Below are 56585 nucleotides of genomic sequence, written 5' to 3' on the forward strand. Positions count from 1 at the left end.
GCCGCAGACCACGGCCATCAGCAGGATCGCCACCGGATACCCGAACGGCCAGTGCAGTTCGGGCATGCGGTCGAAGTTCATCCCGTACACGGTGCCGATCAGGGTCGGGGCGAACAGGATCGCCGCCCACGCGGAAATCTTCTTGATCTCCTCGTTCTGCTCGTAACTCGCCGCGGTGAGACTGCGCATCTCCTCGTTCTGCTGCTGCGAGACCAGGGTGGCGTTCACCGTCAGGATGTTCTGCAACAGGTGCCGGAACCCGTCCACCCGCTCCACCACCTGCGTCAGGTGGTCGGAGACGTCCCGCAGCCGCCGCTGCAGCTCCTCGTCCCTGCCGTACGCCCCACCGGCGGCGAGCACGGCCAGCATCCCGAGCAGCGGGCGGGCGGCGCGCTGGAACTCGATCACCTCGCGGGTCAACTGGTAGATGCGCCGGGAGGCGTTCGGGTCACCGCCGAAGACCTCCGTCTCGATCTCGTCGATGTCGTTCTCCAGCCCCGCCACCACCGGGGCGTACCCGTCCACCACCTGGTCCAGCACCGCGTACAGCACCGCCGCCGGGCCGGCGGCGAGCACCTGCGGCTCGGACTCCAGCCGGCGGCGTACGGCGACCAGCTCCGGCGCCTCGCCGTGCCGCATCGTGATCACGAACCGGGGCCCGAGGAAGAGGTGCAGTTCGCTGAACTCGACGACCTCCCGCAGGTCGACGTAGCGGGCGGCCAGCAGCACCACGAACAGGGTGTCCCCGTACTGCTCCAGCTTCGGCCGCTGGTGGGCGTTGATCGCGTCCTCGACCACCAGGTCGTGCAGCTTGAACTCCCGGGCCAGCGAGGCGACCTGCTGCACGTCCGGCCGGTACAGCCCGATCCAGGCCATCGACCCGGGCAGCTCCTGCAGGCACCGGTACGTGTCGGCCAGGGTGCCGGGGGACGCCTGCCGGCGGCCCTCGGTGTAGACGGCGCTGTCGACCAGCCCGCCGGGCTCACCCGACCGGCGCGGCGGCGTCTCCCGGGCACCGTGCTCGTCCAGCCGGCGCCCGAACCCGCCGGTCGACGCCTCCGGCATCACGGTCACCCCTTCCCGGCCCGGTCGCCCGGGTCCAGGGGCCGGGGCGGCACCCTGCCGATTCTCGCCGCAGTCCGGGCCCGCGCGGCCCCATCCGGAGCAGCACGACCGGTTCGGGCGCCCGCCGGCCCGCCGGCCCGGCGACGGCCTCGCCGGGGCCGGGCCCACCGGCGGTGGCGCGGACCGCCCGGCCCGGCGGCCGGGTCAGCGGCTGATCAACCTGCGGAGTCGGCGCTGGAGGCGCACGTGCAGCGGAAGCGACTGGGCGGGTGGGGTCTGCGCGGGGGGCGCGGGCGGAGCCCCGTCGGCGGGGACCCGGGCCGGCTTCGGCAGCTTGGCGTCCAGGGTCCACCCGCAGTTGTTGATCCGGGCCTTCAGCACCCAGGTGCCCTCGGTCCGGCCCCCGTTGAGGGTGCTGAAGTCGATGTCGGCGGTGCTGTGGTGGATCAGCCGGAACGCCCCGGGCGGCCCGTCGGGGTGGGGCACCCGCTCGGTGCGGGACTGCACCGGCAGGAAGATCTCCTCGTTGGTCTCCTTGCGCCAGGCGATCAGATCCATCTTGGCGCGGGACACCTCGGCGGTGGCCTCCACCCGGTCCGGGTCGATCTCGGGCACCGGCAACGACAGCACGTCCCGGCCGCCGTCGTCGACGAAGGTGACCAGGTCGTCGCCGGAGCGCAGGTACCCGGAGACCGCCACGTGCAGGACGGCGCCGTCCTGGTCACGCCGGTCCAGCGTGGCGGTGGCCCGTACCCCGGTCTCCCACTCGGCCAGGGTGCGCAGGTCGCCGAGGCGGCCCTGCTCGGCCAGGAACGCCACGGCCCGCTGCCGGGGCGGCAGCCCGGCGGCGACCCCGGGGGCGAACCGCTCCCGGATGATGTCCCGGACCTCGTAGGCGACCTGCTCCGCCCAGTCCTCGGGGGCCTGCAGCAGCGCCTTGCCGGAGAGCCGGCTGATCATCTCGTTGCGCAGCCAGCGCCGGTGCAACCGGTCCCGCAGCGGACCGGGCCTGGTGTACTCGTCGACGACGTCGAGCGCCTCGCGCAGGTTGGTGTAGTAGCCGGCCGGGTCCAGCCGGGTCGCCGTGACGTTGCCGGCGTCCGCGCGGCGGATGTGGTGGTAGCAGGGGTAGTCCGACAGGACGCAGGTGCGCCGGGCGACGAAGAACGCCCGGATGACCATGACGTGGTCCTCCAGCCGGCGCTTGCCCTCGGGGAACCGGAGGTCGTGGGCCAGCAGCATCGACCGCCGGAACAGCTTGTGACAGGTCATGCTGTCGACCAGCGGCGCGTCGGCCAGGGTCACCCCGAACCGGTTCTTGCGGAACAGCTCGCGCGGCACGCCGCGCCCGTGGCCGATCATCTTGCCGACCACGATGTCGGCGTCGTGCTCCTTCGCGCAGGCGTACATCCGCTCCAGCGCCTCGTCGCCGAACCAGTCGTCGTCGTCGGCGAAGAACACGTACTCGCCGCGCGCCTCCTCGATGCCGAGGTTGCGGGGCCGGGAAGGCCAGCCGGAGTTCTCGATGTGCAGGACGCGGACGTTCGGCTGGTCGGCGGCCAGAGCGTCCAGTCGGGCGGGTGTCTCGTCGGTCGAGCCGTCGTCCACGATGACGACCTCGAAATCCTCCGCCGGCAGCGACTGGCGCAACAGGGAGGAGATCAGTTTCTCGATGTGCGGCCCAGGGTTGTAGGCCGGCACCACGACACTCACCTTGGGCTCGTTGGTAGCGATGGTCATGCTCTCTTCCTGAGCGGTGATCGTCTTCACCCGGAATGACGATCATCGAGGGCGACCGGTTGCGGTGTCGCCACAGTGTCCCTTCCGGAGTGGACGGAAACTCCGACCTGCTGGGTGACGGGAGCGGTGGCTCACTCGACCCTCGGCGATCCTAGACCCACCCCCGAAGCGCGCGCCGCCCCTGGAGCCCCGACTCGCCCCGGTTCCGAAATGGGGCCGGACGGCCGGTGGGGAATCCCACCTCGGGCCGGGAATTCCGATTGGCCGGCGCGTAGCGGGGAAGTTCCTTCCCGGTACCCACCACCCTCGGGAAAAGGAGCGGAGATGTCCCACAACCAGTACGAACAGCAGGACCCGCAGGAGCAGTTCCGCTCCCCGCAGGAGCAGACCGGCGGGCAGCAGTCACCACCGGGCGAGACCCGCAAGATGCCGGACACCCCGGATCACGGCGAGCGGACCTACCGGGGCAGCGGCCGGCTGACCGACCGCCGGGCGTTGATCACCGGCGGGGACTCCGGGATCGGCCGGGCGATCGCCCTCGCCTACGCCCGGGAGGGCGCCGACGTGCTCTTCACCTACCTCCCCGAGGAGAAGGAGGACGCCCAGGAGACGGCGCGGCTGGTCCGGGAGGCGGGCCGGACGGTGGTGGCGGTGCCGGGTGACATCCGTGACGAGGGCCACTGCCAGGACGTCGTCAAGCGGGCGGTGAGCGAGCTGGGTGGGCTCGACATCCTGGTCAACAACGCCGCGTACCAGATGGCGCAGGAGGGCGGCATCCTCGACATCGACACCGAGCAGTTCGACCGGGTGCTCAAGACCAACCTGTACGCGATGTTCTGGCTCAGCAAGGCCGCCGTACCGCACCTGGAGCCGGGGTCGGTGATCATCAACACCGCCTCGATCCAGGCGTACCAGCCCTCCTTCCAGCTCCTGGACTACGCCACCACCAAGGCGGGCATCGTCAACTTCACCAAGGCGCTGGCCGAGAACCTGGCCGACCGGGGCATCCGGGTGAACTGCGTCGCGCCGGGGCCGATCTGGACCCCGCTCATCCCGGCGACGATGCCGGAGAAGAAGGTCGAGTCGTTCGGCGGCGACACCCCGCTGGGCCGCGCCGGGCAGCCGGCGGAGCTGGCCCCGGCGTACGTCTTCTTCGCCGCGCAGGAGTCCAGCTACATCACCGGCGAGGTGCTCGGCGTCACCGGCGGCAAGCCGCTGCCCTGACCGGCGCAGGTATGGATCTCGGCTGGTCCGGGTACAGCAGGGTCATGGCCGCGCTCCAGTTCTCCCCACCCGTTCCGGACGCCGTCGAGGTACGGCACTGGGCGCTGACAACCGGGGCCGAGCTGAGCGGCCTGCGGACGTCCCTGCACCAGACGCTGACCGGTGAGGCCCTGCTCGACGGGGAGAAGCTGGACGAGGTGCCCGAGCAGATGGCGTTGGTGGCGACCGAGCTCGCCACCAACGCGCTGCGTCACGGGCTGCCCCCGACCATCGTCACGCTGCTCAGCGCCGAGGACTGTCTGGTGATCGACGTCGCCGACCACGACCTGGCCACCGCCCCGGAGCTGGCCGACACCCGCCCGGCCGGCTCCGGTGGCCGGGGGCTGCTGCTGGCCCGCAGTTTCTCCCTGGACGTCGGCTGGTACGCCACCGCACAGGCCAAGCACATCTGGGCCACCTTCCCCCGCCGCGCCGGCCGCCCCCATCCCTGAGGTGGGCCGGTACCGCCCGGGTCCCGACCGGTCGGCACCGGCCCACCGGTCTACGGCCGCTCCGGGCCCGCGGCCACGGCGGGGCGGTACGCGGCGATCGGGTTCCGGAGCGTGCCGATCAGTTGCAGCGCGGCCGACGGGTCGGCGAGGTCGACCATCTGCCGGTTGTTGCGCAACTGGAGCCGGTTGAGGCAGGAGAGCGCGAACCGCTCGGTGAACAGGTCGTAGCGGGCGAACCGGTCGGCCAGGTGGGGCGTCCGGTCGAGGTAGGCGGCCGCGCTCTCGGCGACCGTCCGCCAGAACTCCTCCTCGGTGAGCGCGTCGGCGGTGACGAGGATCGCGCTGAGGTGCCGCAGGAAGCAGTCGAAGACGTCGGTGAAGATCGACAGCAGCCGCTCCTCCTCCGGCACCCGGACCTGGATCCGGCGGACCGGGGGCGGCAGGTCGGCGTCCGGGTCGAAGACCACGATCTCCTCGGCGATGTCCTTGAGGATCACCCGCTGCACCACCCCGCCGTCGAGGACCAGGATGACGTTCTCGCCGTGCGGCATGAACGCCAGGTCGTGGGCGTAGAAGGCGTGCAGCAGCGGGGTCAGGTACGCGTCCAGGTACCGGCGCAGCCACTCGCCGGCGGGCAGCCCGGACTCCTCGACCAGCGCGACGGCGAACGAGTCGCCGGCCCGGTCCAGGTGCAGCAGGGAGGCCATGGTCGCCAGCCGCTGGCCGGGCGCCAGCCCCGGCACCGGGCTCTCCCGCCACAGCGCGGCGAGCATCTTCCGGTACGGCGAGTACCGGTCGGTCGCCGCCTCGTACTGCCGGTGGCGGTAGCCGACGGCGGCCCGCTCGCGCAGGATCGTCACGCCGAGGGCCCGGAAGACCTCGTCCCCGGCGATCAGGTCGGCGAGCCAGTCGTTGATCGCCGGAGTGGCCTCCATGTACGCCGCCGACAGGCCACGCATGAAACCCATGTTCAACACCGACAGCGCCGTCTTCACGTAGTGCCGGCGCGGGTCGCTGACGTTGAAGAAGGTGCGGACGGACTGCTGGGCCAGGTGCTCGTCCGGCCCGGTGCCGAGGCAGACCAGGTGCCGCCGGGCCACCTCACCGGCGAAGGTCACCGACAGCTTGTTCCACCACTGCCACGGGTGCACCGGGACGAGGTGGTGGTCGTCGAGGTCCAGCCCGAGGTCGGCCAGGGTCCGGGCGAACCGGGTCAGGGTCGCCTCGCCCAGTTCCTCGCGGACCAGGGTGTCGTAGTCCAGATCCTTCGAGCAGGTGAAGGTCGAGTGGTCGCGGTGCGCGGCCAGCCAGACCAGCCGGACCGGCTGGGCCGCCTCCGGGGCGTACCGGTGCTGGTCGTGGCTGCCGTAGCCGAGCCGGCCGTTGTTCGCCACGAAGCACGGGTGCCCCTCGGTCATCCCGGTCTCCACGGCCTGGAAGTCCGCGCGGGCCAGGGCCGCCGCGTCGAGCGCCGGCCGGGCGAGCTTGAACGCCGCCCCGGCCAGGGTGGCGTTGATCTCCTCCAGGTAGACCGGGAGGATCTCGGCGGAGAGGCCGAGCGCGCCACGCAGTTCGAGGCAGAGGTCGACGACGTCCAGGGGCAGTTCCTCCGCGCCCCGGTGCCGGGTGATGCTCGCCGGGTCGATGTGCCAGTGCTCCAGCGCCAGCCGCCGGGCGGCGAACCGGTAGCTGACGGCCCGGTCGTCGCTGTGGACCTCGTACCACCCGTCGTCGGCGGGGACCGGTTCGGGGACGATCAGCCGTTCGTGCGCGAACTCGGCGAGCGCCTTGCGGAGCAGGTGCCGGTTGGCGGTGGCCCAGTGCTGCGGGGTCAGGTGCGCGACGGCGTCGACGGGGTCCACGCGGGTGATCCTCCTTGCGGGGTGGTGGCGGCGGCGAAGGCCGCCCGGGTGCAGGTGCTGAGCAGGGCTTCCTTGGTCGGCAGGGTGACCGGGCCCACGACGGTGAACCCGACGGCCGCGTTGAGCGCGTGCACCGCCGTGTTGCGCACGTCGGGCTCCACCACCACCCGGCGCACCGCCGGGTCGGCGAAGAGCCAGGCCATCACGGTGGTGATCACCGCCCGGGTGAACCCGGAGACCGGCTGCTCGGGCGGGGCGCAGAGGAAGTGCATCCCCACGTCCCCCTCCTGCCGGTCGTAGCGGCCGACCAGGTCGACGTGCGCCGGGTCGTACCGCTCGGCCAGGAAGGTCGGCCGCCCACGCCAGAGCCCCAGGTACGCGTCGTGGTGCGGGTGGTCCGCGATCCGCCGGTACTCCTGCGCGACCGTGGCCAGGTCGGCCTGCTGCATCAGCCAGAACGCGGCCTTCGGGTGGGTCACCCAGCGGTGCAGCAGCGCGGCGTCCGCGTCCGGATCGAGGGTACGCAGGGCGAACTCGCCGAGCCGGGGGTCGTCACGGCGGAACACCACCGACGGGTCGGGCGCGGGCGTCGGCCGGTTCACGGGGTCTCCCCGGCCGGGGCGCCGAACTCCTGGAAGGCGATCGTCTTCTCGATCGGGTACGCCTCCCGGCCCAGCAGCTCCCGGATGATCCACGAGTTGCGGTACGGGCCCATGCCCAGGTCGGGCGAGGTGACGCTGTGCGTGTGGGTGCCGGCGTTCTGGAGGAAGACGCCCCGGCCGGTGTGGTCGACGCTGTAGTTGCGGGCCACGTCGAACCGCCCGTGGCTGTCGAACCGGAGCCGGTCGGCGATCCCGGCCAGGAACCCGGGGACCTCGTAGTGGTACCCGGTGGCCAGCACCAGCCCCTCGGTGTCCAGGGTGAGGTCCCGGCCCTGCTCCACCTGCCGCAGCCCGAGCAGGTACTGCCCGTCGCGGTACTCGGCGCTGGTCAGCTCGGTGTTGGTGAGCAGCCGGGTGTCGACCGGCCCGGCCACGCTGCGCTCGTAGAGCAGGTCGAAGATGCCGTTGATCAGGTCCGAGTTGATCCCCTTGAACAGGTTCTTCTGCTCGGCTTCGAGCCGGTACCGGGTCGCCTCGGGCAGCGCGTGGAAGTAGTCCACGTAGTCGGGTGAGGTCAGCTCCAGGGTGAGCTTGGTGTACTCCAGCGGGAAGAACCGGGGCGAGCGGGTCACCCAGGTCAACTGGTAGCCGTGGGCGTCCTGGTCGGTGAGCAGGTCGTGGTAGATCTCGGCGGCGCTCTGCCCGCTGCCGACCACGGTGACGCTGCGCTTGGCCCGCAACGCGTCCCGGTTCGGCAGGTACGCCGAGCTGTGCACCAGGTCCCCACCGAGCCCCCGGCAGGCCGGCGGCAGGTACGGCGGGGTGCCGGTGCCGAGGACCAGGTGCCGGGCGGCGAAGGTGGCGGTCTCCCCGGTCGCCACGACGGTGGCGGTCACCGTGTACTCCCCGGTCGCCTCGTCGTACCGCACGTCGGTGACCCGGTGGCCGAAGAAGAGCGTGGAGAGCTTCCCGGCCGCCCAGCGGCAGTAGTCGTTGTACTCGGCGCGCAGCGGGAAGAAGCTCTCCCGGATGTAGAACGGGTAGAGCCGGCCCCGCTCCTTGAGGTACGCCAGGAACGAGTAGGGCGAGGTCGGGTCGGCGAGGGTGACCAGGTCGGCCAGGAACGGGGTCTGCAGCCGGGTCCCGGCCAGCAGCATCCCCGGGTGCCAGTCGAAGTCCGGTCGGGCCTCCAGGAACACCCCGTCGAGGTCGGCGAGGGGTTCGGTGAGGCAGGCCAGGCCCAGGTTGTACGGGCCCAGCCCGATGGCGACGAAGTCGTGGGTGGACATCGGGGTGCTCCTACACGCGCGCGGGGTGGTCAGACGGGGCAGCTGAGGGCGGCGGGTCGGTGCTCGCGAACGTACCTGCGGGCGTGCGCCGCGACCAGGTCGAGGACGTACGCCACGTCCGCGCCGGTGGTCTCCGGGTTGAGCAGGGTGAACTTGAGGTACTGCCGGCCGTCGACGGTGGTGGCGGCGACCATGCCGGCGCCGGAGGCGGCCAACGCCTCCCGGGCGTACCGGTTGGCGGCGTCGACGAGGTCGCCGTCGGCCGGGCCGCACTCGCCGCCGGGCAGCCAGCGGAAGACCACGGTGCTGAGCTGCGAGCGGGTCACCACCTCGAAGCGCGGGTCGACGTCGAGCATCCGCCACGCCTCGGCGGCCCGGTCCACCACCTCGTCGAAGAGGTCGCCGAGCGCGTCCGGGCCCATGATCCGCAGGGTGAGCCAGAGTTTGAGCGCGTCGAAGCGGCGGGTGGTCTGGAGGCTCTTGTCGACCTGGTTGGGGATGCGCTCCTCGACCGCGCGGGCCGGGTTGAGGTAGTCGGCGTGGTAGGTGCAGTGCCGCAGCGCGGCGCGGTCGCGGACCAGCAGCGCGCTGGAGGAGACCGGCTGGAAGAACGACTTGTGGTAGTCCACGGTCACCGAGTCGGCCCGCTCGATCCCGTCGAGCAGGTCCCGGCGGGTCCGGGAGACCAGCAGCCCGCAGCCGTACGCGGCGTCGACGTGCAGCCGTACGCCGGTCGCCGCGCAGGCGTCGGCGATCGCCGGCAGCGGGTCGATCGAGCCGAAGTCGGTGGTGCCGGCGGTGGCGACCACGGCCATCACCACCAGGCCCTGCCGCTGGCAGCGCTCGATCTCCCGGGCGAGCGCCGCCGGGTCCATCCGCCGCCGGGCGTCGGTGGCCACGGTGACCACCGCCTCCGGGGCGAGGCCGAGCAGGGTGGCCGACTTCTGCACGCTGAAGTGCCCGGCGGTGGAGGCGAGGATGCGCAGCCGGGGCAGCAGCTCGGCGCGGGTCGGGGTCGGCCCGACGCCCGGTACGACGGCACGGGCGCACGCCTCCTCCCGGGCGATCAGCAGGGCCTGGAGGTTCGACTGGGTGCCGCCGCTGGTGAAGACGCCGTCGGCGGCCGGGCCCAGGCCGATCCGCTGGTTGGTCCAGTCGATCAGGCGGCGCTCGATGAGCGTGGCCCCGGCGCTCTGGTCCCAGGTATCCATCGAGGAATTGACGGCTGTGAGAATCGCCTCACCGAGCAGGGCCGGGATCACCACCGGGCAGTTGAGGTGGGCCAGGTACCGGGGGTGGTGGAACCAGACCGCGTCGCGCAGGTAGAGGTCCTCCAGTTCGTCCAGCGCGGCGGCCGTCCCGGCCAGCGGTGCGTCCAGGTCGACCGCGGCGACCCCGGGGGCCAGCTCGTCCGGGGTGACCCCGGTGAACGGCCGGTCCGTGCCGGCCACCCGGGTCGCCACCCGCTCGATGCCGGCGGCCACGACCTGCCGGTAGTCGTCCACCGTCCCGTTGGTGAACAGGTGCCCGCGACCGGTGGCCGGGCGGGCCGGTGCGACCTCGGCGGGTTGCCCCGAAAGGCTCATGGCAGGTCCTCCACGTTCTACAGTGGACAAACGACACCCGGCGTCACCCCGACGGCCGGCTCAGGGCCCGACGAGGAGCCACACCCGCTCCGACCAGGGGACGGCCGGCAACAGCGACTTAGGTTAACCTAACCTAAGCGCCTGTCAACACCTGACCACCACTCCGACACACTGGAGCCGACACTGTCCGTCATGACCGATCGAGTGTTCCGGGACGACTGGGGAGTGCCGCACCTGCGCGCCGACGACCCCCACACCCTCGCCTACGCCCAGGGGCGCGCCGCCGCCCTCGACCGCGCCTGGCAGATCGAAGTGGAGCGGCACCGGGCGCAGGGCACCAGCGCCGCGTTCCTCGGCGTCGAGGCGGTCGACTGGGACCGCTTCGCCCGGCGGTCCCGCCTCGCCGACACCGCCCGCCGCTGCCACGCCGCCCTGGACCCGGCCACCGCCGCCTGGGTCGACGCGTACGTCGACGGGGTCAACGCCGGGCTCGCCGCCGGGGCCCGCCGCGCCCCCGAGTTCGCCGCCACCGGCCTCACCCCCGGGCGCTGGCAGCCCTGGACACCGCTGGCGCTCTGGCTCTCCCAGCACATCCTCTTCGCCGGCTTCCCGAGCAAGCTGTGGCGGGAGGAGGTCACCCGCCACCTCGGCGCGGCGGCGGTCGACCTCTTCGCCACCGACGAGCCGGCCACCGCCGGCAGCAACGGCTGGCTGGTCGCCGGGGAGCGGACCGCCACCGGCGCGGCGCTGGTCGCCGGGGACCCGCACCGGATCGTCGAGGACCCCAACGTCTACCAGCAGGTCCGGCTCGCCTGCCCGGAGTACGACGTGGTCGGGCTCGCCGTGCCCGGCGTCCCGGGCATCGCCCATTTCGGACACACCGGCACGGTGGCCTGGGCGATCACCAACGCGATGGCCGACTACCAGGACCTGTACGCCGAGCGCCTGCGCCGGCACGACGGGACGGTGCAGGCGCTCGGCCCGCACGGTTGGGCCCCGGTCGAGCACCGGGTCGAGACCATCGAGGTGGCCGACGGCGACCCGGTGCAGGTGGAGGTGTTCGAGACCGCCCGGGGCCCGGTGATCGTCGGCGGCCCGGACGAACCCGGCGACCCGGACGGGCCGGTGGCGATCAGCCTGCGCTACCCGCCCCGGGTCCGGGCCGACCTCGGCTTCCGGGCCCTGCCCGCGCTGCTGCGCGCCCGCACCGTGGCGGACGTCGACCGGGCCCTCGACGACTGGGCCGAACCGGTCAACGTGGTGCTCGCCGCCGACACCGCCGGTGGCCTGCTGCACCGGGTCGCCGGGGCGGTGCCGGTCCGGCACCCCGACAACGGCCGGCGGGTGGTCCCCGCCTGGGAGCCCGGGTACGAGTGGCGGGGCTGGCACGGTCCGCTGGCCCGCGCGCCGGTCGACGGCATCGCGGTGATGGCCAACCAACGCGGCCTCGCCACCCCGTACGGCGTGGAGTTCGCCCCGCCGTACCGGGCCGACCGGATCCGGCACCTGCTCGACGCGGGCACCGGGTGGACCGCCGTGCGGATGGCGGAGATCCACACCGACACGTACCTCGCCTCGGCGGAGCCGCTGCTCGCCCGCCTCGCCGACCTGACCGGGCTCCCCCCGGCCGCCGCCGCGCTGCGGGACCGGCTGCTGCGCTGGGACCGGCGGATGGCCGCCGACAGCGCCGACGCCGCCGCGTACGCGGCCGTCCGGGCCGCCGTGGTCCGCCGGCTCGCCGGGCAGCCGGCGCTCGCCGCCCTCGCCGGTCCGCTGCCGTACCCGGAGTTGTTCCGGCCCTGGCTGGCGCTGACCCCCCGGGTCGGCTACGCGCTGACCGCGCTGCTCGCCGGCGACACCCTGCCCGACCTGGACCGGGCCGCCGCGCTGCGGGACGGGCTGACCGACGCCGCCACGGCCCTCGACGCGGCCGAGGTCTGGGGCGACCGGCACCGGCCGGTGCCCTGGCGGGTGCCGGCCGGCGGGCCCGAGGAGTTCCCCCCGCTCGCCGGTGACCACGACTGCGTGCTGGCCACCTCCAGCGTCCCCGGCGTCACCGACCTCGCGTTCCGGGTGCCGGTGGCCCGGTACGCCTGGGACCTGCACGACCGCCAGGCCAGCGGCTGGGTGGTGCCGTTCGGTGCCAGCGGGGTCCCCGGCGACCCGCACCACCGTGACCAGTTGCCCCGCTGGGCGGCCGGTGAGCTGGTGCCCGTGGTCACCGACTGGGCTCGGCTGCGCCTGACCACGGACGTGCCCGGCTTCGGGCAGGTGACGATCCGGCCGGTGGACCCGGTCGCCGACCTCGACCTGATCCACTCCTGGGTCAGCCAGGAGCGGGCCCGGTTCTGGGGGATGCGCGACCTGGGCCGCGACCGGGTCGGGGAGATCTACGCGTACCTGGACTCGCTGCCCACCCACCACGCGTACCTGCTGCACCGCGACGGCGAGCCGGTGGGCCTGTTCCAGACGTACCAGCCGGAGCACGACCCGGTCGGCGAGTGCTACCCGGTGCGCCCCGGGGACTTCGGCATCCACCTGCTGATCGGGCCCCCACCGGCCGGCGGCGCCGAGCGGGGCTTCAGCCGTACCCTGCTGGACGCCTTCCTCGACTTCGTGCTCGCCACCCCCGGGCGGACCCGGATCGTGGCCGAGCCGGACGTCCGCAACGACCGGGCCGTCGCCCGGCTGGTCGGGGCCGGCTTCGTCCCCGGCCCGCTGATCGACCTGCCGGACAAGCGCGCCCGACTGCTCTTCCTCGACCCCGCCGCGCGCACCGCCGGGGGTCAGGCGTCGAGGTAACGCAGGACGGCGAGGGTGCGCCGGTTGTAGTCGGCGTGGCGGGGCAGGTCGAGCTTGTCGCAGATGGCGTTGACGTGCTTCTCCACCGTGCTCACCGACAGGTGCAGCCGGGCGGCGACGGCCGCGTTGACGAACCCCTCGGCGAGGTGCGCCAACACCTGCCGCTCCCGCTCGCTCAACCGGCTCAGCGGGTCGGTACGGGTGGTCCGGGCGAGCAGTTGGCGCACCACCTCCGGGTCGAAGACCGCCCCACCGGCGTGGATCCGGGCCAGTGAGTCGAGGAAGTCGCCCACCTCGGAGACCCGGTCCTTGAGCAGGTACCCGAGCCCGCCACCGGCACCGCCCAGCAGCCGCCCCGCGTACGTCTTCTCGACGTACTGGGAGAGCACCAGGACGCCGGTGGCGGGCCAGCGGTCGCGGATCTCCAGCGCCGCCCGCAGCCCCTCGTCGGTGTGCGTCGGCGGCATCCGGACGTCCACCACCGCCACGTCCGGCCGCAACGCCGCCACCGCGCGCAGCAGCGCCGCCGCGTCCCCCACCCCGGCGACCACCTCGTGACCGGCGTCCGCGAGCAGCCGGGTGAGCCCCTCCCGGAGCAGCACCGAGTCCTCGGCCAGAATCAGTCGCACGGCACCTCCCTGGGTCTGCGCTTCCGGCTCAGTCGCACGGCACCTCCCGGGGCAGCACGGCGGTGATCCGGGTCGGGCCGCCGGGCGGGCTGGAGACCTCGAAGGTGCCGTCGAGGGCGCGGACCCGGCGGGCCAGGCCGCGCAGTCCGCCGCCGGCCGGGTCCGCGCCGCCGCGACCGTCGTCGGAGACCACCACGCGTACCGTCCGGTCGTCCTCGGCCAGCAGCACCAGGACGTCCCGGGCGTCCGCGTGCTTCACCGCGTTGGCGATCGCCTCCCGGGCCACGAAGTACAGCGCGGTCTCCACCTCCGACACCGGCCGCCCGCTGAGCCGGCCGTGCACGGTCACCGGCACCACCGACCGTTCGGCGACCCCGGCCAGCGCGGCGGTCAGCCCCAACTCGTCCAGCGCGGTCGGGTAGACCCGCCAGGCCACGTTGCGCACCTCGTCGAGGAGCAGCCGCGACTCCCGGTACGCCTGCTCGACCAGCCCCTCGGCGGTCGCCGCGCCGGGGTCGTGGCGGACCCGGCCGAGCAGCATCGCCAGCGCCACCCCGCGCTGCTGGACCCCGTCGTGCAGGTCCCGCTCGATCCGGCGGCGCTCGTCGTCGATGGCCCGCAGCACCTCCGAGCGGGACGCGGCCAGCTCGACGATCCGCCGGCGGAGCCGGTCCCGCTCCCCCGGGGCGAGCATCCGGCCGGCCAGCCACCGCTCGGTCACCCCGACCAGGTGCGTCCAGACCAGCGCCAGGCCGAGCAGCGCGGCCCCGGTGACCAGCCCCAGCAGCCAACTGCTGGTGGTCAGGTACACGCCGGGAAAGCGCAGCGGCACGTGGTCGGCTCCGCCGGTGAACAGTTCCCACAGACCGCCGCCGAGGAGCAGGGCACCGAGGAACAGCCCGCTGGCGGCGACGTACCCACCGACCGCGCCGAGCAGCGCACGGGCCGCGACGAACCGCTGGTCGGGCGGCGGGCCGTGGCCACCACGACGGGCGTGCGTCCAGGCGACCAGCCGGCCGGTGGCCCGGTCGGCCACCGGGCGGGCCACCGGCAGCAGGGCGACCGGCCGGAGCAGGAGCAGGCCGAGCAGTTCCACGACACCGAGCACCATGCTCACCGCGACGGCGGTCAGCGGGCGGGCGATCCGGCGGTCAGGCATGGAGATTCCACTCTAGGCATCGCGGCGGCACTTGAGGCATCGCGCGACGCCACGCCAGCGCGGCGGCACGCCAGGCACGCAGCGGCGTCGCGCTAGGCGTCGCGGCGGCGCAGCGTGCCGAAGCCGGCCGCCAGCGCCAGCGCCGTCCAGCCCAGCAGCCAGGCCAGCCCCTCCCACGGCGGGTACGCCGGCAGCCCGCCCGCGGTGATCTCGGCGCTGCCCAGGAAGGTCAGCCCGGCCGGCGTCGGGGTCCGCATCGCCACCTGCACCGCCGCCGCGCTGCCGGTCATCGCCAGCAGCAGCGGCAACCCCGCCAGCAGCAGGAAGACCACACTCAGCGCCCCCGCGGCGCTGCGCAGCGCGAACGCGACCCCGATGGTCAGCAGCGCCACCAGCGCGGCGTACCCGCCGACCCGCAGCAGGTCGAGGGCGATCCGGGCCGGGTCGAGCAGCACCTCGACCACGAAGACGTCCAGGGCCAGCAGCGCGGCCGTCAGCACCGTGCCGACCAGGGCGAACAGCGCCGTCAGTACGCCCAGCACCGGCGCGACGACCAGCGCCTTCGCGGCGAACAGCCGGCCGCGTACCGGAGTGGCCTGGAGGGTGGCGCGGATGCCGCCCGAGGCGTACTCCGAGGTGACCGCGAGCAGCGCCACCGCCACCAGCCCGAACTGGGCGAACGCCAGCGCGGTGGCGACCGGCTCGCTGGCCACGAACCGCTCCGGCGGGGACCCGGCCGGTACGGTGGCCCGCCCGCCGCCGACGGTCACCGCCGCCACCGCGACCAGGACGGCCAGCCCGGCCAGCCCCCACCAGGTCGCCGGCACCGTCCAGAACTTCGTCCACTCCGCCGCGACGACGCCCCGCAGTTGTCCCGTCCGCACCCTCACACCCCCGTTCCGGTCGCGCGGTACTCCACGCTCCGCGCGGTCAACTCCTGGTACGCCTGCTCCAGCGACGCCTCCCGGGTGCCGAGCCGGTGCAGCCGGATGCCGGCCTCGAAGGCCAGGTCACCGACCCGCTCCACGCTGGCCCCGGTGACGGTCAGCTCGTTCTCGCCGACCCGCTCCACCCCGATCCCGACCGCCCGCAGCCGCCCGGCCAGGTCACCGGCGTGCGGGGTACGGACCACCACGGCCGTCGTACCGCCCGCCACCACCTCGGCCAGCGGGGCGTCGGCGAGCAGCCGGCCCCGGCCGATGACGACCAGGTGGTCGGCGGTGAGCTGCATCTCGCTCATCAGGTGGCTGGAGACGAGGACGGTCCGCCCCTCGCCGGCCAGCGACCGGGTCAACTGCCGGATCCAGCGGACCCCGTCCGGGTCGAGCCCGTTCACCGGCTCGTCGAAGATCAGCACCTCGGGGTCGCCGAGCAACGCCGCCGCGATGCCCAGCCGCTGGCTCATGCCGAGCGAGAGCGCCCCGGCGGGACGGGTCGCCGCGCCGGCCAGGCCGACCGCCTCGATCACCTCGGCGACCCGGCGGGCGGGGATGCCGTTGCTGCGGGCCAGCGCCCGCAGGTGGGCCCGCCCGCTGCGACCGGGATGCACGGCCCGCGCGTCGAGCAGCGCGCCGACGGTCCGCAGCGGGTACGGGATCTCGTGGTACCGCCGGCCCTTGACCAGGGCCCGGCCGGCGGTCGGGTGGTCGAGGCCGAGGATCAGGCGCATCGTCGTCGACTTGCCCGCCCCGTTGGGGCCGAGGAAGCCGGTGACCGCGCCCGGCCTGATCTTTAGCGACAGGTCGTCGACGGCGACCCGGTCGCCGTACCGCTTGGTGAGTCCGTCCAGGGTGAGCACGTCTCGACGCTAGGAATCCGGCGGAACCGTCACCAGCCGGCCGACCACCGACCCCGATGGCGGAAAACCACTACGGCTCCCGACCGGGCTCACCCGGCGACCGCTCTTGGCCGGGTACGCCCGACGTAGACCGCGCAGTCGGCAAGGGAAAGGTGCCGTCACGGGAGCCCCGCAGCTACCGGGAAGTAGTGCTCACGACCACGTGCCAAGACCACAAAAACAATGAAGTTGCCTCCAACGTAACGAGTGCGGCTTGCCGGCGCCCCGCCGTTACGAGACACCCTTCAGACCAGCCAAGCCGACCTCGAAGGTTGCCGGCTGCCAATCGTTCGGCACCGTGACGTGGGTCTTCTGGCGGTGACGGGCCGCCGTCGCGTCGTAGAGCATGCCGATGCTGGCCGCATCACCAATTTCCGGCTCACCGTCGTTGACGGTCTCCGCAGCGGCGTCGTACTCCGTCCTACCGATCGTCATGAACACGAAGCCGAACTCAGCCGACTCACGAGGGATGGCAACGACCACCGGAGGCTTGGTTTCGGCAAGTATCCGCGAGAAAACCTCGGTTGCAGGCTCGGCATCCAGTGCGACGAGGACCGTGGTGCCCGACCGGTACCCGTTCCGCTTCATGAAGGCACGGAAGCGAGGATCATGCATCTTGCGTGCGAGGTCGAAGGCCGGCTTGCGCTCTTCGCTACTACGCAGTGTCACCGCGCCACCTCCGCAGGTTGTCTTCCCACTCATCTTCCATCAGGTCGAGCGCATCGCGGAACCATCTGTCGACCACGTCCCATCCACGATCGGGTGGAATCGGACAGAGCGGCTGATGATCGAGTATGTCCTCGCCAGTGCTCCGCACATACTGACGCCTGTGAATAACGCCACGATCACAGTCGATCTTTGCGACAGTGATCCACCTGCCTTCGAACCGGACAATCTGCACAACAGCGAAGTCCACGATCAGGTTGCGGTAAACCACGGTTCGCACTCGAAGTTCGTTGCCGGGGATGGGCAGCCGGACCGGCACCGTGTCCTCCTCGCACGCGTCGGGTGGTGGCGGCTTGTAGCGGCGCTGCTCGGGCACGACAGACATGTCGGCGAGCCGCCCCTTTTTCGGGCGCCCTCTCTCCCGGCCCAACTATCCGCCTCCCAAGCTACCTGCAACCCCCGACATCGCTCGGCGAGCGTATCGACAGTCGGCTACTCAAGTTGACTCCAAGACCCACTCACGTGTCGTGTCCTGCTTCGAAATCCACAGATGATGAACACCTAAAGCGACACATCAGATATTCGGGGTCAACAGGGCCAAGATCAGTGTCCGGACGATGTCCCCATCTGCATGTCACACGGCATACGCCGTAGCGCGATCCGGTGTACCGTCCGATGTGGCAACCCATCGGAGGGGCCGGCGGAAAGCCGGCCTGTCCATCACCTGGGAGCCCTGCCCATGCCTCGTCGCCCGATACCCGCCGACCCGTCGATCGGTGATCGGATTCGTGCCCGCCGCCAGTTGCGCGGGTGGAGTATTCGGTACGCCGCCAGTCGGGCTGGGATCTCGCACACGTCGTGGTCCCGGATCGAGCGGGGTCAGCAGCGCACGGACCGGTACATGGTGGTGGATCTGGCTGCGGCGCTGGAGTGTTCCGTGGTCGACCTCACCGGGCAGGCGTACACCCCGGCCGACCGGCAGCTCGACGCCGCGCGCATCGACGCGGAACGCGTATGGCGGATGATGATGGACACGCCCATGGGGAAACGGCCTGCTGCGGCGGCGACGGTCGAGCAGGTGCGCCGCGAGGCAGCGCTCGTGCGGAGCCTGTACGGGCGATGTGACTACGCGGGTGCCCTGCGCCGGCTGGTCGACCTGGTGCCGGCGATGCACAGTCTGACCGACCGACGCACCGCTCTGACGGAGATGGTGCCGGTCTACGGCGTGGCGATGGGTTCGCTGCTCAACGTCAACTATCCGGCACACGCATGGCTCGCGGCGGAACGCTGCGCCGAGGCGGCCGGGCTGCTGGACGACCCGGTGGCGGTCGGGGTGGCGACGGCCAACCGCGCCCGCGTGTCCGCCTGGTCCGGGGCGTACGGGCCGGCGCGGGCACTGTGCGACACGGCGGGCGCTGACCTCGCAGGCTGCGCGGCGGACGGCGCCCTGGACGTGCTGGGCTTCCTGCATCTGGCACGCGCGCACCACCTCGCCGGCCTGCGTGACCGGGCCAGCGCCGAGGACCACCTCGCCGAGGCGGCGCGGATCGCCGCGCACACCGGGGAGACCGAGAGCTGGGATCTCGCCTGGGGCCCACGGAACGTGGCGCTGTGGCGGATGGCCTACCAGCTCGACACGGGCCGCCCGGAGGAGGCAATGGAGACTGCCGCAGGCGTCGAGTTGACGGGGCTGCCGGCGGTGCGGCAGGTGTACTTCTGGCTCGACCTGAGCCGGGCCGCCGAGGCGGTCGGCAGGGATCGGGAGGCGACGCGGATGCTGCTCGCGGCGGAGCGGGTCGGCCCGCAACATGCCCGCTCGTCGGCCTCGGCACGGGAGACCGTGCGGTCACTGCTGCGCAGCGGAGCGACCTCGCCGGAGCTGCGGGGCCTCTGCGAGCGAATGAGCCTCACCATCCAGTAGCCGTCCGACAGTGGTGCGTAATACTCCAACGTCACTTGGCCTGTCTGCGCTGGTAGTGGGATCGGCGGGCTCGGGCTTGGGATGTGCGTCGCCAGATTGACCAGTGCAGTGTGTGTTCTGGCGGGAGCGATGCGGCGAGGATGAAGGCGTTGAGGAGGCGGCGGATCTCGGCGACGGTCAGCGCGATGATCTCCGGGTCGGTGTCGGGCTGCTGCGCGGCGAGGATGGTCAGGACGGCCAGGGCGAGCATGGCCAGGGTGATGAACCGGTGCCAGCCGGTCCAGCCGCGGACCTGGTAGTGGTCCAGGCCGACCTGGCCTTTGCCGGTCTGGAACAGCTCCTCGATGCTCCAGCGGGAGCCGGCGACGGTCACGAGGGTGTGCAGCGGCACCGGGCGGGGTGACCAGCACAGGTAGAAGGCCAGCTCGCCGGTGGTGCGGTTGCGGCGGATCAGCAGCCACCGGTGTTCACCGGGCTGGGTGGCGGTGGTGATCCAGGCCCACAGGTAGTCGCGTGGTCCTTTCGCTCCGGGTCCGCAGCTGTGCAGCTGCCACTCGGCGGTGGGGATCCGCTCGGCGAGGTCGTCGACGCGGATCAGGGTGCGGCCGTCGTTGACGTGCACGCGTCGGTCGCAGCCGACCGCGAGGACGTAGCCGATCCCGCGATGTTCCAGGTTGTCGCGGAGGGCGGGGTCGGCGCCGTAGACCTCGTCCCCGGTCACCCATGCGAACGGGACTCCGGCATCCAACGCGGCGGCGATCATCTGCCGGGCCAGAGCGGGCTTCGTGGCGAACTCGACGTCGTCCGGGACCCCGGCGGCGGCGAGGCGGTCGGGCTGGTCGCACCAGGTCGTCTCGGGTAGGTAGAGCCGGCGGTCGATCATCGCCCGGCCGGCAGGTGTCACGTAGGCCAGGAACACTGCGACCTGACTGTTCTCGATCCGGCCGGCGGTGCCGGTGTACTGCCGCTGCACCCCGACCGAGCACACGCCCTTCTTCAAGAACCCGGTCTCGTCGGTCACCAGCACCGCGTCGGGATGGCCGAGCTGCTCGATCAGCCACTCACGCAGGTCATCGCGGACGGCGTCGGCGTCCCACACCGCCGTGCGCAGCAGCCGCTGCATCGCCTGTGGATCCCCGTGACCCGCCCGCTCCGCAAGCGACCAGCAGGTCTTTCGTTCGGCCTCCGACAGCAGCCCTGCTACGAACTGCCCGGCCGTCGCCCGCGGCTCGGCCCGCACGAACCGGCCCGCGACACGCCTCATCGCCTCGTCCAGGATGACCCGCCACCCGGCGGGGTCTACGCTGTGGCCCGCGGCCACCGCACGATCTTCGATTGTCCTCACAAACCATCGATGATCAACGCGGTGGCCGTCCTCATGCCTACGCCACGCCCAACGCCGAAGCCAAGTGACGTTGGAGTAGTAAGCGTTCCAGCAACTGATCGCACTCTCCGTAGCGTCTCGGTCACGGGCGCGACGTACACCTGTTTCATCTGCACCGATGCGACTGCGGTCGCGCCCCGAGCCGACGTGGCGGTGGTGTTCCTGCCTGGAACCAACGCCGCCGCGTCCTTCCCGAGGGGTTTCAGGTGGGCGAAGCGCGACGCGATCCAGGGGCGAGCCGGGGCGAGCAGATCCAGGCAGCCGAGCACGAGGCCGCGAAGCGGCGGATTCTGGAGCTGGCCGAGGCGGAACGAATACCGGTGGAGGAGACCACCCGGGCGGTGTCGGACCGGCGGTGGCGTCGTGGACAGCGGTGAGATGCCGATCGGCCGGCAGGTCGCGCGGTGGCGGGTACGGCGGCGGATGACCCAGCAGATGCTCGCCGACCGGATCGGCAAGTCGAAGAGCTGGGTGGACAAGGTCGAGCGGGGCGTCCGGGCGCTGCACAGGTTCCCGGTGATCCAGGAGATCGGTGCGGCGCTGCGGGTCGATCCACTCGTGCTGCTCGGGCTGGACGTCCCGCCACCGTCACGAATCGACGCGGGCATGAACGGCGTGGACACGATCCGCACGGCGCTCGCCCGGTACGAGGTGTTCCGGGTCGGCGGGCCGGGGCGCTGCCCGCCGGCACACGAGGTGGAGCAGCAGGTCGAGCATGCCTGGTTGACCTACCAGCACGGGCACTACCCGCAGGTGGTCCGGGCGCTGCCGGGGCTGCTCGACGCCGCCCAGCGGCTGCACGCCGTCGATCGGGTGCCAGGGTCGGGACCGCTGGTCCAGGTGTACCGGATCGCCGCGTCGGTGTTGGTGAAGCTCGGGGAAGCCGACCTCGCCTGGCTGGCGGCGGATCGGGCGATGGCGACGGCAGCGGCCGATCCGATGCTGGCCGCCACCGCCGCGGTACACCTCGCCCAGGCCCTGCGCGCCCTCAACCGCCCTCACCTGGCCCTCACCACCACCCTCCCCGCCATCCACTCCCACCCCACCGGGTTGATCATGAGGTTCGCGTCACCAAATCCGGCCCACGGTCATGGCTACTCCATGATCACCGGGGCGGGGGGCGGCGGGGCGGGGGGCGGCGGGGCGGGGGGCGGCGGGGCGGGGGGCGGCGGGGCGGGGGGGGCGGCGGGGCGGGGGTGTGGGGGGCGTTGCTGGTGGAGGGGGCGCATGCTGCTGCCGGCTGTGGTGACGAGCGTGGTGTGGCGGATCTGCTCGATCAGGCGGCCGGGGTTGCCGAGCGGGTCGGCGACGGTTGCGACCAGCACCGGACCGGCTTCGGGTCGGCCGCTGTAGCGCTGGCCGAGGTCGTGACGGCGGCCGGGTTGGGTGACCCGGGGCGGGCGGTACGGCGGCACGAGCAGGTGACCGGGCAAGAGCCGTGGGGGCGGCTGCCGGCTGAGCACCGGGCGGCGTACCTGGTGGACGTCACCCGGGCGTACCTCCAACTCGGTGACCTGGCCGGAGCGGGACGGACGCTGGTGGAGGCGGACCGGATCGCGGCGGCGGAGGTCCGCTGGCGACCGGCGGGACGCCGGGTGCTCGCCGAGGTGTACCGCGACGGACCGGCCCTGGCCGGGGTGGCCCGACTGGCGGCAGCGGCCGGGGTGGCGACGGGGACAGCGACGGTCGGGGTGGCCCGGTGACCGGGCCGAGCCTCTCGCCGGCCCAGGTCCGCAACCGGCTGATCCTCTCCGCCCGCTGGATCCTCCGCGACCACCGTCCCGGCGCGGACGGCCGGTGCCCGATCTGCCGGGTGCCCGACTGCCACGCCGCCACCACCGCCCGCTCCGTCATCCACTCCCACTCCGCTGAAGTTGATCATGGAGTTGACGTCACCGAATCCGACGCTCGGCAACGGTAACTCCATGATCAACCGGGGGCGCCGGAGGGCGACACGCTGGGGCGCGACTTGCCGGGGGGCCTTTACAACGAAAACCATTTCCAACAAGATGGGGGTGGCTGGGGAGACGGACGGGAGTCGTGATGGGTCATCTGCTGGTCGTGGAGAGTTGGGTGGGCGCGATGAGCGCCCTGTTGCCGAGAGCCATCCGGGAGGCCGGGCACCGGTTCACGTTCCTCACCCGGGATCTGCACCACTACCTGCGCGCCACCCCCGCCGGGACGATCCACCCCCTGCTGGCGGCGGAGAACGTGCTCACCACCGAGACCAACGACGTACCGGCGCTGCTGGCACACGCGGCCCGGCTGCACGACACGTTCGGCTTCGACGGGGTGCTCACCTCCTGCGACTACTACCTCGGCACGGTCGCCCGGCTCGCCGACCACCTCGGGCTGCCCGGCGCCGACCCCGCCGCCGTCGAGCGGGCGTACCGCAAGGACCTGGCCCGGGACGCGCTGCACCGGGCGGGGGTGCCCGGCCCCGCCTTCGCCGTCGCCGAGGGCTGGACGGAGGCGGTCGCCGCCGCCGACCGGATCGGGTACCCGCTGGTCGTCAAGCCGGTCGACCTCTGCGCCGGGATGCACGTGCGGCGGGTCGACGACCCCGCCGGGCTGCGGGCCGCCGTGGACGCGCTCGCCGGGTTCCCGGTCAACGCCCGCCGGCAGGCCCGGGTGCCGCTGATCCTGCTGGAGGAGTTGCTCACCGGCCCGGAGGTGAGCGTCGAGACGGTCACCCTGGCCGGGGCGACCACCGTCGTCGGGGCGACCGGCAAGCGCCTCGCCGGGGCGCCCTGGTTCGTGGAGAGCGGCCACGACTTCCCCGCCGACCTGCCGCCGGCCACCGCCCGCGCCGCCGCCGACACCGCCGTCGCGGCCCTCGCCGCCGTCGGCCTCGACCACGGGGTGGCGCACACCGAGCTGCGGCTGACCCCGGCCGGCCCCCGGGTGGTCGAGATCAATCCCCGGCCCGCCGGCAACCAGATCACCGAGCTGGTCCGCCGGGTCACCGGCGTCGACCTGCCGATGGCGTACGCGCAGCTCGCGCTCGGCGAGCGCCCGGACCTCACCCCCACCGACACCGGGGTACGCAGCGCCGCCATCGCCTTCCTGCTGCCGCCCCGGGCCGGTACCGTCGCCGCGATCACCGGCACCGACCGGCTCGCCGTCGACCGGCGGGTGGTGGACCACGCGGTCAAGCCGGCCGGGCACCGCACCGACGACGCCAGCAGCAACAACAGCTACCTCGGGCACGTGACCACGGTGGACACCACCGGGGCCGGGGCGCTCGCCGCCGCCGAGGAGCTGGTGGCCGGACTCGGCGTCCGGTACGCCGACGAGCTGGCCGGGGTGCCGGCGTGAGCGCCCCCACCAGCGTCGGGGCGTACCGGTCGGTGGTCGACCTGGTGGCGGCGGCGCTGGCCGGACGGCTCGGGCCGGACCCGACGCGCTCGCGGGTCAGCGTCGGTTTCGTCACCCGGCAGGGCGCCCGGCACGCCGGTCGGGGCCGGGCGTACCGCAACCACGTGCTGAGCCTGCGGGTCGGTGCGGCGGTCGGCTGCTGCGCCGTGGAGCCGGGCGAGCTGCCCGACGAGGTGGCGTACGACTGCGTCGGGATGACCGTCGCCGAGCTGCTGGCCCACCCGCTCGCCCCGGTCCGGGTGGCCGCGCTGGACGCGTACCTGATGGCGGTCCGGCCGCACGCGGACGCCTGCCCGGACCCGGTGCTGGTGCCCGGCGGGTCGTCGCTGGCCAAGTCGACCGCGCGGGCGGCGGCCGTGCTGGAGCTGCTGCCGGTCGACCCGGGCGCGACGGTGCTGGTGGTCGGGGTGGTCAACTCGCTGCTCGCCGGGCTGCGCGAGCGGGGGCTGCGCTACCTGCCCTGCGACCGGGCCGGCGGCAGCACCGAGTGGGGCGAGCCGTGCCGACCCGACCCGGCCCCGCTGCTCGCCGGCTGCGACGCGCTGCTGGTCTCCGGCATGACGCTGGGCAACGGGACCTTCGAGCCGCTGCTGGCGCACGCCCGGGACACCGGCAAGCCGCTGGTCGCCTTCGCCCAGACCGGCAGCGCGGTGCTGCCCCGGTTCCTCGGTGCCGGGCTGACCGCCGTCTCGGCGGAGCCGTACCCGTTCTTCTGGCTCGACGGCGGGCCGAGCACCGTCTACCGGTACCGGGCGGCGGCGTGAGCGCCCCGGAGCTGCTCGCCCTGGTCGGCCGGACCCCGGTGACGTACGTGCAGGTCCCGCTGCCGTACCGGCACGGCGGGTTCTGGGCCAAGGTGGAGTACGCCAGCCCCGGCGGGATGAAGGCCCGCGCGGCGGTCGCCATGCTGACCGGGGCCCGGACCCGGGGCGAGCTGCGCCCGGGTGCCCCGGTGGTCGAGTCGACAAGCGGCACCCTCGGCATCGGGCTGGCGCTGGCCGGGCAGGCCCTCGGCCACCCCGTGCACCTGGTGGTGGACCGGGAGCTGGAACCGTCGATGCGCGCCCTGCTGCGGGCGTACGGGGCCCGGCTGGAGGTCGTCGAGCGCCCCGACCCGGTCGGCGGCTGGCAGCGGGCCCGGCTGGACCGGCTCGCCGCCGTCCGGGCCGGGCTGCCCGGGGCGTGGTGGCCGGACCAGTACCACAACCCGGACAACGCGACCGGGTACGCCGGGCTCGCCGACGAGCTGGCCCGCCAGGTCGACGGGGTGGACGTGCTGGTCTGCAGCGTGGGCACCGGCGGGCACAGCGCCGGGGTGGCCCGCGCGCTGCGCCGGCACTGGCCCCGGCTGCGCCTGGTCGGGGTGGACACCGTCGGGTCGACCATCTTCGGCCAGCCCGCCCGGCCCCGGCTGATGCGCGGGCTGGGCAGCAGCATCCACCCCGGCAACGTGGACCACGCCGCCTTCGACGAGGTGCACTGGGTGGGGCCGGGCGAGGCGGTGGAGAGCTGCCGCCGGCTGGCCCGGTACGCCTTCGTCACCGGCGGTTGGAGCACCGGGGCGGCGGCCCGGGTCGCCGCCTGGGTGGCGCGTACCGAGCCGGGGGCCCGGGTGCTGGCGGTCTTCCCTGACGGCCCGCACCGGTACCTCGACTCGATCTACGACGACGGCTGGTGCGCCCGGCACGGGCTGCCCGGCCCGACCCGGGGACATCCGGTGGAGATCCCGCACCCGTGGGCGGTCGAGGTGACCCGGTGGAGCCGTTGCCGGACCGTCCTCGCCCCGGCGGCGACCGGTGCCGGGGCCACGCCGGTCCCGGCCGGCACCGTCGCCCCGGACCGGGCCGCGCGGGTGCCGGCATGAGGCTGCGGTGGCGGGCGTACCCGCTGGTGCTGCGTGAGCCGCTGCGGATCTCCCGGTCCACCATGGACCGGCGGGACGCCGTCCAGGTGAGCCTGGCGCACGCCGGGGTCACCGGGCACGGCGAGGTGGTCACCAGCCGGTTCCTCGGCCTGGACCGGGCCCGGATCGACACCGAGCTGACCGGGCTGGTCGACCGGATCGCCGGGTACCCGGACCCGGCGGCGCTCCGCGCCGACCTGCCGGCCCTCGCCACCGGCTGCCAACCCGGCGTCGTGGCCGCGCTCGACGCCGCCGTGCACGACCTGCTCGGTCGGCTCGCCGGGCAGCCGGTGCACCGCCTGGTCGGGGCGCCGGAGCCGGGGGCGGTGCCGACCGCGTACACCGTCGGGTTGGTGGCCCCGGCGGCGGCGGGGATGGCCGCCGGCCGGCTGGCCGCCGCCGGGTTCGGGGTGCTGAAGGTGAAGGCGGGCGACGACCACGACGTGGCCCGGGTCGCGGCGGTACGGGCCGCCGCGCCGGACGCCCGGCTGCTGCTCGACCCGAACGGCGGCTGGACCCCCGAGCAGGCCGTCCGGCGGCTCGACGCGCTGGCCCGGTACCGGGTGGAGATGGTCGAGCAGCCGGTACCGGCCGGTCGGGTGGACCGGCTGGCCTGGGTGGCCGCCCGCACCCCGGTGCCGGTGGTCGCCGACGAGGACGCGGCCACCGAGGCCGACCTGCCCCGGCTCGCCGGCGCGGTGGCCGGGGTGAACGTCAAGCTCGCGAAGTGCGGCGGGATCCGGGCCGCCACCCGGATCGTCGCCGCCGCCCGCGGGCACGGGTTGGCGGTCATGCTCGGCTGCCTGGTCACCAGTTCGCTCGGCATCGCCCCGGCGCTGCACCTCGCCGGGTACGCCCGCTGGGTCGACCTGGACGGGCACCTGCTGCTGGCCGACGACCCGTGGACCGGCCTCGGTGGCCACGACGGGACGTTGCGCCCGACCGGTACGCCCGGTCTGGGCGTGACGCCCCGGCGAGCCGACCCGGGACCGGGCGATGCGGGGGTGGCCCGGTGACCGCGACCTGGCGGACGCTGCGCGGCTTCTCCCCGGCGATCCAACTGCTGGTGGTCAACCAGTTCGGCGTCAACGTCGGCTTCTACCTGCTGCTGCCCTTCCTCGCCGGGTACCTCGCCGACGACGTCGGGCTCTCCGCCGCGCTGATCGGGCTGATCCTCGGCGTGCGCAACCTCAGCCAGCAGGGGCTGTTCCTGCTGGGCGGCACCGCCGCCGACCGGCTCGGCTCCCGAGGCGTGATCATCGCCGGCTGCGCGCTGCGGACCGTCGGGTTCGGGCTGTTCGCGGTCGGGGTGTCGCTGCCGGTGCTGCTCGCCGCCTCGGTGCTCTCCGGGCTGGCCGGGGCGCTGTTCAACCCGGCGGTCCGGACGTACCTGGCGCAGGCCGCCCCGGACCGGCGGGCCGAGGCGTTCGCCCTGTTCAACGTCTTCGCCAGCGCCGGCTCCCTGGTCGGGCCGCTGCTCGGCGGGGCGCTGCTGCTCGTCGACTTCCGGGCCGCCGCGCTCGGCGCGGCCGGGATCTTCGCGGTGCTCACCGTCGCCCAGGTGCTGGTCCTGCCGGCGCAGCCGAGGGTGGCCAGCGGGCAGAGCGTGCTCGGCGACTGGCGGGAGTGCGCCACCGACCGCCGGTTCCTCGCCTTCACCCTCGCCCTGAGTGCCCTGTACGCCGCGCAGAACCAGCTCTACCTGGTGCTGCCGGTGCACGCCGAGCAGGCCGCCGGGCACCCGGCGGCGGTCGCCGCGCTCTTCGTGGTCTCCACCGTCGCCACCCTGGCCTGGCAGGTGCCGGTCACCGCCTGGTTGCAGCGGCGGACGGCCCGGGGGCCGGCGATCGCGCTCGGGCTGGCCGTCCTGGGGGCCGGTTTCCTGCTGCCGCTGGTCACGCTGCCCGGCCCGGCTCCGGTGCGGCTGCTGCCGGTGCTCGGCGCGGCGCTGCTGCTCGCGGTCGGGGTGCTGGTCGCCCAGCCGTTCGTGCTGGAGCTGATCCCGGCGTTCGCCCGGGACGGGCTGACCGGCACCTACTTCGGACTGTTCTACCTGGTCTCCGGGGTGGTGGCGGCGGCCGGGACAGCGGCCGTCGGCCGGGCCATGGACGGCGGCGACGGGGCCGTGCCGCCGGTGGCCTGGCTGCTCTGCGCCGGGCTGGGGCTGGCCTCGGCCGGGGCGGTGGCGCTGCTGCACCGGGCCGGGTGGCTCGACCCGAGGCCCGCGCCGGCCGTACCCGCCACCGCCGCCACCGCCGTCGCCGGGGAGGGCCGGTCGTGATCGAGGAAACAGGGCCGGTGGTCGACTCGGCGAACCTGCTCACCGACAACCCCGAGCTGTACGAGACGCAGTTCCCCGACCCGGAACACCTCGCCGGCCGGTTCGTCGCCGACCTGGTCGACCGGTACGCCCCGCCGGCAGCGGCCGGGTGGCGGCTGCTCGACGTGGGCTGCGGCACCGGCCGGGACGCCGGGTACCTGGCCGGGCTGGGCTGGGCGGTGACCGGGCTCGACATCTCGCCCCGGATGCTGGCCTACGCCCGGCAGCGGCACCCCGGCGTGCGCTTCGTCGAGGCCGATCTGCGCGACTTCGCCCTGCCCGCCCGCTTCGACGTGGTGACCTGCCTGGACAGCGCCCTGCTGTACTGCCACGGCAACGCCGACCTCACCGCCTTCCTCGACCGCTGTCACGCCCACCTGAGGCCGGGCGGGCTGCTGGTCGCCGAGATGCGCAACGGCGCGTACTTCCTCGGGGGCGGTGGCGCGGAGCTGCTCGACGGGGTCCGGACCCGGACGGTGCGCTGGCGCGGCACCCCGTACACGTCGCACACTCTGTTGTGGATCGACCACGCTGAGCAGTTGCTGCGACGGAGGCGGACGTGGACCTGGCCCGGCTGTCCCGACCCGCTGGTGCAGACCTCCGCGTGGCGGCTGCTCTTCCCGATGGAGCTGCGGCACCGGCTGGACACCGCCGGGTTCGACGTGCTCGCCCTCTTCGACACCCCCGGCCCGCGTACCGACCCGCCGTGGCGGGCGGACGCCGCCCTGGGCGGCGGGCTCACCGGGGACCGGCTGCACCTGGTCGCCCGCCGCCGCGCCGAGAACATCCCGTGCTGACGGCACGGCCGGACCATCCGTGCCAGGAAAGGAACCACCCATGAACCCCTCCATCCGTACGCCGACCGTGAGCCGGCGGGCGCTGCTCGGCGGCGCGGTCGCCCTCTCCACCGCCGCGCTGACCGGCTGCGGCGGCGGGCCGGCCGCACCCGCCCCGGGGCCCGGCTCGCCGCGCCGGGGCGGGCGGCTGCGCGCCGCCTTCGCCGGGGGCGGCGCGAACGAGACCCTCGACCCGCACCTGGCCAACCTGTTCAACGAGGCGTCGCGGGCCAAGGCGGTCTTCGACAAGCTCGCCGACTACGGCGGGGACGTCTCGATCGTGCCCCGGCTGGCCAGCGGCTGGGAGCCGAACGCCGACCTGACCCGGTGGCGGGTCACCCTGCGGGAGGCCACCTTCCACGACGGCAGCCCGGTCCGCGCCCGGGACGTGCTGTACAGCTACGCCCGGATCGCCGACCCGAAGCGGGCCTTCCGGGCGCGGGCCAGCCTGGCCCTGATCGACCTGCCCGCCAGCCGGGCGGTGACCGACCGGCAGATCGAGTTCGCCCTGGTCCGGCCGTACGCCGAGTTCCCGAACCTGCTGGCCACCTTCGGCGCGTACGTGGTGCCGGAGGGAACGGAGAACTTCGACCGGCCGATCGGCTCCGGCCCGTTCCGGTTCGACTCGTTCCAGCCGGGGCGCAGCCTGCTGCTCGGGCGCTACGACGACCACTGGGACGGCGCGCCGTACCTGGACGAGCTGGAGTACCTGACCGGCAACGAGGAGTCGGCCCGGATCAACGCGCTGCTCGGCGGTCAGGTGGAGTACGCGCACGACGTCACCCCGACCACCGCCCGTACCTACGAGCGCGACGACCGGGTGCGCGTCACCCGGATGCCGAACAGCACCATGCAGGGCTTCACGATGAAGGTGGACCGGCCGCCCTTCGACGACCGGGACCTGCGCGAGGCGATGTTCCTGCTCACCGACCGGCAGCAACTCGTCGACACGGTGCTCTCCGGCGCCGGGCAGATCGGCAACGACCTGTACGGCAAGGGGTACCAGTACTACGCCGACGACATCCCGCAGCGCACCCCGGACCTGGACCGGGCCCGGTTCCTGATCGACCGGGCGGGCGCCCGGGGGCTCACCGTCAAGCTGGACACCGCCGCCGTGGCCAGCGGCTTCGTCGAGGCGGCCAGCACATTCGCCGAGCAGGCGAGCAAGGTCGGGCTGACCGTCGTGCCGACCACCGGCAACAAGGACACCTACTGGAAGGACATCCTCGACGGTGGGGTGCTGGCCTGCTACCGCTCCGGCGCGATGCCGATCGAGACGCACATCTCCCAGCGGCTGCTGACCAACAGCACCACCAACGCCACCGGGTGGGCCCGCCCCGACTTCGACGCCCTCTACGTCCGCGCGATCTCCAGCGCCGACGAGGGCACCCGCCGGCAGGCGTACGGCGACATGCAGCGGATGCTGCACGCCGAGGGCGGCTTCCTGATCTGGGGTTTCGCCGACTTCCTGGTCGCCAGCGCGCCGAGGGTCGGCGGGGTGGCCGCCGACGCCCCCGCCAACACACTGGACTGGGCCCGCTTCGACAAGGTCTGGCTGGGTTGAGCCTGCCCCGGTACGCGACCGGGCGGCTGCTGCTCGGCCTGGGCCAGGTGGTCGGCGTCGCCACCCTGGTCTTCGTGCTGACCGAGGCGCTGCCCGGGGACGCCGCCGTGGTGATCGCCGGGGACCAGCCCGACCCGGAGCGGATCGCCGCCGTCCGGACCGCCCTGGAGCTGGACCGGCCGGCCTGGCAGCGGTACCTGGACTGGCTGGCCGACCTGCTCCGGGGCGACCTGGGCGTCTCGCTGGTCTCCGGCCGCCCGGTCGCCGACGTGCTCACCGGCAACGCCGGCCCCACCGTGCTGCTCGCCGTGCTCACCCTGCTGCTGCTCGTCCCGCTGGCGCTCGGGGTGGGGATGCTCGCCGCCCGCCGCGAGGGCGGCCGGCTGGACCGGGCGCTGTCGGCCGTCGTGGTGGGCCTGTACGCGATCCCCGAGTTCGCCCTGGCGGTCCTGCTGGTCGCCCTCTTCGGGGTGCGCCTCGGCTGGTTCCCGCCGACCGCCGTCGGCACCGGCGGGAACCTGCTGGCCCAGCCGGCCGTCCTGGTCCTGCCGCTGGTGGTGCTGCTGGCCCGGCCGGTCTGCTCGCTCAGCCGGCTCACCCGGGCCGGGATGATCGAGGCGGCCGGCTCGGCGTACGTGGCGCACGCCCGGCGGCTCGGCGTGCCGGGCCACCGGCTCTGGCTGGGCCACGCGCTGCCCAACGCCCTCGCCCCGGTGGTGCAGCAGCTCGCCCGCACCACCGACTGGCTGCTCGGCGGGGTGATCGTGGTGGAGGCGGTCTTCGTCGTCCCCGGCCTGGGCACCGCCCTGGTCGACGCGGTCACCGCCCGGGACGTCCCCACGATCCAGGGCCTCTGCGTGCTGGTCGCCGTGGTCACCGTCACCGTGAACCTCGCCGCCGACCTGGTGGCGTTCCGGCTCGCGCCGGCTGCCCCGGTGGCCCGGTGAGCGCGGCGCGCGGGCGGGGCCGGGCGGCCACCGGCGGCCCGGTGAGCGCGGCACGCGGCCGGCGGCGGGCGGCCACCGGCACGGTGCTGCTCGCCGTGCCGCTGCTGGTCGCCCTGGTCGGGCCGGTGCTCGCCGGTGACCCGGCGGAGCGGGGCCGGCCGTTCACCGCCGACGGTCCCCTCGGGACGGACTTCGTCGGTCGGGACGTGCTGGACCAGCTCCTGCTCGGGGGACGGTCCGTGGTCGGGGTGGCGGTCGCCGCCACCGCCCTGGCGTACCTGCTCGGCGTACCCCTGGGGTGGTGGGCCGCGACCACCCGGCGGCGCTGGCTGGACGAGCTGCTGATGCGCCCGCTGGACCTGCTCCTCGCGGTACCGGCGCTGCTGCTGTTGATCCTGCTCTCCGCGACCGCGCCGCGCGGGCCGGTGACCCTGGTGCTGATCGTCGCCCTGATCGGCCTGCCCGAGGTGGCCCGGATCAGCCGGGCCGCCGCGCTGCCGCTGGCCCACGGGCCGGCGATGGAGGCGATGCGGCTGTACCGGGAGAGCTGGTGGCGTCGCGCGGTCGGGTACGTCGGTCGGGGGGTCCGGCGGGTGCTGCTGGCCGACGCCGGAGTCCGCTTCATCGGCGCGCTGTACCTGGTCGCCACCGCCAGCTTCCTCGGCATCGGGGTGGCCCCGGACGCCGCCGACTGGGCGGTGATGGTGGACCGCAACCGGGCCGGCCTGGCCCTGCAACCGTGGGCGGTGGTGGCGCCCGCGCTCCTCGTCGTCGCCCTCGCCGTCGGCGTCAACCTCCTCACCGACGAGCTGGTAAGGAAGGGCCCCCTGTTAACGCATACGGTAGAGAAGGGTCCCCTTCTTACCACCGCATCCGGTGGGGAGGCCGCACGGTGAGCGGGGTGCTGTTGCGGGTCGCCGCGCTGCGCGCCGAGGCCGGCGGCCGGCGGCTCGTCGACGACGTCTCGTTCACCCTGGCCGCCGGGCGGGTGCTCGCCCTGGTCGGGATGTCCGGCAGCGGCAAGACCACCATCGGCCGGGCGCTGCTCGGCGAGGTCGGGCCGGGGGTCCGGCTGACCGGCCGCATCGAGGTCGCCGGCCGCCCGGTCGACCCGGCGCACCCGCCACCGGCGGGCACCGTCGGGTACGTCCCCCAGCAGCCGTCGGCGGTGCTCAACCCGGTCCGCCGCATCGGTACCGTGCTGCACGAGATCGCCCGCCGGCACCTGCCGCCCGGCGGTACCCGGCGCGACCGCCGGGACCGGCCGCGCCGGGCGGTGCGCGAGGCCCTGCACCGGGTGGCCCTCCCCACCGACCGGGACCTGCTGCGCCGCTTCCCGCACCAGCTCTCCGGCGGCCAGCAGCAGCGGCTCGTCGTCGCGCACGCCCTGCTGGCCGGGGCCCACCTGCTCGTCGCCGACGAGCCCACCACCGGCCAGGACAGCCTCACCCGGCGGGACGTGGCGGCCGAACTGTCCGCGCTGGCCGGGGCCGGGATGGCCGTGCTGCTGCTCAGCCACGACCTGCACCTGGTCCGGGCGGTCGCCGACGAGATGCTGGTCCTGCACCGGGGGCGACGGGTCGAGGCCGGGCCGACCGCCGAGGTCTTCGCCGCGCCCCGCCACGAGTGGACCCGCCGGCTGCTCGCCGCACCGCCCGCCGAGACGCGCCCCGCCGCCCCGCCACGCCTGACCGACGGCCGGGACGGTGTCCGGGAGCGACCGGTCCTGCTCGCGGTCGCCGACCTGGTCGCCGAGCACACCGGGGACGGGCGGCGGCGGACCGTGCTGGCGGGGGTGGGCCTGACCCTCGCCGCCGGGGAGTGCCTCGCCCTGGTCGGCCGCTCCGGCAGCGGCAAGACCACCCTGGCCCGGTGCGTCGCCGGCCTGCACCGGCCGCGCGCCGGCACCGTCCGGCTGGCCGGCCGGCCGCTGGCCGCCACCCTGGACCGGCGGGACCGCGCCGACCTGGCCGCAGTGCAGTACGTCTTCCAGGACGCGCGGGCCAGCTTCGACCCCTGGCGGCCGGTCCTCGACCAGGTGGCCCGCCCGGCGGTACGGCTGGGTGGCCGGTCGGTCGGCGCGGCCCGCGAGGCGGCCCGCGCCGTGCTGGACCGGGTGGGGCTGGCCGGGCACCTGGTGACCCGCGACCCGGGGCGGCTCTCCGGCGGGGAACTGCACCGGGCCGCCCTGGCCCGCGCCCTGCTCGCCGGCCCCCGGGTGCTGATCTGCGACGAGATCACCGCCGGCCTCGACGCTGTCACCAGGGACCGGATCCTGACCCTCGTCGACGAGCTGCGCCGGGCGGACGGCCTCGCCCTGTTGGTGATCAGCCACGACCGGGAGGTGGTCGCCCGGCTCGCCGATTGGGTCGCTGTCCTGCACGACGGCCGGGTCGTCGAGGACGGCCCGGCCGTCGCCCTGCTCACCTCGGCCCGCCACTCGTTGAGCCGATCGTTGCTGCACGACGCCGCGCACCCGCACGGCGACGTCTCCCCGACCCCCGCCACCCCACGGCGACCCGCACCCGACCAGCACCGCCGCACCACGACGTGCCCCGACTAACACCGCCGCACGGCGACGTGCCCAGACCAGCACAGGAAAGAGTCAGCTCGAATGATCAGCACCACCGCCGGTGAGTACCGCGTCCAGCTCGCCGGGCGGCACCATCTCGACGGCGCACGCAGCGTCATGCTGGACACCTTCTACCAAGTCTTCGGGTACGGGTACCGGCCCGAATGGCACTTCGACGTGATCGACCTCGATGCCACGTACCTGCGGCCGGAGCGGCACGCGCTCTTCGTCGCGACCCTCGACGAGCAGGTGGTGGGCACCACCGCCGTCCGGGCCGCCGGCCCGAAGTGCCCGCCGCACCCGGGGTTCCTCGCCGAGCGGTACCCGGACGCCACCACCGCCCAGCTCTTCCGGGTGTACGTGCACCCGGGTCACCGGCGGCGTGGACTGGCCCGCGCCCTGGTGGACCTGGCCGTCGCGTTCGTCGCCGGGCAGCCCGGGTACCGGCGGCTGTACCTGCACACCGACACCGGGGTACCGGGGGCGGAGTCGTTCTGGCGGTCGGTCGCCGTCCCGGTCCACGACGCCCGCGACGACACCTGCCGGACGGTGCACTTCGAGATCCCGCTGCCGGGGCGCACCCCGGCCGTACCGGCGCTGGCCGAAGGCGTACCGGCGCTGGCCGGGCGGGCTCCCGGCCGGTCCTGAGCGCGCGGCGGGGTGACCCCGGCGTGCGGGGCCACCCCGCCGGCGACGCTCAGGCCGACGGGCCGAAGGGGTGACGGGCTCAGGCCGAGGCGTCGGCGAGCAGGAGGTCGACCTGCCCCAGGGCTTCCCGGAGGCCCTCAGCCGCCCCCATGTCCAGCAGTTGGTCGAGCTGGTCGGTGCTGACGAAGTGGCTGACCAGCGTCATCCGGGTGCCGGTGTCGGTCGCCTCCAGGGTGACGACGGCGTGGGTCGGCACGTCGGTGGGCAGCGGCTCGCCGTCCTCGCCGGCGAAGCCGTCGTCGAACTCCAGCCGGTGCGGCGGGTCGATCGCGGTGATCGTCCACCAGCCGCGCGACTTCTCCCCCTCCGGCCCGGTCATGTGGTAGCGGACCTGGCCGCCGGCCTCGAACTCGTACCGGTCAACGGTGGCCGGCCAGGTCGGCGGCCCCCACCACCGCTCCAACTGGCGTGGGTCCTGCCAGATCCGCCAGACGCGGTCGACGCTGGCGGGGAACTCCGAGACGACCGTCAGCGTCAACGCCTGGTCGTCGCGGTGGGTACTCACCACGGGCATGGAATGTCACCTCTCTGGGTCTTCGGCGAGAATCTGGTCGATGGCGTGGACGCGGTCCCGCCAGATCCGCTCGTACGCGTCGAGCAGGCGGGCCGCGCGGCGCAGCGCCGCCGGGTTCCCGTGCACCACCTGCTCCCTTCCGCGCCTCTCCTTGGTAACGAGGGCGGCTCGTTCCAGCACCGCCACGTGTTTCTGCACGGCGGCGAAGCTCATCGGGTAGTGCCGCGCGAGGGTGGAGACCGACTGCCCGTGGCGCAGCACCCGGGTGACGATGTCGCGGCGCGTGGCGTCGGCGAGGGCGTGGAAGATCCGGTCGACCTCCGCGCCGTCCACCTCATCTACAACCATGCGGTTGTACGTTAGCGACCTCGACGGCACGGCGCAAGCGACACCCCCAGGTCCACAGTTGCCAACAGTGGGCAAGAAGACTCTCGCCAACCCTGGACAGTCGACGGCGGTGTAACTACCTTCGCATTCATGACTCCTTACGAACTGGATGCTCGCGCCTGGCAGGAGAGCTGGGACCGGCAGCAGGAGGCGTACCTGCCGGACCGCGAGCACCGGCTCACCGCCCTGCTCGACGCGGTCGAGGCCGTGGTCGACTCCCCCACCCCGCTCCTGCTCGACCTGGCCGGCGGCACCGGCTCCATCAGCCTGCGTGCGCTGGAGCGCTTCCCGCAGGCCCGCCCCACCCTGGTCGACCTCGACCCGGTGCTGCTCGGCCTCGCCGAGGCGTCCCTGGCCGACCGGGCCACCATCGTCACCGCCGACCTGCTCGACCCGGCCTGGCCGGCGGCGCTCCCGCACACCGGGTACGACGCGGTGTTCACCGCCACCGCCCTGCACTGGCTCCCCGCCGACCGGCTCACCACCCTGTACGCCGAGGTCCGCGAGATCCTGCGCCCCGGCGGCCTCTTCGTCAACGCCGACCACATGCCCGACGACGGGCTGCCCGGCCTCAGCGACAAGCTCACCGCCCGGGCCACCGCCCGCCGGGACGCCCGGTACCGGGCCGGCGCGGTGCTCTCCTGGGAGAGCTGGTGGGCGCACGCCGCCGCCGACCCGACCCTCGGTCCGCTGGTCGAGAGGCGCCGGCAGGTCTACCCGAGCGGGCACAGCCAGGACTGGTTGCCGCCGGTCGGCTGGCACCTGGACGCCCTGCGGACCGCCGGGTTCAGCGAGGTCGGCACGATCTGGCGGGGCGGCACGGACGCCGCCGTGGCAGCCGTCCGCTGACGCGCCCCGGCCGGCACCGGACCGGCCGGCACCGCACCGGCCGGCACCGCACCGCACCACCAGCACCGCACCGCCAGCTCCGGACCCGCCAGCTCCGACACCGGACCGGCCCCGGTCAGCTCCCGCGCGGGATCGGGTCGTCGTACTGGCCGGACGGGCCGGTGAAGTGCCGGCCGGACACCTGCGGCCAGGCGTTGGGGCGGCACCCGTGCAGCCCCAACGTCTGCTGCTGCATCACCGGCGCCGGCCCGCCCCGGCGGGGACACAACTCGTGCCCCCGGCCGAGCCGGTGCCCCACCTCGTGGTTCACCAGGTACTGCCGGTAGGTCTCCAGGTCGCCGTCGAAGTGCGGCACCCCGTCGACCCAGCGGGCCACGTTGAGCACCACCCGGTCGCCGCTGCGGCAGGAGGTGTACCGGTCGGTGGGATCGTTGCAGAGCCGGCTGCGGGTGACCGGCGTGGTCAGGTGCACGGTGAAGTCGGCGGCGGTGTCCGGGCCGACCCGCTGCAACCGCCACCGCCCCTGCGCCGTCCAGCCCCGCTCGTCGGCGAGGATCGCGGCGACCTCCCGGCCGAACCGTTCCGCGTCGAGGTTCTCGATGCCCACCTCGACCGCGACCCGGTAGCGCAGCACCTGGCCGCCGCGCCCGGCGACCGCGCCGGTGGTCGTCGCGGTGACGAACCGGCCCGCGCCCCGCTGCGGGTAGCTGACCGCCGGGTCGGGGGGCGGGGCCGCCGGGGTCGGCTCGACCCGGACCGGCTCCACGGGTTCCGACGGCGGCGGGGGCGCCGCCGCCCGGACCGGGCTCCCGGTGGCGACCCCGTCGACCAGCAGCGCGTCGAAGCCGCCGGTGCCCGCCGTCCACACTCCACCGGCCACCAGGGCGACTGCGGCCACCACCGCCACCGGCAACGCACCGACCCGCTGCCGTCCCGGCCGCCGGTGCGACCGGGGCAGGCCGGTGACCCGCTCCCGCGCACGGGGCAGACCCGTCCCCTGATGACGACCGCCGCCCACCATCTCGTCCCGCCTCCGTCGACGCCCCACACCAGGGACACGGGCGCGGGGCGGAAAAGGTTGAGCCGCCCGGACGTGTCTTTCCCGGCCGGCACCGGACAGTACCGCCCCACCGGCCGGCACGGCGTCGGCGGGCTCCCCGCGTCCGTCCTCAGTGGACGGCAGCCGGTCGGGTCAGCCGTACCTCTCCCGGACCAGGTCCCACACCCGCTCGACGGCGGTCATGTCGACCGGATTGAACCGGTTCCTGGTGACCGCCACGCTGATCCCGGTCGCCCGGTCGGCCCAGGCCGCGCTGCCACCCATCCCGACCATCCCGAACACGGTCGGGTGCTCCCCGGGGGCGGCCCTGCCCGGTCGGCCCACCGAGTACCCCATCGCCCAGGTCGACGGGCCGGTGCCCAGCTCGTCCACCCGGCCGGCGGTGGCCAGGGTGGTCGCCGTCGACAGCCGCTGCGGCGACAGCAGCCGGACCCCGTCGACCTCGTCGAGCAGCGCCGCGTACATCCGGGCGATGCCCCGGGCGGTGAGCGTGCCACCGGCCGGGATGTCCGAGGTCAGCACGTCGGTGCGGTTGCCGTAGCCGGCGTCCGGCAGCACGCCCGGCGGCGCGGCCCGCAGCAGCGGGAAGTCGGCCGGCAGCGCGGCGAACGCCGCCCGCCCGACCGGGTCGTCGGTGAGCCGGGCCACCCGGGGCAGCTCCGCCGCCGGCACCCCGAGGTACAGCTCGTCGGCCACCCCCAGCGGCCCGGCGACCTCGTCGGCCAGCACCTGGGAGATCCGCCGACCGGTCGCCCGGCGGACGATCTCGCCGACCAGGTACCCGAAGGTCACCGCGTGGTAGCCGACCCGCTCCCCCGGGGTCCACCAGGGCCGCGCACCGGCCAGCAGGCGGCACATCCCGTCCCAGTCGCAGAGCCGCTCGGGGGTGATGTCCGCCGGCAGCCCCGGCAGGCCCACCGAGTGGGTCAGCACGTGCCGGACGGTCGCCGTCCCCTTGCCCTGCGCGGCGAACTCGGGCCACAGCTCGGCGACCGGCGTGTCGTACCCGAACACCCCCCGCTCGACCAGCACGTGCGCCACGGTCGACGTCGCGGCCTTCCCGGTGGACGCGGACCAGAACAGGGTGTCCCCGGTGACCGGCCGGCCGGTGGCCGGGTCGGCGACCCCGGCGACGGCGTCCACCAGCAGCTCGCCGTACCGGTAGACGGCGACCTGGAGGCCGTCCTCGGCGCCGGTGGCGACCAGCGCGTCGAGCAGCGCCCGTACCCGCTCCTGAGCATCACCCATGGTCCTGTTCTCCCGCCCTGCTCGTCCCGCCCCGGCGGGGCGGCCCACCCGGGGGTCGGAGCCGCCGGCCGCGATCCGACACTCCGACGTCCGGAGCGGCGGCGCGGCCCCAAAAAAAATTCCGGCGGGTCGGTAGGGTCCGCGCCCTCGGCTCCGACCCACCATCGAGAGCGCCGCCACCAGCGGGGGCGCGGGAACGGGAACCACAGGGCCGTGGCACACGGCGAACAGGGAGCAGAGATGCGCTACATGTTGTTGATCTGGAACCGGCCGGGCTTCGCGGAGGAGCTGTCCGAGCGGGAACGCACCGACCTCTTCGGCGAGGTCGACGCGCTGATGGCCGAGCTGACCGAGTCCGGCGAGCTGGTCGGGGGCGCGGCGCTGGCCGACCCGTCCACCGCCCGCACGGTCCGCCGGCACGGCGACCGGCCGGAGGTCACCGACGGGCCGTTCCTGGAGAGCAAGGAGCAGTTCGCCGGGTACGTCACCGTCGACTGCGACACCCCGGAGCGGGCCGCCGAGGTCGCCGCCCGCTGGCCCGACGTGCGCTGGGGCTTCGGCGCGCTGGAGGTACGGGCGCTGATGGACGAGGGCGGCCCGGCGCAGTGACCGGGCTGGACCGGGATGCCCAGGAGCTGTTGCGCGACCTGGCGCCGCAGGTGCTGGGCATCCTCGTCCGGCGACACGGGCAGTTCGACGCGTGCGAGGACGCGGTGCAGGAGGCCCTGCTCGCCGCCGCCGTGCAGTGGCCGGGGCAGGGGGTGCCGGAGCAGCCCCGGTCCTGGCTGTTGACCGTGGCGTCGCGCCGGTTGACCGACGAGTGGCGCAGCGAGCGGGCCCGCCGGGACCGCGAGGTCGCGGTGGCGGTCCGCCGCCCCGGGTACGCCGCCCCCGCCCCCGCCGCCGACGACGAGTCGGCGGCGACCGCCCGGGACGACACGCTCCGGCTGCTCTTCCTCTGCTGCCACCCGGCGCTGGCCCGGTCCGCCCAGGTCGCGCTGACCCTGCGGGCGGTGGGCGGTCTGACCACGGGGCAGATCGCCCACGCCTTCCTGGTCCCCGAGGCGACCATGAGCCAGCGGATCCGCCGGGCCAAGCAGCGGGTGGAGGCCGCCGGGGCCCGGTTCGTGATGCCCACCGGCGCGGAGTGGACCACGCGGCTCGGCGCGGTACGGCAGGTGCTGTACCTGGTCTTCAACGAGGGGTACACCGCCTCCGGCGGCGCCGACCTGCACCGCGCCGAGCTGACCGGGGAGGCGATCCGGCTGACCCGGGCCCTGCACCGCCTGCTGCCCGACGACGGGGAGGTGGCCGGCCTGCTCGCGCTGATGCTGCTCACCGACGCGCACCGGGCCGCCCGGACCGGGCCGGCGGGCGAGTTGGTCCCCCTCGCCGAGCAGGACCGCAGCCGGTGGGACCGGGCCGCCATCGCCGAGGGGACGAGGCTGGTCACCGAGGCGCTGACCTGGTCGCCGCCGGGGCCGTACCAGATCCAGGCGGCCATCGCCGCGGTGCACGCCGAGGCGGCGGAGGCGGCGGCGACCGACTGGCCGCAGATCGTCGCGTTGTACCGGCTGCTGTCCCACCTCGCCCCGAACCCGATGGTCACCCTGAACCAGGCGGCGGCGGTGGCGATGGTGGCGGGGCCACGCGCCGGGTTGGCCCTGCTGGAGCCGCTGCGCCACGACGACCGTACCGCCGGGCACCACCGCCTGGCCGCGGTCCGCGCCCACCTGTTGGAGCTGGCCGGCGACCCGGCCGGGGCCCGGACCGAGTACCTGCGCGCCGCGCGGCTGACCACCAGCCGGCCGGAGCAGCGCTACCTGGAGGTCCGGGCCGCCCGACTGGCGCCCCCGGCCGGCCGGCGCTGACCCGGGACCGGGTGGTCACCGGCGACCAGGTCACCCACCTGCGGTACCGGTTCCCGCGCTGACCCGTGACGCACCCGTCGGGCCGGCGAGAACCGGCCCGACGGGTGCGTGGTACGGACGCTCAGCTCTTGAAGGCGTCCTTGATCTTCTCGCCGGCCTGCTTGAGCTTGGCCCCGGCCTGGTCGTTGCGGCCCTCGGCCTCCAGTCGCTCGTTGTCGGTGGCCCGACCGGCCCCCTCCTTGAGCTTGCCCGAGGCGTTCTGTCCGGCGTTCTCCATCTTGTCGTCGAAGCCCATCGGAAAAACCTCCTACCGTCTGCCGGCGATCGTTTGCTACTTCTGGCTTACCCCCAGCCGCCGCCGCAAACCCTGATCAGCGGAACGAACAGCGGAAACGGCGGGCTCAGCCGGCGGCGGTGAAGCCGCGCAGGCGCAGGCTGTTGGCGACCACGAAGACCGACGAGAACGCCATCGCGGCTCCGGCGATCATCGGGTTCAGCAGGCCGGCGGCGGCCAGCGGCAGGGCCGCGACGTTGTAGGCGAAGGCCCAGAACAGGTTCCCCTTGATGATCCGCAGGGTCCGCCGGGCCAGCCGGATCGCGTCCGGGGCGGCGGCCAGGTCGCCCCGGACCAGGGTCAGGTCGCTGGCCTCGATCGCCACGTCGGTGCCGGTGCCCATGGCCAGCCCCAGGTCGGCCCGGGCCAGCGCGGCGGCGTCGTTGACGCCGTCCCCGACCATCGCCACCACCCGGCCCTCGCCCTGCAGGCGTTCGACCACGTCGACCTTGTCGGCCGGCAGCACCTCGGCGATCACCTCGTCGATGCCGACCTCGGCCGCGACCGCGCGGGCCACGGTGGCGTTGTCCCCGGTGAGCAGGACCGGCGTCAGGCCGAGCGCCCGCAGCCGCGCCACGGCGGCCCGGCTGGTGGGGCGCACCGCGTCGGCCACCGCCAGGACGCCCCGGGCCCGCCCGTCCCAGGCGGCCAGCACCGCCGTCCGCCCGTCGGCCTCCGCGCCGGTCGCCGCCCGCGCCACCTCCTCGGGTACGTCGACGTCCCGGTCCCGCAGCAGCCGGGGCCGGCCGACCAGCACGGCCCGACCGTCGATGGTCCCGGTCACGCCGAGGCCCTCGACGTTGGCGAAGCCGGTGACCGCCGGCAGCGGGCCGGCCCCGGTCGCGGCGGCGGCGATCGCGCGGGCGATCGGGTGCTCGGAGGCGGCCTCCAGGGCACCGGCCAGCCGGAGCAGCTCGGCGGCGTCCTGGCCGGCGGCGGGCAGCACGTCGACCAGGGTCATCGTGCCGGTGGTGACGGTGCCGGTCTTGTCCAGCACCACCGTGTCGACCTGCCGGGTCGACTCCAGCACCTCCGGCCCCTTGATCAGGATGCCGAGCTGGGCGCCCCGGCCGGTGCCGACCAGCAGGGCGGTCGGGGTGGCCAGGCCGAGCGCGCACGGGCAGGCGATGATCAGCACTGCCACCGCGGCGGTGAAGGCCGCCGCCGGCCCGGCACCGGCACCGAGCCACCAGCCGAGGGTGCCGGCGGCGAGCGCGATCACGATCGGTACGAAGACCCCGGAGATCCGGTCGGCGAGCCGCTGCACGGCGGCCTTGCCGCTCTGGGCCTGCTCGACCAGGCGGGCCATCTGGGCGAGCTGGGTGTCGGCGCCGATCCGGGTGGCGGTGACCACCAGCCGGCCGCCCGCGTTGACGGTGGCCCCGACCACCGGGTCGCCCGGCCCGACCTCCACCGGCACCGACTCGCCGGTGAGCAGGCTCGCGTCCACGGCGGAGGTGCCCTCGTCGACCACCCCGTCGGTGGCGATCTTCTCGCCGGGGCGGACCACGAACCGGTCCCCGACGGCGAGCTGGTCGACGGGTACCCGGGTCTCCACCCCGTCCCGCAGCACCGCGACGTCCCGGGCGCCCAGCTCCAGCAGGGCGCGCAGGGCCGCCCCGGCGTTCCGCTTCGCCCGGGCCTCGAAGTACCGCCCGGCGAGGATGAAGGCGGTGACCCCGGCCGCCGCCTCCAGGTAGATGTTGCCGGCCCCGTCGGTCCGGCTGATGGCCAGGCTGAACGGGTGGGTCATCCCCGGTTCCCCGGCGGTGCCCAGGAAGAGCGCCCAGAGCGACCAGCCGAACGCGGCCAGGGTGCCGAGCGAGACCAGGGTGTCCATGGTCGCCGCGCCGTGCCGCAGGTTGATCCAGGCGGCCCGGTGGAACGGCAGCCCGCCGTAGACCACCACCGGGGCGGCCAGGGTCAGCGACAGCCACTGCCAGTAGGTGAACTGCCAGGCCGGGACCATCGCCAGCAGGATCACCGGGACGCTGAGCGCCACCGAGACCCACAACCGGGTACGCAGCGCGCGGAACTCGTCCACCGGCTCGGCGGACTCCGGCGCGTCGGCCGGGGCGGGCGGGGGCGGGAGCGCGGCGGTGTAGCCGGTCTTCTCCACGGTGGCGATCAGGTCGGCCGGGCTGACCCCGTCGGGGTAGTCGACCGTGGCCTTCTCGGTGGCGTAGTTGACCGAGGCGGTCACCCCGTCCATCCGGTTCAGCTTCTTCTCGATCCGGGCGGCACAGGAGGCACAGGTCATCCCACCGATGGCCAGTTCGATCCGGTTCGGTGCGCTCTGCCGGGGCTGGTTGGTGGTCGTCATCGCCGCTCCTGTCAATTGTGCCCGTGACCAGGGGCGCCGTGCCCAGCCTCGGGGCTGGCCGGGCCGGTCGCGGTCGGGCCGCCGGTCGTCGGGCCGGCGGTCGGGGCACCGGCGACGACGGTGAACTCCGCCGTGCGGACCACGCCGCCGTGCCGGAAGTCGAGATGGAGCCGGTACGTCCCCGCCGACGGGACCTCGGCGTGGAAGCTGACCGTGGGGCCGGGGGTGGTCCGGCCGTCGCCGGGCGAGCCGTCCGGGTGCACGTGCAGGAACGCCAGGTCGCCCTGGCGCAGCACCACCAGGTGACCGTACGCCCCCAGGTAGGGCTCCAGGTCGTCGACGGGCGCCCCGCCCCGCGCGACGGTCAGCGTCAGCCCGGAGGCACGGCCGGGGTGCAGGTCCCCGTCGAGCGTGACGGTGTACCCGTCGACCGTGGTGGTGCGGGCCGGCGCCGGCAGTGGCCGGGGCTCGACCGCCCCGGGGACGGTCACGTCGACCCCGAGGGTCAGCGGGTCGGCCCCGGTGGGGACGAAGTCGGCGAAGACCCGCCAGGTGCCGGGGCCGGCCAGCGGGGTGGCGGTCCGCCAGGTGCCGTCCGCCGACATCTCCGGGTGCACGTGCCGGAAGCCGGAGAGGTCCCGCCGGACCACGATCAGGTGCATCGGCTTCTCGTGCGTGACGTCGTACCCGGTGACCGGACGCCCGTCGGGCCCGGTGATCCGGAACGCGAAGTCACCGGCCGGAGCCTCGACGGGGGTGAGCGTGTAGCCCCGGTCGGAGACCAGCATCCCGGCCGGCAGCGACGCCGGGGCCGGGCCGGCGCTGGTCTCGGGGCGGGTGCCGTGGTCGGCGTCGGTGCGGTGACCGCTCTCGGTGACCGGGCGGACCGGGTCGACCACCTGGCCGACCCCGTAGGCCGCACCGAACACCGTCACGACGGCGAGGGCGAACCCGGTCAGCTTCGTCGCCGTGTTCATGGGCTGTCCTTCCTCGTGCTGCCCGGATGGAGCGGGCACCCGGTCCCGACCGTGGGGGCGGTGGCGTCGCGGCGGCCCCCGAGGGGCGCGACGGTCGCGCCCTGCGCCCCGTCAGGCGTCGACGACCTCGTAGCCGGCCTCGTCGACGGCCGCGCGGACCGCCGCCGGATCGACGGGACGCTCACTGGTGACCGTGACCCGGCCGGTGGCCAGGTCGACCTGGACGTCGCTGACCCCGTCGACCGCGCCGACCTCGGTGCTGACCGCCTGTACGCAGTGTCCGCAGGTCATACCCTGCACCTGGTAGCTGGTGGTGACCATGCCCGTACTCCTCTCCACCCGCACCCCGTTACCCTCCGGAGCGCATCCTACTCATACCCGGTAGGGGTATCTGACGCCTGGAACCTAACATACCCGCTGGGGGTAGGGGTAACCTGGGGGCCATGACCGTTCCGACGCCCGCGCCCAGCCGTGGGTACACCGCCAGCAAGGACCAGCTCCTCGCCCGGCTACGCCGTGTCGAGGGCCAGGTCCGGGGCATCGAGAAGATGGTGGACGAGGACCGCTACTGCATCGACGTGCTGACCCAGATCTCCGCCATCCAGGCCGCGCTGGACAAGGTCGCCCTCGGGCTGCTCGACGGGCACGCGCGACACTGCATGCACGAGGGCATCGCCGAGGGCCGCACCGACGAGATGGCCACCGAGATGATGGCCGCCGTCGGCCGACTGATGAAGCGCGGCTGAGCCGCCCCACCCCAGCAGCACACGCCGCGAAAGGCGTGCATCTCATCGCGCGCGTCACCGTGCGCGACTCCACCAGCCCGAGAGCCAGGGGACGGCAGGCGACGGCGCGGGAACGGCCGCACCGGCGGGGCCGGACGGCCGGGACTGACGGCTACCGCCTGCGCGGGGCAGGTCGGGTGGCTACCATCTCCGCGACGGACCTCCGGGTGCCGCGCCCGCCACCGACCACCTCCGGTGACCGCCCGGCGCCCGACAGTGCCGGCCCCGGCGAGTCCACGGGCGGGGTGAACCAATCGGCGCATGGACACGTATTCCGCCGTGGATCGTTTGGAGAGTCGCAATGGGCGCCGACCACACCCGTCCCGCCCCGTCCGCCCCACCACAGGTGCGACGGGTCCTCGTCGCGACGGTCGTCCCCCTCTTCGTCGCCACGCTGATCGCCGCCCTGGTGCTCTGGCCGGACCGGACGCCGCAGGCCGACGATGGCGGGGACGTGCCCCGGTACCACGGCACGGTGACCCGGGTGGTGACCGAGCCGTGCCTGCCCACCGAGCCCGGCCCGGAGGGCACCCCGGCGGGGCCGGAGGGGCCGTGCGGCACCGTCACCGTCCGGGTGGAGCAGGGTCCGGACTCCGGGCAGCAGGTCGAGGTACCGATCCCGGACGGCCCCGGCGCGCCCCGCGTCCAGGTGGACGACGAGGTCGTCCTGGTGGAGCTGATCGACCCGGCCGATCCGGAGTCGAGCAGCTACAACATCGCCGAGCACCAGCGTGGCAAGCCCCTGCTCTGGCTGGTCGTGCTCTTCGCCGCCGCGATCGTGGCGTTCGGCAGGTGGCGCGGGCTCGCCGCGCTCGGCGGGCTGGCGGCCAGCTTCGCGATCCTGATCACCTTCGTCGTACCCGGCATCAGCGCCGGCCAGCCGCCACTGCTGGTGGCGGTGGTCGGGGCCGCGCTGATCATGTTCATCGTGCTGTACCTCACCCACGGGATCAGCGCCCAGACCTCGGTGGCCGTGCTCGGCACCCTGGGCAGCCTGGTGCTCACCGGCCTGCTCGGGGCGGCGGCGACGGCGGCCACCCACCTCACCGGGTTCGGCGACGAGAACGCCACCACCCTGTCGATGTTCCAGACCGACGTCGACCTGCACGGGCTGCTGCTGGCCGGGATCGTCATCGGTTCCCTCGGCGTCCTCGACGACGTCACGGTCACCCAGGCCGCCACGGTCACCGAGCTGGCCCACGCCAACCCGAACCTGACCCGCAGACAGCTCTACCGGGCCGGCACCCGGGTCGGTCGGGCGCACATCGCGTCCGTCGTCAACACCATCGTGCTCGCGTACGCGGGCGCGTCGCTGCCGCTGCTGCTCCTGCTGGTCGCCGACTCCCGGCCGGCCGGCCAGGTGCTGACCAGCGAGTTCCTCGCCCAGGAGATCGTCCGCAGCGTGGTCGCCACGCTCGGGCTGGTCGCCGCCGTACCGCTGACCACCGGTCTCGCCGCGGTGGTCACCGCCGCCGGCCGCCGCGCCGCCGCCGGGGCCGGAGCCGGCGCCCCGCCCGCCGACGGCTCCGGCTCGGCCCGTCCGCCGGCCCCACGGCACGACGCGCTCGAGGCCCTGAGCGCGCCCCGGGCCGCCAACCAGTCCCCCGACGCCCCCGCGAGGTGGCCTGACCGAGAAAGGAACACCGACCCCGCATGGTGACACTCCTCAGCGTGACCGCCACGGCTTCGCACCATGAGAAGCGCGTCACTGGTTACGCCCCGCCATGGCGAAATCACGCATTAAGTCGGCTTCCGGACGTAGATCCCAGGGGCGACTCTCGGGTAACCTCGCTGCCGGTCACCGCCGAAGGCGCGCAGCGGCGCCAGCGGTGCCGCCGCCCAATCGCCACTGCGCGAGCCGGGGAACCAGGTACCTGGGGTGAATCCGCGTCAGCGGTAGGGGCTACTTCCGTCCCGAACCCGTCAGCTAACCCGGTCGGCGGCCGACGGAAGGGAAGACTGTGACGGCACCCCTGCGCCGCTGGTTGGCCCCGGCGGCGGCGGTGATCACCGCGTTCGCCATCTTCGCCGGACCCGTGCCGGCGGTGGCCGAGCCCTCCCGGCCCTCGGGGCACGAGGACGGCGACTCGAAACTGCTCAACGAGGTCATCGAGACGACCAACCGGGGCTACGTTCAGGCCAAGGCCAAGCTGGAGAAGTCCAAGAAGCGGCAGCTCCAGCTCGACCTGGAGGTCCGCCGGGCGCAGACCGAGCTGGACGAGCTGGCCCCGCAGGTCGGGCAGATCGCGGCCCAGTCGTACCGCAGCGGTCGGATCGGCGCGATGGCCATGCTGCTGGACAGCGGCCAGCCCGACTCGTTCGTCAAGCGGGCCCAGGCCCTCGACGAGCTGAACATGGTCAACGCCCGGAAGCTGGCCGAGGTGCAGGCGGTCAAGGACAAGGCGGCCCAGGCCAAGCTGGAGCTCGACGCCGAGGTCGGTGAGCAGCAGAAGCAGACCGCCATCATGGCCAAGCAGAAGCGGGAGGCGGAGAAGTCGCTCGCCCTCGTCGGTGGGCAGGGCCTGACCGGCGGCCTGGTGGCGGCCGAGTCGCCGGTGGCACGGATGGGCCCGGGGCGGGACTCGGACGGCAACTGGCGACCGATGAGCTGCACCGAGAACGACCCGACCACGTCCGGCTGCATCACGCCCCGCACCCTCCACATGTACAAGGAGGTGAAGCGGGCCGGCTTCGACCGCTTCGTCGGCTGCTACCGGCCGGGCGGGCCGTGGGAGCACCCGAAGGGCCGGGCCTGCGACTGGTCGTTGCAGAACCGGGGGTTCGCCCCGTGGCACAACAACGACACCCGGATGTACGGCAACAACCTGACCGCGTTCCTGGTCCGCAACGCCGACCGGCTCGGCGTGTACTACGTCATCTGGAACCGGCAGATCTGGTTCCCGGCGAACGGCTGGAGTTCCTACAGCGGGCCGTCGAACCACACGGACCACGTGCACGTCTCGCTGCTGTAGCCGCACCGACCACCGGACCGGGCCGCCCCCCACACCTGCGGGGCGGCCCGGTCCGTCGTGTGCGGTCGGGTCGGGACGGGGTCAGAGGCTGCGGGGCACCGAGGCCACCGTGCGCACCCGACCGGCGTTGAGCTGGTACGACATCCCCACCACCGCGCACCGTCCGGCCGCGATCTCGGCGGCCAGCACGGCGGAGTTGCCCACCAGCTCGTTGACGGTCTGGGCGATGTGGACGTCGATGATCCCCTCCGGGTCACCGATGCCCTGGGCGGCGGCGTGCCGCAGGCTGGGCAGGACGGCGTCGACCACCGCCCCGAGGTGTCCGGCCGGCCGCAGGCCCCCGGCGGCCACCGCCCCGGCCGCCGCCACCGCCCCGCAGGAGTCGTGCCCCAGGACCACCACCAGGGGGGTCTGCAGCACCGTCACCGCGTACTCCACACTGCCGAGCACCTCCGGGCCGGTGGTGTGCCCGGCGGTCCGGACGACGAAGAGGTCCCCCAGGCCACGGTCAAAGATGATCTCGGCGGCGAGGCGGGAGTCGGAGCAGCCCACGATCACCGCGAAGGGGTGCTGCTCCCCGGCGACCGCCGCCCGGTGACCGGCGTCCTGGTTGGGGTGGCGGGGGGAGCCGGAGACGAACCGCTCGTTGCCCGCCTGCAACTCGGCGATGGCCTCGGCGGGCGTCTCCGGAGGGCGGGTCGGCGCCGGCACCCCGGCGGCGGTGGAGTCGGACGCCGACCGGGACCCGGTCGCGGCAGAAGGGCTCACGGTGCACCTCACCCTCGGAGGAACTGCCTGGTCACTCCCTGCGTCCGGACGGACACGGGGCCGCCACCACGGTCACACGCAGCGCAAGACACGTCAAGTAATACGTGATATGCATTTCAGGTGTCGAGGACGGTCCCGGTGGGTCGACGCCGGAACGACATCCGAGAGGCGGGTCATACCATGACGACCGTGGTGACGAGACCGGGCGGAAACGGGAACACACGGCACTGGACGTTCCTCACCAACCACGCACACGTCCTGCTCGCCATCGCCCGCAACCCCACCGCCCGACTGCGCGACGTCGCCGCCGAGGTGGGCGTGACGGAACGGGCCGCCCAGGCGATCGTCGCCGACCTGGAGGCCGGCGGTTACCTGCGGCGGACCCGGGTGGGCCGGCGCAACGAGTACACCCTGAACCCGGCGGGCCACTTCCGCCACCCCGCCGAGGCGGACCAGCAGGTCGGCGCCCTGCTCGCCCTCTTCACCACCGGACCGGCCACCCGGTCCCCCGTCGCCTGATCCACCCCGGACACCGCCGGGCGGCCGGCGGGGACGGCGCACCGGGGGCGGCGCACGCCCGTCGCCGTACCGGGCGGGGCCGGCGGTAGTCTCGGCGGGTGGGCAAGTCCTTGCGTCCGGAAGGGACGACGGTGACCGGGCGTACCCGGCGTGGCGCCGGCCTGGTCCTGCGCGGCGCGCTCGTGGCGTTGCTCGCCGTCACGGCGGCGCCCCCGGCGACGGCCACCGCCGCGCCGCGCTGCGGCCCCACCGGCGGGCCCGCCCCCACCGAGCAGCCCTGGCCGCTGCGCCGGCTCGACCCGGCGGCGGCCTGGCGGCTCACCCAGGGCGCGGGCGTCACCGTCGCGGTCATCGACTCCGGTGTCTCCGCGACCCATCCGCTGCTGCGTGGCCGGGTGCTCGCCGGCCGCGACTTCAACGGCCTGCCGGCCAACCAGGGGCAGTGCGACGAGGTCGGGCACGGCACCGTCGTGGCGGGCATCATCGCCGGCCGGGTCGGGGAGAGCACGCCGTACAGCGGGGTCGCGCCGGCCGCCCGGATCCTGCCGGTCCGGGTCCTGCGGGACAACCGCCGCACCACCGACGAGGCGCTACCCGGGCAGATCGCCCAGGCGATCCGGTGGGCCACCGACAACGGCGCACAGGTGATCAACCTGTCCCTGGTCACGCTGCCCCGCCCCGAACTGGCCGACGCGGTCGAGTACGCGCTGCGCCGGCAGGTCGTGGTGGTGGCCGCCGCCGGCAACCGGGGGGAGCAGCAGCAGGACCAGCCGGCGTACCCGGCCAGCTACCCCGGCGTGATCGCGGTCGCCGGGGTCGACGAGCAGGGCGGGCACGTCGACACCTCGGTCAGCGGCGACCACGTCGACATCGCCGCGCCGGGGCTGAACATCCTCGGACCCGCCCCGCAGGGTGGCGGCTACCTCGCCGAGCCGCAGGGCGGCACCAGTTTCGCCGCCGCGTACGTCTCCGGGGTGGCCGCCCTGGTCCGCGCCGCGCACCCCGACCTGACCCCGGCGGAGGTATCCCGCCGGTTGACCCGGACCGCCGACAACCCGCCCGAGGGGCGCAACGCCCAGGTCGGGTACGGCGTGGTGAACCCGTACCGGGCGGTGACGAGCGTGCTCGGCACCCGGAGCGATCCACCGCTCGGCGCGCTGCCGGCGCCGGCACCCGCCGACGACCCGTTGGCCGGGCAGCGAGTGGTGGCGATCTGGGCGGCGGTGGTGGGGGTGCTGCTGGCCGGCGTGCTGCTGACCGTCAAACCGGTGCTGGCCCGGGGCCGCCGCCGTGGCTGGCGGCCGGGCCGCCGGCAGGCCCCGGCCGAGAGCTGACCGGCCGGGCACCACGGCCGGATTGGGCACCACGGCCGGACCGGGCACCACGGCCGGACCGGGCACCACGGCCGGACCGGGCACCACGGCCGGACCGGGCACCACGGCCCGAACGGGCACCACGGCCCGACCGCCGGGGTCGGCGGGCTCAGCGCAGGATGCCCGGCGCGCCGCCGCCGCTGGTGCCCCAGACGTCCTCGTCCTCCTCCAGCCAGGTGTTGCGGGGGCCCTCGTCCTCCTCGCCGTAGCCCGCGCGGGTGGCGCCCGGAGCCATCCCGGCGACGCCACCCCGGGCCGTGGCACCGGCACCGGCACCGGCCCGGCCGGCACCCGCGCCGCCCCGCCCGGCACCCGCGCCGCCGCCCATCATCGGACCCATCCCGGCCGCGCCGAGCCGGCCACCGCCGGCCTTGCCACCGCCCCGGCCCGCCCCGGCGCCACCACCGCCGACCATCGGGGGCATGCCGGGGCTCACCGCCCGGCCGATCCCGGCGCCGGCCATCACGCCGCCACCGCCGCCCAGGCCGCCACCGGCCCCCACGCCGCCGGAGCCGAGGCCCGATCCGCCGGGCAACCCGCCCCCACCGGCGGAGCCGAGCCCGGGGGTGCTGGGCGCGCCCGCGCCGGCCAGCCCCGAACTCCACTCGTCGTCGTCCAGCCCGCCGGAGCCGGGGTAGTCGCCGGTGCCGGGGTACGTCCCGGGGCCGTCGTCGTACCCGCCACCGGAGCCCAGGTCGGGGTGGGTGGTCGGGGTGAACCCGTCGGTGCCGGGCGGTTTGACCCCGCTGACCCCGTCGACGGACGGCGTGGCGCCCAGGCCGGGAGTGTCGCCGGGCCCGCCCACCCCGGGCATCCCACCGGCGGGTACGCCCCCACCGCCGCCACCGGGGGTGAAGGGCGTCATGTCGTTCGGCGTCAGGCCGGTGACGTTCCCGCTCTCGCCGGTGTCCCGGACCCGGTCCCGGAAGTTGCCGTTGACCTCGTTGTAGACCTGCCGCGCCTCGCCCTCCTGGTCGGAGAACCAGCCGGTGAGCCAGTCGGTGAACTTGCCGATCTGCTCGACCGGCCAACTGCCCAGCACGTCGGCCTTGACCCGGGTCTCGAAGAGGCCGACACCGATGATCATTTCGCCGTTGCGGGCCGCCAGCACGTCACCCATGGCCGCCGCCGGGATGGGCATCTTCGCCTGCGCCTCTTCGAGCTGGCTCGCGGCCGTGTTCAGGGTGGCGATCAGGCTGACCTTGCCCCGTCCCGGGTTGTCGACGTCGTCGATGGTCTGCTCGACGTTCTTGGCCAGCTTCTCGATGTGGCCCTTGAACGCGTCGTACCCCGGGCCCTTCCAGGTGGCGTTGAGGTCCTTGACGTTGGTCTCCAGGCTCTCCTTGACCTCGCCCAGGTTCTTGATCAGTTCCTGCCAGCCGAGCGCCGCGCTGGCGATCTTGTCCGGACGGCCGTCGACGAGGACCTCCCGGGCCATGTCCTCCCAGCTCTTGTCACCCATCTCCCGCTCCCCCGTCAGCTCGCGTCGCCGCTGGCGGCGCTGTTCAACATCCGCGTCATCTCCTGCGCGGTCACCGCGTTCGCGCCCTCGGCGTCCTCGTAGTTCCGCTTGACCTCCCGCAGCGCGTCGGCGGCGGAGTACAGGTCGTCGGAGAGCGTGCGCAGGTTCCGCTCGGTGGAGGTGTAGAGCCCCGAGTGCCGCTGCGCCAGCTCCCGCGCGCCGTCGAAGCTGCCGAACGGGCTGTTCTGCCCGCCCGCCCCGGTGTCCCCGCCCAGGGTGTCCTTGATCTCCACCATGTTGTGCGAGAGCCGCCACAGGTAGCTGGCGTGCGTCTCCAGCCAGGTGATCGCCGAGTCGAGGGTGCCGGCGTCCCACTCGGTCTCGACGCCCCGCTCGCCGCTGCCGGCGACCAGCCCGCTGGGGGTCTCCGCCTGGTCGACGCCCTGCTGGTCCCAGCTCAGCCCGCGTACCTGCACCCCGTTGGGGGTGCCGGCGTTGAGCGGCAGGCCGGCCGGCAGCCGGACCTCGACGCGGTCCTCACCGTTCTCGTCGGTCATGGGTGTCCTTCCTCAGCGCCGGGACCACCCCGCGTACGCGGGACAGGGCCGGCCGGCGGTGTCGGGGTCAGCGCGGGTACGGGTCGGAGCCGGGCGGGGGCGGGGGTGCGGCGGCCGGCCAGGACGGCGGCTGCCCACCCGGTCCCGGCGGGGGAGCGTACGGATACGACGCCGGCGGGTGGCCCGCTGGCGGGGCGTGCGGGTACGGGGCCACCGGCGGCTGCGGACCGAGGTACCCGGCCGGCGGCGAGTCGGCCGGCGCGGCCACCGCCCGGCGACGGGCCCGCCGGTTGACCACCACGAGGACCACCACCACGGCGACCACGGCGAGCGCCGCCAGCAGGTAGAGCGCGAGCTGGAGGCCACCGACCCCGTCGGCGAGCCCGATCGACAGGGGCGGCCCCGGCTCGTCCCCGCTCCCGCCCGGGTCGGGGCGGGGGTCGTCGTCCGCGACGGTGGCGAGCAGCGGGTTGCTGTCGACCGGTGGCACGTCGCGGCGCACCGCCGCCACCGGGTTCACCACCCCGAAGCCGTACTCCGGGTCCCGGCCCGCCGGCCCCTCGTCCCGGGCCGTCCGGACCAGCCGGTTGATCACGTTGGGGGCGTCCAGGTCCGGGTGCGCCGCGCGGATCAGCGCCACCACCCCGGCGACGATGGCGGTGGCGCTGCTGGTGCCGCCGATGAAGCCGTACCCGCTCGGGACGTGGTCGGGCGGACCGATGGAGAGGATCCGCTCCAGCGGGGCGGAGACCGCCACCTCCCTGCCGGTCACCGACTCCGCCGAGGGGCGGCCCCGCCGGTCGACGCCGGCCACCGCGACCACGCCGGGGATGTTGGCCGGGGCGACCACGGTGGTCGAGCCGTCGGCACGGTTGCCGGCGGCGGCGACCAGCACCACGTCCTTGCCCTGGGCGTACCGGACGGCCTCGGCGAGTTCGTCCTCGGCGGCGTCGCTGCCGCCGACCGACAGGCTGATCACGTCGGCGCCGTTGTCGGCGGCCCACCGGATGCCCGCCGCCAGGTCCGCCTGCCGGGCCCGCTCCGGGGTGCCCACCGGCAGGATCCTGGCCTGCGGCGCGATCCCGAGCAGGCTGTTCGCGCCGGCGCCCCGGCCGGCGATCAGCCCCGCCATCGACGTGCCGTGGCCGTTGTCGCTGACGTCGCGGCGGCCGTCGCGGGCCGCGCCGGGGCCGAAGCCCCGGCCGGCGAGCACCTGGCCGCGCAGGTCCGGGTGGGCGGCGTGGATGCCGGAGTCGACCACGGCCACGGTGACGCCCCGCCCCCGGGTCGTCTCGTGGGCCTCCGGCACGCGCAGGGTGTCCAGGTACCACTGTGCCTCGCGGACCGTCTCGGCGGACGCCGGGGCCGGCGCGACCAGCAGGCCGGCGCCGGTGGCGACCAGCACCGTCAGCGCGGCGGCGGACCACCGCAGCGGTCGGAGACGGTTACGCATGACTCCCCCATGAGCCTGGACGGGCAGACGCACAGCGGCTCCGGCCCGGTCGAGCCGGACCGGAGCCGCGGGCGCGGTTAACTCAGCTCCACACCTTGGAGTTGCTCATCTCGGTGGTGACGTAGTTCTCCTTGGCGAGACCGACGGCGCCGCCGATGTCGTTCAGGATGCGGTTGATGTCGCGCACCGCCGTGTCCCACTGGGCCTGGTGCTGCTGGTAGGCGGCGCGGTCCTCGCCCTCCCAGTGCAGCTTGGTGAGCATGGACCGCAGCGTGTCCAGCTTCTCGTCGATCGTCCGCGAGATGGCCTGCATCTGCTGGTTGCTGCTCTCGAGAACGGCGTAGTCGACCTTGATGCTCATGGGTTCCTCCCCTGCTCGTCGCGGCGGATCACGGGTTGAGCGCAGCGTGGAACTTGTCCAGCATCTGCTGCTGCTCCTCGTCGTTGACCTGGTGCGTGGTGCCCGACTTGTCGAGCAGGTCGGCGATGTTGTCCATGGCCGTGAGCAGCTTGGCCGTGTCCTCGTTCCAGCGCGTCATGAGCTGCTGGAAGCCGCCGGAGGCCTGCCCCTTCCAGGCGATGGCCAGGTCGTCGACCACACCCCACAGCTTCTTCAGCTCGCCGTCGACCTCGCTGCGCGTGGACCGCACGTCACTCGCGGCGGTATGCAGAGTCGCAGCTTCGACCTCGAACGCCATGCTTCACATCCTTCCGTCATCGGTTGTGGCGGCGGATCAGCCGCGCCCCATCCCCCGCGGCAAGGCAGAACCACCCCACCGACGGACCGTTCGATAGAGACCGTAGCGGAGCCCGTCCAATCCTCGCAGCCCTGCTCGCGGCCGGTGGATCGGCGCGGCGTCCACGGTCACCGCCCGGCACCGGATCCACACCGGCCGAAGCCGGCCGCCGGCCGGGACACCGGTGACGAGCGCCGGGCCGGGGGCGGCGACGGGTGCCGGGCCGCGACGGAGGGCGACCGATGGGGACTCAGCCCGGGTCGGCCCAGGCCGTCTGGATCAACTGCTGGCCGTCGCGCCGCCGGACCAGGGTGCCCCGGCCGGGCGGCTGCGGGCTCGGCCGCAGCGTGCCGAAGACCGCACCCTCCTCCCGGTTGCCGGACATCAGCAGGCCGGGCGAGTCCAGCTCACGGAGCCGTTGCAGCACCGGCTCGTAGAGCGCCCGGGCCACCCCGCCGACCCGCCGGGCGACGATCAGGTGCAGGCCGATGTCCCGGGCCTGCGGCAACAGCTCGTGCAGCGCGCTGAGCGGGTTGTTGCCGCCGGAGGCCACCAGGTCGTAGTCGTCGACCAGGATGTACAGGTCGGGGCCCTTCCACCAGCTCCGGTCACGTAGCTGCGCGGTGGTCACGTCCGGGCCGGGCAGCCGGTTGGACAACGCGCTGCGGATCGAGGCCAGCCCCTGACCGAACACCTGGTTGGACGGTGCGTAGTCGAGCAGGTGGTCGCCCTCGACCGCGCCGAGCAGCCCGCGCCGGTAGTCGGCGATCACCAGTCGGGCCTGCGCCGGGGTGTACCGCTCGGTGATGCCCCGGGCGATCAGCCGCAGCAGGTTGGTCTTGCCGCACTCGGCGTCACCGAAGATCGTCAGGTGCGGCTCGTTGGCCAGGTCGAGGTGGACCGGGGCGAGCGCCGACTCGTTGACCCCGATCGGCAGGCCGGGCACCGACCGGTCGACGATCCGGGCCAGCTCGGCGACCGGGAGCCGGCGCGGCAGCAGCCGTACCTTCGGCGCGGGCCGGCCCGGCCACGCCGCCGCCACGTGCCGGGCCAGGTCGACCGAGGCCTCGGTCAGGTCCTCGACGCCCCGCCGGCCGTCGATCCGCGAGATCGCGGCGAGGAAGTGCAGCTTGTCCCGGGTGAGCCCGCGCCCCGGGGACTTCTCCGGCACGTTCGCGGCGGCCCGCCGGTCGATCTCCGACTCGTTCGGGTCGCCGAGCCGCAGCTCCAGTTTGGTGCCGAGCAGGTCCCGCATGTTGATCCGGATCTCCGCCCAGCGGACCGCGGTCAGCACCACGTGCACCCCGAAGCCGAGCCCCCGGTTGGCCAGGTTGGTGATCGTCTGTTCCAGCTCCTCGTACTCCTGGCGGAGCGTGTTCCAGCCGTCCACCACGAGGAAGACGTCGCCGAACGGGTCGTCGCCGAACTCGCCGGCCGCCCGTCGCCGCCGGTAGCCGGCCATCGAGTCGATGCCGTGCTGGGTGAAGCGCAGCTCCCGCTCGTCGATCAGGGCCACCACCTCGGCCACCGTCCGGCGGACCGCCTCGGTGTCCCGCCGCCCGGCCACCCCGGAGGTGTGCGGCAGCGCCTCCAGGCTGCGCAGCGCGCCGCCACCGAAGTCGAGGCAGAAGAACTGCACCTCACGCGGGGTGTGGGTGAGCGCCAGCGAGGCGAGCATCGAGCGCAGCATGGTGCTCTTGCCGCTGAGCGAGGCGCCCACGATGACCACGTTGCCGCCCGCCCCGGCCAGCTCCACCAGCATCGGGTCACGGCGCTGCTCGTACGGGCGGTCGACCACGCCGACCGGGACGACGAGCTTGCCCCGGCCCGGCCACCCGGCGGTGCAGAGCCCGTACGTCGGGTCCTTGCCCAGCGCGGGCAGCAGCTCGCCCAGGCCCGGCGGCTCGGCCA

55 protein-coding genes, 1 pseudogene and 1 riboswitch (2 of these 57 cut by a window edge) are annotated in these 56585 nt (G+C 74.3%); of the genes and pseudogenes, 28 read left to right on the forward strand and 28 right to left on the reverse strand.

Features of this window, described 5'->3' with window-relative positions:
• Together ACQUFX_RS22845 and ACQUFX_RS22850 are read right to left on the reverse strand one after the other, a co-directional pair.
• Positions 1-1065, reverse strand: the 5' portion of a protein-coding gene (locus ACQUFX_RS22845; RefSeq protein ID WP_428962360.1) for a magnesium and cobalt transport protein CorA. The gene continues 39 nt to the left of window position 1, outside the view; 1065 of the gene's 1104 nt are visible here — the first part of the coding sequence; its start codon is at positions 1063-1065; its stop codon lies beyond the left edge, outside the window.
• A 204-nt stretch (positions 1066-1269) separates the two neighbouring features.
• Positions 1270-2805, reverse strand: a complete 1536-nt coding sequence (locus tag ACQUFX_RS22850) for a glycosyltransferase family 2 protein (RefSeq protein WP_428962361.1) — start codon at positions 2803-2805, stop codon at positions 1270-1272.
• A gap of 324 nt (positions 2806-3129) precedes the next feature.
• Here ACQUFX_RS22850 and ACQUFX_RS22855 point away from each other — a divergent pair, with 324 nt between their 5' ends.
• On the forward strand, positions 3130-4029 hold the full coding sequence (locus ACQUFX_RS22855) for an SDR family oxidoreductase (RefSeq protein WP_428962362.1): 900 nt from the start codon (positions 3130-3132) through the stop codon (positions 4027-4029).
• Positions 4030-4073: 44 nt separating this feature from the next.
• The gene (locus tag ACQUFX_RS22860; RefSeq protein WP_428962363.1) at positions 4074-4520 is read left to right on the forward strand and encodes an ATP-binding protein; all 447 of its coding nucleotides are present in this window, start codon (positions 4074-4076) and stop codon (positions 4518-4520) included.
• Positions 4521-4570: 50 nt separating this feature from the next.
• On the opposite strand, the gene ACQUFX_RS22865 is transcribed toward ACQUFX_RS22860, so the two are convergent.
• The 4 genes from ACQUFX_RS22865 to ACQUFX_RS22880 are packed head-to-tail and all read right to left on the reverse strand — an operon-like array spanning position 4571 to position 9859.
• Positions 4571-6382: an IucA/IucC family protein gene (locus tag ACQUFX_RS22865; protein WP_428962364.1), complete on the reverse strand. Its 1812-nt coding sequence runs from the start codon at positions 6380-6382 to the stop codon at positions 4571-4573.
• Entirely contained in the window at positions 6352-6951 is a 600-nt protein-coding gene (locus ACQUFX_RS22870) for a GNAT family N-acetyltransferase (protein WP_428967040.1), read from the reverse strand. Before ACQUFX_RS22870 ends, ACQUFX_RS22865 begins: the two co-directional genes overlap by 31 nt.
• A gap of 29 nt (positions 6952-6980) precedes the next feature.
• The gene (locus tag ACQUFX_RS22875; RefSeq protein ID WP_428962365.1) at positions 6981-8273 is read right to left on the reverse strand and encodes a lysine N(6)-hydroxylase/L-ornithine N(5)-oxygenase family protein; all 1293 of its coding nucleotides are present in this window, start codon (positions 8271-8273) and stop codon (positions 6981-6983) included.
• 29 nt (positions 8274-8302) lie between these two features.
• Positions 8303-9859 (reverse strand): pyridoxal phosphate-dependent decarboxylase family protein, encoded by a 1557-nt coding sequence (locus ACQUFX_RS22880; RefSeq protein WP_428962366.1) that lies wholly within the window; start codon positions 9857-9859, stop codon positions 8303-8305.
• A 192-nt stretch (positions 9860-10051) separates the two neighbouring features.
• Between ACQUFX_RS22880 and ACQUFX_RS22885 the strand changes: the two are divergent.
• Positions 10052-12097: pseudogene (locus ACQUFX_RS22885) on the forward strand (penicillin acylase family protein); the annotation flags it as partial.
• The gene (locus tag ACQUFX_RS22890) at positions 12095-12661 is read left to right on the forward strand and encodes a GNAT family N-acetyltransferase (protein ID WP_428967041.1); all 567 of its coding nucleotides are present in this window, start codon (positions 12095-12097) and stop codon (positions 12659-12661) included. The pseudogene ACQUFX_RS22885 and the gene ACQUFX_RS22890, both read left to right, overlap by 3 nt.
• Here the strand turns inward: ACQUFX_RS22890 and ACQUFX_RS22895 are convergent.
• The 6 genes from ACQUFX_RS22895 to ACQUFX_RS22920 form a co-directional block, all read right to left on the reverse strand.
• Positions 12646-13290 carry a response regulator transcription factor gene (locus ACQUFX_RS22895; RefSeq protein ID WP_428962367.1) on the reverse strand — a complete coding sequence of 215 codons (645 nt, stop codon included), beginning with the start codon at positions 13288-13290 and terminating at the stop codon, positions 12646-12648. The genes ACQUFX_RS22890 and ACQUFX_RS22895 overlap by 16 nt on opposite strands.
• 28 nt (positions 13291-13318) lie before the next feature.
• Positions 13319-14449 (reverse strand): sensor histidine kinase, encoded by a 1131-nt coding sequence (locus ACQUFX_RS22900; RefSeq protein WP_428962368.1) that lies wholly within the window; start codon positions 14447-14449, stop codon positions 13319-13321.
• Between the two features lie 92 nt (positions 14450-14541).
• Positions 14542-15333 carry a hypothetical protein gene (locus ACQUFX_RS22905; protein WP_428962369.1) on the reverse strand — a complete coding sequence of 264 codons (792 nt, stop codon included), beginning with the start codon at positions 15331-15333 and terminating at the stop codon, positions 14542-14544.
• Between the two features lie 2 nt (positions 15334-15335).
• Complete coding sequence (locus ACQUFX_RS22910; RefSeq protein WP_428962370.1) at positions 15336-16247, reverse strand: ATP-binding cassette domain-containing protein; 912 nt, start codon at positions 16245-16247, stop codon at positions 15336-15338.
• A 270-nt stretch (positions 16248-16517) separates the two neighbouring features.
• Positions 16518-16955 carry a hypothetical protein gene (locus tag ACQUFX_RS22915; protein WP_428962371.1) on the reverse strand — a complete coding sequence of 146 codons (438 nt, stop codon included), beginning with the start codon at positions 16953-16955 and terminating at the stop codon, positions 16518-16520.
• Entirely contained in the window at positions 16942-17328 is a 387-nt protein-coding gene (locus ACQUFX_RS22920) for a DUF7718 family protein (protein WP_428962372.1), read from the reverse strand. The genes ACQUFX_RS22915 and ACQUFX_RS22920 overlap by 14 nt, the downstream gene beginning before the upstream one ends.
• Positions 17329-17724: 396 nt before the next feature.
• Between ACQUFX_RS22920 and ACQUFX_RS22925 the strand changes: the two genes are divergently transcribed.
• The gene (locus ACQUFX_RS22925) at positions 17725-18873 is read left to right on the forward strand and encodes a helix-turn-helix domain-containing protein (protein WP_428967042.1); all 1149 of its coding nucleotides are present in this window, start codon (positions 17725-17727) and stop codon (positions 18871-18873) included.
• 31 nt (positions 18874-18904) lie between these two features.
• Here ACQUFX_RS22925 and ACQUFX_RS22930 read toward each other — a convergent pair whose 3' ends face one another.
• Positions 18905-20137 (reverse strand): IS701 family transposase, encoded by a 1233-nt coding sequence (locus ACQUFX_RS22930; protein ID WP_428962373.1) that lies wholly within the window; start codon positions 20135-20137, stop codon positions 18905-18907.
• A 326-nt stretch (positions 20138-20463) separates the two neighbouring features.
• Here ACQUFX_RS22930 and ACQUFX_RS22935 point away from each other — a divergent pair, with 326 nt between their 5' ends.
• From ACQUFX_RS22935 to ACQUFX_RS23005, 15 genes are all read left to right on the forward strand, one after another.
• Positions 20464-20634 (forward strand): hypothetical protein, encoded by a 171-nt coding sequence (locus ACQUFX_RS22935; RefSeq protein ID WP_428962374.1) that lies wholly within the window; start codon positions 20464-20466, stop codon positions 20632-20634.
• Entirely contained in the window at positions 20621-21610 is a 990-nt protein-coding gene (locus tag ACQUFX_RS22940; RefSeq protein WP_428962375.1) for a helix-turn-helix domain-containing protein, read from the forward strand. The genes ACQUFX_RS22935 and ACQUFX_RS22940 overlap by 14 nt, the downstream gene beginning before the upstream one ends.
• Positions 21611-21678: 68 nt before the next feature.
• The gene (locus ACQUFX_RS22945) at positions 21679-21960 is read left to right on the forward strand and encodes a hypothetical protein (protein WP_428962376.1); all 282 of its coding nucleotides are present in this window, start codon (positions 21679-21681) and stop codon (positions 21958-21960) included.
• The gene (locus ACQUFX_RS22950) at positions 21957-22178 is read left to right on the forward strand and encodes a hypothetical protein (RefSeq protein ID WP_428962377.1); all 222 of its coding nucleotides are present in this window, start codon (positions 21957-21959) and stop codon (positions 22176-22178) included. The genes ACQUFX_RS22945 and ACQUFX_RS22950 overlap by 4 nt, the downstream gene beginning before the upstream one ends.
• Positions 22179-22300: 122 nt before the next feature.
• Positions 22301-23575: an ATP-grasp domain-containing protein gene (locus ACQUFX_RS22955; protein WP_428962378.1), complete on the forward strand. Its 1275-nt coding sequence runs from the start codon at positions 22301-22303 to the stop codon at positions 23573-23575.
• On the forward strand, positions 23572-24399 hold the full coding sequence (locus tag ACQUFX_RS22960) for a Rossmann-like domain-containing protein (protein ID WP_428962379.1): 828 nt from the start codon (positions 23572-23574) through the stop codon (positions 24397-24399). Before ACQUFX_RS22955 ends, ACQUFX_RS22960 begins: the two co-directional genes overlap by 4 nt.
• A complete protein-coding gene (locus tag ACQUFX_RS22965) occupies positions 24396-25499 on the forward strand; it encodes a PLP-dependent cysteine synthase family protein (protein ID WP_428962380.1) in 1104 nt (367 codons plus the stop codon). The genes ACQUFX_RS22960 and ACQUFX_RS22965 overlap by 4 nt, the downstream gene beginning before the upstream one ends.
• Complete coding sequence (locus ACQUFX_RS22970; protein WP_428962381.1) at positions 25496-26554, forward strand: dipeptide epimerase; 1059 nt, start codon at positions 25496-25498, stop codon at positions 26552-26554. The genes ACQUFX_RS22965 and ACQUFX_RS22970 overlap by 4 nt, the downstream gene beginning before the upstream one ends.
• On the forward strand, positions 26551-27819 hold the full coding sequence (locus ACQUFX_RS22975) for an MFS transporter (protein WP_428962382.1): 1269 nt from the start codon (positions 26551-26553) through the stop codon (positions 27817-27819). Before ACQUFX_RS22970 ends, ACQUFX_RS22975 begins: the two co-directional genes overlap by 4 nt.
• Positions 27816-28655: a class I SAM-dependent methyltransferase gene (locus tag ACQUFX_RS22980; protein WP_428962383.1), complete on the forward strand. Its 840-nt coding sequence runs from the start codon at positions 27816-27818 to the stop codon at positions 28653-28655. Before ACQUFX_RS22975 ends, ACQUFX_RS22980 begins: the two co-directional genes overlap by 4 nt.
• Before the next feature lie 40 nt (positions 28656-28695).
• Positions 28696-30258 carry an ABC transporter substrate-binding protein gene (locus ACQUFX_RS22985; RefSeq protein ID WP_428962384.1) on the forward strand — a complete coding sequence of 521 codons (1563 nt, stop codon included), beginning with the start codon at positions 28696-28698 and terminating at the stop codon, positions 30256-30258.
• Positions 30255-31205: an ABC transporter permease gene (locus ACQUFX_RS22990; protein ID WP_428962385.1), complete on the forward strand. Its 951-nt coding sequence runs from the start codon at positions 30255-30257 to the stop codon at positions 31203-31205. Before ACQUFX_RS22985 ends, ACQUFX_RS22990 begins: the two co-directional genes overlap by 4 nt.
• Positions 31202-32101, forward strand: coding sequence for an ABC transporter permease subunit (locus ACQUFX_RS22995; protein WP_428962386.1), 900 nt, complete (start codon positions 31202-31204; stop codon positions 32099-32101). Before ACQUFX_RS22990 ends, ACQUFX_RS22995 begins: the two co-directional genes overlap by 4 nt.
• On the forward strand, positions 32098-33768 hold the full coding sequence (locus tag ACQUFX_RS23000) for an ABC transporter ATP-binding protein (RefSeq protein ID WP_428962387.1): 1671 nt from the start codon (positions 32098-32100) through the stop codon (positions 33766-33768). Before ACQUFX_RS22995 ends, ACQUFX_RS23000 begins: the two co-directional genes overlap by 4 nt.
• A gap of 51 nt (positions 33769-33819) precedes the next feature.
• Complete coding sequence (locus ACQUFX_RS23005; RefSeq protein WP_428962388.1) at positions 33820-34425, forward strand: GNAT family N-acetyltransferase; 606 nt, start codon at positions 33820-33822, stop codon at positions 34423-34425.
• 79 nt (positions 34426-34504) lie between these two features.
• Here ACQUFX_RS23005 and ACQUFX_RS23010 read toward each other — a convergent pair whose 3' ends face one another.
• Both ACQUFX_RS23010 and ACQUFX_RS23015 read right to left on the reverse strand, forming a co-directional pair.
• Positions 34505-34999 carry an SRPBCC family protein gene (locus ACQUFX_RS23010; protein WP_428962389.1) on the reverse strand — a complete coding sequence of 165 codons (495 nt, stop codon included), beginning with the start codon at positions 34997-34999 and terminating at the stop codon, positions 34505-34507.
• Between the two features lie 6 nt (positions 35000-35005).
• Positions 35006-35347: an ArsR/SmtB family transcription factor gene (locus ACQUFX_RS23015; RefSeq protein WP_428962390.1), complete on the reverse strand. Its 342-nt coding sequence runs from the start codon at positions 35345-35347 to the stop codon at positions 35006-35008.
• Positions 35348-35476: 129 nt separating this feature from the next.
• Here ACQUFX_RS23015 and ACQUFX_RS23020 point away from each other — a divergent pair, with 129 nt between their 5' ends.
• Positions 35477-36235: a class I SAM-dependent methyltransferase gene (locus ACQUFX_RS23020; protein ID WP_428962391.1), complete on the forward strand. Its 759-nt coding sequence runs from the start codon at positions 35477-35479 to the stop codon at positions 36233-36235.
• A 115-nt stretch (positions 36236-36350) separates the two neighbouring features.
• Here ACQUFX_RS23020 and ACQUFX_RS23025 read toward each other — a convergent pair whose 3' ends face one another.
• Entirely contained in the window at positions 36351-37133 is a 783-nt protein-coding gene (locus ACQUFX_RS23025; protein WP_428962392.1) for a DUF3152 domain-containing protein, read from the reverse strand.
• A 294-nt stretch (positions 37134-37427) separates the two neighbouring features.
• Positions 37428-38543, reverse strand: coding sequence for a serine hydrolase domain-containing protein (locus tag ACQUFX_RS23030; protein WP_428962393.1), 1116 nt, complete (start codon positions 38541-38543; stop codon positions 37428-37430).
• Positions 38544-38783: 240 nt separating this feature from the next.
• Here ACQUFX_RS23030 and ACQUFX_RS23035 point away from each other — a divergent pair, with 240 nt between their 5' ends.
• On the forward strand, positions 38784-39152 hold the full coding sequence (locus ACQUFX_RS23035) for a YciI family protein (RefSeq protein ID WP_428962394.1): 369 nt from the start codon (positions 38784-38786) through the stop codon (positions 39150-39152).
• Positions 39149-40414 (forward strand): RNA polymerase sigma factor, encoded by a 1266-nt coding sequence (locus tag ACQUFX_RS23040; protein WP_428962395.1) that lies wholly within the window; start codon positions 39149-39151, stop codon positions 40412-40414. Before ACQUFX_RS23035 ends, ACQUFX_RS23040 begins: the two co-directional genes overlap by 4 nt.
• A 121-nt stretch (positions 40415-40535) precedes the next feature.
• On the opposite strand, the gene ACQUFX_RS23045 is transcribed toward ACQUFX_RS23040, so the two are convergent.
• From ACQUFX_RS23045 to ACQUFX_RS23060, 4 genes are all read right to left on the reverse strand, one after another.
• Complete coding sequence (locus tag ACQUFX_RS23045; protein ID WP_067370927.1) at positions 40536-40709, reverse strand: CsbD family protein; 174 nt, start codon at positions 40707-40709, stop codon at positions 40536-40538.
• Positions 40710-40815: 106 nt separating this feature from the next.
• Positions 40816-43071 carry a heavy metal translocating P-type ATPase gene (locus tag ACQUFX_RS23050; protein WP_428962396.1) on the reverse strand — a complete coding sequence of 752 codons (2256 nt, stop codon included), beginning with the start codon at positions 43069-43071 and terminating at the stop codon, positions 40816-40818.
• An 11-nt stretch (positions 43072-43082) separates the two neighbouring features.
• Positions 43083-44048 (reverse strand): hypothetical protein, encoded by a 966-nt coding sequence (locus ACQUFX_RS23055; RefSeq protein WP_428962397.1) that lies wholly within the window; start codon positions 44046-44048, stop codon positions 43083-43085.
• A gap of 111 nt (positions 44049-44159) precedes the next feature.
• Entirely contained in the window at positions 44160-44369 is a 210-nt protein-coding gene (locus tag ACQUFX_RS23060) for a heavy-metal-associated domain-containing protein (RefSeq protein ID WP_428962398.1), read from the reverse strand.
• Positions 44370-44491: 122 nt separating this feature from the next.
• Here ACQUFX_RS23060 and ACQUFX_RS23065 point away from each other — a divergent pair, with 122 nt between their 5' ends.
• The 3 genes from ACQUFX_RS23065 to ACQUFX_RS23075 all read left to right on the forward strand — a co-directional run bounded on the left by ACQUFX_RS23065 (position 44492) and on the right by ACQUFX_RS23075 (position 47805).
• On the forward strand, positions 44492-44794 hold the full coding sequence (locus tag ACQUFX_RS23065; protein WP_067374000.1) for a metal-sensitive transcriptional regulator: 303 nt from the start codon (positions 44492-44494) through the stop codon (positions 44792-44794).
• Between the two features lie 340 nt (positions 44795-45134).
• Positions 45135-46493 (forward strand): YibE/F family protein, encoded by a 1359-nt coding sequence (locus ACQUFX_RS23070; protein ID WP_428962399.1) that lies wholly within the window; start codon positions 45135-45137, stop codon positions 46491-46493.
• A 166-nt stretch (positions 46494-46659) separates the two neighbouring features.
• A riboswitch (cyclic di-AMP (ydaO/yuaA leader) is annotated at positions 46660-46790 on the forward strand.
• A 4-nt stretch (positions 46791-46794) separates the two neighbouring features.
• Positions 46795-47805 carry a coiled-coil domain-containing protein gene (locus tag ACQUFX_RS23075; protein ID WP_428962400.1) on the forward strand — a complete coding sequence of 337 codons (1011 nt, stop codon included), beginning with the start codon at positions 46795-46797 and terminating at the stop codon, positions 47803-47805.
• Between the two features lie 81 nt (positions 47806-47886).
• Here ACQUFX_RS23075 and ACQUFX_RS23080 read toward each other — a convergent pair whose 3' ends face one another.
• On the reverse strand, positions 47887-48516 hold the full coding sequence (locus ACQUFX_RS23080) for a carbonic anhydrase (protein WP_428967043.1): 630 nt from the start codon (positions 48514-48516) through the stop codon (positions 47887-47889).
• 237 nt (positions 48517-48753) lie between these two features.
• Between ACQUFX_RS23080 and ACQUFX_RS23085 the strand changes: the two genes are divergently transcribed.
• Both ACQUFX_RS23085 and mycP read left to right on the forward strand, forming a co-directional pair.
• A complete protein-coding gene (locus ACQUFX_RS23085; RefSeq protein ID WP_428962401.1) occupies positions 48754-49092 on the forward strand; it encodes a helix-turn-helix transcriptional regulator in 339 nt (112 codons plus the stop codon).
• A gap of 98 nt (positions 49093-49190) precedes the next feature.
• Positions 49191-50426 carry a type VII secretion-associated serine protease mycosin gene (gene mycP / locus ACQUFX_RS23090; protein WP_428962402.1) on the forward strand — a complete coding sequence of 412 codons (1236 nt, stop codon included), beginning with the start codon at positions 49191-49193 and terminating at the stop codon, positions 50424-50426.
• A gap of 148 nt (positions 50427-50574) precedes the next feature.
• Here the strand turns inward: mycP and ACQUFX_RS23095 are convergent, their stop codons facing one another.
• The 6 genes from ACQUFX_RS23095 to eccCa all read right to left on the reverse strand — a co-directional run.
• Positions 50575-51927, reverse strand: a complete 1353-nt coding sequence (locus ACQUFX_RS23095; RefSeq protein WP_428962403.1) for a WXG100 family type VII secretion target — start codon at positions 51925-51927, stop codon at positions 50575-50577.
• Between the two features lie 14 nt (positions 51928-51941).
• Positions 51942-52484, reverse strand: coding sequence for a hypothetical protein (locus tag ACQUFX_RS23100; protein WP_067372456.1), 543 nt, complete (start codon positions 52482-52484; stop codon positions 51942-51944).
• 67 nt (positions 52485-52551) lie between these two features.
• Entirely contained in the window at positions 52552-53937 is a 1386-nt protein-coding gene (locus ACQUFX_RS23105; RefSeq protein ID WP_428962404.1) for a S8 family serine peptidase, read from the reverse strand.
• 82 nt (positions 53938-54019) lie between these two features.
• The gene (locus ACQUFX_RS23110; RefSeq protein ID WP_067372462.1) at positions 54020-54298 is read right to left on the reverse strand and encodes a WXG100 family type VII secretion target; all 279 of its coding nucleotides are present in this window, start codon (positions 54296-54298) and stop codon (positions 54020-54022) included.
• Between the two features lie 28 nt (positions 54299-54326).
• Entirely contained in the window at positions 54327-54635 is a 309-nt protein-coding gene (locus tag ACQUFX_RS23115; RefSeq protein WP_067372465.1) for a WXG100 family type VII secretion target, read from the reverse strand.
• 289 nt (positions 54636-54924) lie between these two features.
• A protein-coding gene (gene eccCa / locus ACQUFX_RS23120; protein ID WP_428962405.1) for a type VII secretion protein EccCa crosses the window boundary here: on the reverse strand, positions 54925-56585 show its 3' end. Its footprint extends 2302 nt past the window's final position; 1661 of the gene's 3963 nt are visible here — the last part of the coding sequence; its start codon lies beyond the right edge, outside the window — the gene reads right to left on this strand; it ends in the stop codon at positions 54925-54927.

The organism is Micromonospora fluostatini (assembly GCF_050410825.1).
Classification (GTDB): Bacteria; Actinomycetota; Actinomycetes; order Mycobacteriales; family Micromonosporaceae; genus Micromonospora; species Micromonospora rosaria.

Bases quoted from the DNA above. Each gene is read 5' to 3' on its own strand.
- ACQUFX_RS23110 (WP_067372462.1), bottom strand. From the start codon at position 54,298: ATGAGCATCAAGGTCGACTACGCCGTTCTCGAGAGCAGCAACCAGCAG.
- ACQUFX_RS22930 (WP_428962373.1), bottom strand. From the start codon at position 20,137: ATGAGGCGTGTCGCGGGCCGGTTCGTGCGGGCCGAGCCGCGGGCGACG.
- ACQUFX_RS23060 (WP_428962398.1), bottom strand. From the start codon at position 44,369: ATGGTCACCACCAGCTACCAGGTGCAGGGTATGACCTGCGGACACTGC.
- ACQUFX_RS22850 (WP_428962361.1), bottom strand. From the start codon at position 2,805: ATGACCATCGCTACCAACGAGCCCAAGGTGAGTGTCGTGGTGCCGGCC.
- ACQUFX_RS23020 (WP_428962391.1), top strand. From the start codon at position 35,477: ATGACTCCTTACGAACTGGATGCTCGCGCCTGGCAGGAGAGCTGGGAC.
- ACQUFX_RS23105 (WP_428962404.1), bottom strand. From the start codon at position 53,937: ATGCGTAACCGTCTCCGACCGCTGCGGTGGTCCGCCGCCGCGCTGACG.
- ACQUFX_RS23010 (WP_428962389.1), bottom strand. From the start codon at position 34,999: ATGCCCGTGGTGAGTACCCACCGCGACGACCAGGCGTTGACGCTGACG.
- ACQUFX_RS23005 (WP_428962388.1), top strand. From the start codon at position 33,820: ATGATCAGCACCACCGCCGGTGAGTACCGCGTCCAGCTCGCCGGGCGG.
- ACQUFX_RS23095 (WP_428962403.1), bottom strand. From the start codon at position 51,927: ATGGGTGACAAGAGCTGGGAGGACATGGCCCGGGAGGTCCTCGTCGAC.
- ACQUFX_RS23115 (WP_067372465.1), bottom strand. From the start codon at position 54,635: ATGGCGTTCGAGGTCGAAGCTGCGACTCTGCATACCGCCGCGAGTGAC.
- ACQUFX_RS22970 (WP_428962381.1), top strand. From the start codon at position 25,496: ATGAGGCTGCGGTGGCGGGCGTACCCGCTGGTGCTGCGTGAGCCGCTG.
- ACQUFX_RS23035 (WP_428962394.1), top strand. From the start codon at position 38,784: ATGCGCTACATGTTGTTGATCTGGAACCGGCCGGGCTTCGCGGAGGAG.
- ACQUFX_RS23065 (WP_067374000.1), top strand. From the start codon at position 44,492: ATGACCGTTCCGACGCCCGCGCCCAGCCGTGGGTACACCGCCAGCAAG.
- ACQUFX_RS22985 (WP_428962384.1), top strand. From the start codon at position 28,696: ATGAACCCCTCCATCCGTACGCCGACCGTGAGCCGGCGGGCGCTGCTC.
- ACQUFX_RS22860 (WP_428962363.1), top strand. From the start codon at position 4,074: ATGGCCGCGCTCCAGTTCTCCCCACCCGTTCCGGACGCCGTCGAGGTA.
- ACQUFX_RS23070 (WP_428962399.1), top strand. From the start codon at position 45,135: ATGGGCGCCGACCACACCCGTCCCGCCCCGTCCGCCCCACCACAGGTG.
- ACQUFX_RS22955 (WP_428962378.1), top strand. From the start codon at position 22,301: ATGGGTCATCTGCTGGTCGTGGAGAGTTGGGTGGGCGCGATGAGCGCC.
- ACQUFX_RS23085 (WP_428962401.1), top strand. From the start codon at position 48,754: ATGACGACCGTGGTGACGAGACCGGGCGGAAACGGGAACACACGGCAC.
- ACQUFX_RS23015 (WP_428962390.1), bottom strand. From the start codon at position 35,347: ATGGTTGTAGATGAGGTGGACGGCGCGGAGGTCGACCGGATCTTCCAC.
- ACQUFX_RS23100 (WP_067372456.1), bottom strand. From the start codon at position 52,484: ATGACCGACGAGAACGGTGAGGACCGCGTCGAGGTCCGGCTGCCGGCC.
- ACQUFX_RS22900 (WP_428962368.1), bottom strand. From the start codon at position 14,449: ATGCCTGACCGCCGGATCGCCCGCCCGCTGACCGCCGTCGCGGTGAGC.
- ACQUFX_RS23045 (WP_067370927.1), bottom strand. From the start codon at position 40,709: ATGGGCTTCGACGACAAGATGGAGAACGCCGGACAGAACGCCTCGGGC.
- ACQUFX_RS22875 (WP_428962365.1), bottom strand. From the start codon at position 8,273: ATGTCCACCCACGACTTCGTCGCCATCGGGCTGGGCCCGTACAACCTG.
- ACQUFX_RS23050 (WP_428962396.1), bottom strand. From the start codon at position 43,071: ATGACGACCACCAACCAGCCCCGGCAGAGCGCACCGAACCGGATCGAA.
- ACQUFX_RS22855 (WP_428962362.1), top strand. From the start codon at position 3,130: ATGTCCCACAACCAGTACGAACAGCAGGACCCGCAGGAGCAGTTCCGC.
- ACQUFX_RS23030 (WP_428962393.1), bottom strand. From the start codon at position 38,543: ATGGGTGATGCTCAGGAGCGGGTACGGGCGCTGCTCGACGCGCTGGTC.
- ACQUFX_RS22880 (WP_428962366.1), bottom strand. From the start codon at position 9,859: ATGAGCCTTTCGGGGCAACCCGCCGAGGTCGCACCGGCCCGCCCGGCC.
- ACQUFX_RS23055 (WP_428962397.1), bottom strand. From the start codon at position 44,048: ATGAACACGGCGACGAAGCTGACCGGGTTCGCCCTCGCCGTCGTGACG.